The organism is Ruegeria sp. AI2, assembly GCF_056541275.1.
The window spans coordinates 111,657-161,727 of sequence record NZ_JBQFYB010000008.1; the positions used below are offsets into that span (position 1 = coordinate 111,657).

Sequence of the window (50,071 nt, forward strand, 5' to 3'; positions counted from 1 at the left end):
GCCTTCATCTTTTCCAAAATACTCCCGCCGGAGGCATGGCCGCATTGCGGCCATCGGAAATGAAACGGGGCCGCCTAAAAGGCGACCCCGTCCATTAGCACTTTGGCTTCCCCTCTCGACAGCTTGACCTCGCAGCCAAACGCCTGTCAGGGTCGTCAGAATTCGCCGAGGCGAATTCGACGTGCTTACATCATGCCGCCCATGCCGCCCATGTCGGGCATGCCGCCACCAGCAGGCGCATCTTTTTGCGGCTTGTCTGCAACCATCGCTTCGGTGGTGACCAGCAGGCCGGCAACAGATGCCGCGTCTTCCAAAGCAGTACGGACAACTTTGGCCGGGTCGATCACGCCGAACGAGAACATGTCGCCATATTCTTCGGTCTGAGCGTTGAAACCAAAGGCCGGATCCGAAGATTCGCGCACTTTGCCAGCAACAACCGCACCGTCAACGCCTGCGTTTTCGGCGATCTGGCGCAGCGGCGCTTCGATGGCCTTGCGCACGATGTTGATGCCTGCGTCCTGATCAGCGTTCGCGCCTTTCAGCGATTCCAGTGCTTTACCGGCCTGAACCAGAGCAACACCACCGCCTACAACGACGCCTTCCTGAACGGCTGCGCGTGTTGCGTTCAGAGCATCGTCCACACGGTCCTTACGCTCTTTCACTTCAACTTCGGTCATGCCGCCGACGCGGATAACGGCAACACCGCCTGCCAGTTTGGCAACGCGTTCCTGCAGCTTCTCACGGTCGTAATCCGACGAGGTTTCTTCGATCTGGGTGCGGATCTGAGCAACACGTGCTTCGATTTCGGCTTTCTCGCCAGCACCGTCGACGATGGTGGTTTCGTCTTTGCTGATCTCGATCTTCTTGGCGGTGCCCAGCATGTCCATTGTGACATTCTCAAGCTTCATGCCCAGATCTTCGCTGATCACCTGACCGCCGGTCAGGATTGCGATGTCCTGCAGCATGGCCTTACGGCGATCGCCGAAGCCCGGTGCCTTGACAGCAGCAATTTTTAGGCCGCCGCGCAGTTTGTTGACAACCAGAGTTGCCAGCGCTTCACCTTCAACGTCTTCTGCAATGATCAGCAGCGGCTTTTGCGACTGGATCACCTGCTCGAGCAGCGGAACCATCGGCTGCAGCGAAGACAGTTTCTTTTCGTGCAGCAGGATCATGCAGTCGTCGAGTTCTGCGATCATCTTGTCTGCGTTGGTGACGAAGTAAGGCGACAGGTAGCCGCGGTCGAACTGCATACCTTCGACAACATCGGTCTCGGTTTCCAGACCTTTGTTTTCTTCGACGGTGATAACGCCTTCGTTGCCAACCTTCTGCATCGCGTCCGCGATCTGCTGGCCAATTTCAGCTTCGCCGTTGGCCGAGATGGTGCCAACCTGAGCAACTTCTGCCGAGTCTTTGACTTCGCGCGAAGCAGCACGGATGCCTTCGACAACTTTGGCGGTTGCCAGGTCGATGCCGCGCTTCAGGTCCATCGGGTTCAGGCCCGCTGCAACCTGCTTCAGGCCTTCTTTTACGATGGCCTGCGCCAGAACGGTCGCGGTGGTGGTGCCGTCGCCGGCTTCGTCATTGGTGCGGCTGGCGACTTCTTTCACCATCTGCGCGCCCATGTTTTCGAACTTGTCTTCCAGTTCGATTTCCTTGGCAACCGAAACACCGTCTTTGGTGATGCGCGGTGCGCCGAAGGATTTGTCCAGAACCACGTTGCGGCCTTTGGGGCCCAGGGTCACTTTGACAGCATCCGCCAGAATGTTGACGCCTTTCAGCATCTTGTTGCGGGCATCGGTGTCGAACTTGACGTCCTTTGCAGCCATGTCGTTTCTCCTTGAGAAAATGTGTTTAGTGGAAGATCAGAGAAAGCGCGGGCTTACTCGATGATCCCCATGATGTCGCTTTCTTTCATCATCAGCAGCTCTTCGCCGTCGACCTGGACCTCGGTGCCCGACCATTTGCCGAACAGGATCTTGTCGCCAGCCTTGACCGCCATTGCGATCAGCTCGCCGCTGTCCTTGCGCGCGCCTTCGCCGGTTGCGACGACTTCGCCTTCGCTGGGCTTTTCTTTTGCGCTGTCAGGAATGATCAGTCCGCCTGCGGTTTTTTCATCGCTTTCGGTACGGCGAACCAGCACACGGTCATGAAGCGGTTTCAATGCCATCTTTGCAGCTCCTTGGGCTCAAAGTTTTGTTTATCCTCCCCTCGCCGTTCGACGAGGCGTTAGCACTCGGTGTGTGTGAGTGATAACGACGCATAGCTAGGGAGTCTAAAACGCCGAGTCAACAAGGTGTTTGGGTTTTTTTTGAGAACGGCCTAGTCGACCTGTTCCCAGCTGTAGGCCCAGTGTTTCAAGCCGTCTGTTCCCTCAGAGGTAAGAGCGTAGACACCTTTTTCAACCTTCTCGAACCAGCCATAGTGATTTTCCCGCATCAACCGGGTGGCGACCGGAACACCCACCGATCTGGCGACCTCGGCCCCTTTGGCCGGGCCGTGTTCGGCCAGAAAGGCCGCGCATTTCAGCGCATCCTGGCGGTAGGCCGTCACGATCCCATGACGTGTCGCGCCCCCGGAATTGGGGTCGCCCTCCAGCCGGTCGAATTCGCGCAGCAGCCGCGCCGCCCTGACCTTGTTCTTGCGCGGCGCATAGGGGCCCGGATCGCATTGCACCTCGACCGTGCCATCGGAACGTACGGTGATCAGACCCAGACCAAGCCTGCGGCACAGCGCCAGATTGTCCCTGAGCGCCCGCCGGGCCGTGCGCCCGGTGGGTTTGCTGACCCCGATATAGACCTGATCCGTGAGTTTCAGGCGGGCAATTGCCTGATGGAACAGGGACAGCGTGAGCCTGAGCTTGAGCTCGACAATCACAGGCGGCTCGTCTTCGCGTATCGCGACGATGTCGGCAGCGCCCACTTCTCCTTTGACGGTGTATCCCTGACGCTCCAAGAGCGCCTTGATCGGGGGATAGAGGTCCTGCTCGCGGTTCATGGGGCCTATGCTACGCAGATTATTGAGGAATACCAGACGGGTTGCTTGAACATGGGTCGCAGGCATGGCTATGTCTGGAACACCTTGATGACACAACACCGGATGGGTTCATGCGCCTGCTGACATTTCTTGCTTTTCTACTGGCCCCGATCACGGCTGCGGCTGCGTGCGATGGGCAGGACCTGCGCCCGCAGCTGTCGGATGACGCGCGGGCCGAGTTGCAGCGCGCGGTGGCGGACATCCCCTTTCCGGAAGGCAACCACTGGATTGCGCGCAAGGATGACACGGTTCTGCACATCATTGGCACCCTGCACACGTATGACGAACGCATGGAAAAGGTGGTTGAACGCCTGTCTCCGGACCTGAGCAAGGCTGACGCGTTCTATTTCGAAGTCACCCAGACTGACATGGACGAATTCGAAAAAAACCTGGCCAATAATCTCAGCGCTGTAATGATCACATCCGGGCCGACCCTGATCGACCTGATGGGAGATGAAGACTGGGCCGCATTCTCGACCGCATTGAACCAGCGCGGCATTCCCGGCTGGATGGCGGCCAAAATGCGACCGTGGTTCTTGAGCATGATGCTGAGCATCCCGCCCTGCATGATGGAAGATCCGAACGGGACCTACGGCATGGACGCCCGCCTGAACGATCTGGCCGCAGAAAACGGCATTCCGCAACACTCGCTGGAACGTATCGACGACCTGATCGCCATGTTCGACAGTCACCCTCTGGAACAGCAGGTCGAGTCACTGGTGCGCCTGTCCGGGGCGATGATGGGAAGCAACGATCAACTGGCCACCATGGCCAATGGATATCTGGAAGAAAAGCACGCCGAGATCATACAATTTGCCCGCCTGCAGGGGTTCGAGGAATCCGGGCTGAGCCGGGACGTCTTCGATGAGGAATGGAACGGGTTCGAGCAGCAGATGCTGGTCCAGCGGAATGCCCTGTGGATGGAGCATATTCTGGCCATCACGGATCAGACAGCGGTGATCGCGGTCGGCGCAGGTCATCTGAGTGACGATCACGGTTTGCTGAACCAGCTGGAGCAGGCCGGATACACGCTGACACGCGCCGCTTTCTAAGCCGGTTCAGCGGTTTTCAGACCAAGCGTCGCAGACGGGCTGCTGTGGCGTGACAAGGACGTTTGTCCGCCCTATAAGGCGCGCAAATTTCCATTCCGCAGGACGCTGACATGACAACGCTCGTATTTGGTCACAAATCCCCCGACACCGATTCCACAGGCTCGCCGATCCTGTGGTCGTGGTACCTTAACGAAATCAAAGGTGTGCAGGCCGAGCCCGTGCTGTTGGGCGAACCCAACACCGAAGCGGCATTCATGCTGGACAACTGGGACCTGCCCAAACCGCGCATCCTGGACGATCTGGCCGCGGACACTCCGGTGGTCATCGTCGACACCAACAACCCCGCCGAACTGCCCGCCAATGTCAATGACGCGGACATCCGCGCCATCATCGACCACCACAAGCTGGTCGGTGGTCTGGAAACAAAAGGCCCGATCGACATCACCGTGCGCCCGCTGGCCTGTACGGCCACCATCATGGTCGACCTGATGGGTGACGATGCGGCCAAGATGCCTGACGCCATCAAGGGCGCGGCACTGACCTGCATCCTGTCGGACACGCTGGAATTCCGCTCGCCCACCACCACGCCCCATGACCGCGAGGTTGCTGAGCGGCTGGCAGCCGAGCTGGAGCTGGATATCTCGGCTTACGCGGCAGACATGTTTGCGGCAAAATCGGATGTCTCGTCCTTCTCGGATGCCGAACTGATCCGCATGGACAGCAAGGAATACGAGGTCGATGGCACCAAATTCCGCGTTTCGGTTCTGGAAACCACTGCGCCGGGCGTCATTCTGGACCGCAAGGCAAGCCTGGCGGGTTCGATGGTGGATGTCGCCAAGGAAGACGGTGTCGATCAGGTGCTGCTGTTCGTCGTCGATATCCTGAACGAGGAAGCCACTCTGCTGGTGCCCAACGATCTGGTCAAAACCGTTGCCGAGAAAAGCTTTGGCGCATCCGTCGATGGCGACGCCGTGGTTCTGCCGGGCATCATGAGCCGTAAAAAGCAGATCATTCCGAACCTGAAGGTCTGAAGAAACACGCGGGGTCTGTCGTTCTGAGTAAAACAGGCCCTGCATTATTAGTCCTGAGTCTGCGCCTTCGGCATTGCGCCTGGGCAGACCTGTACCCGACAGATGAAATACAGGGTGGCCACCTATCGATTGGTGGCCAATCCCTTGCCAATCGGTCATAAGGCTCGTGCAGTTTCAGCTTGAGGCCACATATGACCCAGATCGTTCACGCGCTGTCCGAAATCTCTGCCCGCTACAAAGCGTTGTTTGTCGATCTGTGGGGGTGCGTTCACAACGGAATCACGGCCTATCCCGAAGCTGTCGCAGCCCTTCAAGCCTATCGCGCGGACGGGGGGCTTGTCGTGCTAGTCACGAACTCGCCCAAACCCCGTGCGGGTGTGGCCGAGCAACTGGTGCAGTTCAATGTTCCCGCAGATGCCTATGACACCATCGCCACCAGCGGCGATTCCGCGCGGTCGGCGATGTTCCGCGGCGCTGTCGGGCACAAGGTTTACTTCATGGGGGAATGGCAGCGCGATGCGGGCTTTTTCGAGCCACTGAAACTGCTGCACCACCCGATCCATATCGAACGTGTCCCGCTGAGAGAGGCCGAGGGGATCGTCTGCTGTGGCCCCTTTGATCCGATGGCTGACCCAGACGTGAACCGCCCCGATTTCCTCTATGCCAAGCAGATGGGCATGAAGCTGCTATGCGCAAACCCCGATATTGTTGTCGATCGCGGCGAGGTGCGCGAATGGTGTGCCGGCGCTTTGGCAAAGCTCTATACCGAGATGGGCGGCGAGAGCCTGTATTTCGGCAAACCGCACCCGCCGATCTACGATCTGGCGCGCCGCAGGTTGCAAGAACTGGGCCATGATATCCCGGACAGCGACATTCTGGTGATCGGCGACGGCCCCCATACGGACATTCTGGGGGGCATGGGTGAAGGCATTGATTCCCTGTTCATTTCGGGCGGGCTGGCGGCGGCCGAGACAAAAACGTCGCACCATCCGGATCACGAATCCCTAACAGCTTATATCGAAAGGGAAAAGATCAACCCGACCTACACAATCGGTCGATTGAGATAGCAAGAAAAGACTTGATTTTCTGCAACTGCGAAGTAATAAAGTTGCCAACCTAGGCCGGATAGTGGTTTTTTCTTTCTCGGTCGATTTCGAGTGAGGGCAACATGTTGGACAATCTTCCACGCGGAACGATCTGTATCGAAGACATCGAAATGGGCATGTCCCGCCACCTGCGCAAAGTGGTGACGGACGAAGATATCGAGATGTTCGCGCAGATCTCGACAGACCGGAACCCGGTGCATCTGGATGATGATTATGCCCGCGATACAATCTTCGAAGGGCGCATCGCGCACGGGATGCTGACAGCTGGGCTGATTTCGGCCGTGATTGGCGAACAACTGCCGGGCCATGGCACGGTCTATATGGGGCAGTCACTGAAGTTCCTGGCCCCCGTGCGCCCCGGTGACATGGTTTACGCCGAGGTCAAAGTTATCGACATCGACTTTTCCAAGCGTCGCGTCAAACTGGATTGCCATTGCTCGGTCGAGGGCAAGAAGGTTCTGATCGGTGAAGCCATGGTACTGGCCCCGTCGCGCAAGTTCGACTGATCGGCGAACACTTCCATCCAAAAGGCGCCCGACCGGCGCCTTTTTTGTTTGGACGCTGTTTTTTGCCTGTGCCTTTCAGGACGGGCGGGCGCGTTTTCGCCCTTTCAACGCACCGGATTCCAGAATGATCTCTGACACCACGTGTTCGCGCCTGTAGGCCATCACATGAACGCCGGACACCCCCGCGATATCGCGGATCTGCTGGATCAGTTCGATACAGATCTTCTTGCCCTCGTCAGCTGGCTTTTCGGCTTTCTCCATCCGCTCGATTACCTGATCGGGGATGTGAATGCCGGGAACATTGCTGCGCATCCAGCGTGCCGCACGCGCTGACGCGATGGGGCCGACGCCCGCGATGATGAACACTTTCTTGTCCAGTCCCGCATCGCGCACCCGCGCCATGAATTTCTCGAACAGCGGAATGTCGTAGATGTAATTGGTCTGAATATACTCGGCCCCGGCCTCAACCTTCTTTGCCAGACGATCAGGTCGCCAGTCATAAGGCGGTATGCAGGGGTTTTCGGCAGCACCAAGGAACAGTTGCGGCGGGCGCGTGATCTTACGACCAGAAAGGAACATTCCCTGATCACGCATCGTGCGGATCGTCCGCAGCAGGGTAAGGGAATCGAAATCGAAAACCGGTTTTGCCCCCGGCTGATCCCCGACGCCGACGCCGTCGCCGGTCAGGCACAGCACGTTACTGACGCCCAACGCCGCAGCCCCCAGAACATCGCCCTGAATGGCAATCCGGTTCCGGTCTCGGCAGGAAATCTGATAGACCGGAGAATAACCCGCGCGCGTCAGCAAGGCACAAATCCCAATAGACGACATATGGCAGTTCGCGCCCGAAGCATCGGTTGCATTGATCGCGTCAGCCACTTCACCAAGCGGTTGGGCCGCCTGAAAAACATCCTCGGGGTCGGCACTGTCGGGTGGGTTCAACTCGGCTGTGACTGCGAAACGGCCTGAACGGAGTACCTTTTCCAACCGGCTGTGCGACACATATCCTTGGGGAACCGGAACATAGCCAATCGGCTCCACCTCGTTGCGATGGGTATCACTCATTTCTTCAGTTCCCGGTTTATCGCGTTGGGTGGTTCGGCGGCCAGTGGTGCCGCAGAAGGTTCATTCTCGCGCGCTTCGGGGAATGCCTCGGCCAGCGCCAATCGGGCAGCATCCCGGGTCTCGCGCTCGTGCGCTGCAATCTCGCGGCTGACCCGCAACCAGGATGACGAGCCTTTCAACGTGTGCTCCACCGGTGGCAGAACTTCTTTTATCTTGTCGGCTCCGTGCCGCATGCGGCTGGCTCCGTTCCAGGCCAGGGCCCAGACACATTTCATATCCGGCTTCACCTCACAGAACTCGCCGGGACGTACGCCGCCACAGGGGCCATTGCGCAATTGCTTTGGGCAGTTCATCGGGCAGGACATGCCGGTTGATGACAACACGCATTGCCCGCACATCTTGCAATCGAACAACAGGGTTTTGACGCCCTTCTCGACCAGTGCGATGGGGCGTTCGACGCGGTTATATCCGATCTTTGCAAATAGCGGGTCCATCGCGACCATGCCGCGTTCGACACATTTATAGATCCACTCGAAAGTGCGGGCATGACGAATCGCGAACAGTCGCATTCGGTACATGGGTCTGCCTCCTGTGCTGGGTTCGTTCGAACCTGGCCGGGCTTTGATCCGGTGCGCCTTAATCCAGGGGACCGGATTTTCAGTCTAAACCCAGAGTTTTTTTTGAATCAAGCGGTTGGAGGCGGCTGGCATGAAATACTTGGATTGGCCTCGTGCATTTTCCCGGCCAAGCGAAATGTTCAAGGCTCATTCACAGGATCGCATTCTTGGAATTCAAACTGCCGCTTGAACAAATTGACTCGCGCCGCTACGCAATCGTCTATGCACATCATCCGGGATATCCAGTTCGTCCAGCCAGAAGATCGCGGCGCCAGCGTGGCAATCGGGAATTTCGACGGCGTTCATTTGGGGCACCAGTCGGTCATCGAACTGGCCCGTAATGCTGCGCCAGACGCGCCGCTGGGTGTGTTGACCTTCGAGCCGCATCCGCGGGAGTATTTTGCGCCGGACACGCCTCCGTTCCGCCTGATGCGGGGCAATGCGCGGGCGCACCGGCTGGAAAAGCTGGGCGTAGAGAAGCTGTATGAACTGCCGTTCAACGCCGCGCTGGCAGGGCTATCGCCGGAAGAGTTTGCACGCAACGTGATCTGCGACGGGCTGGGCCTGTCGCATGTCGTGGTGGGGGCCGATTTCTGCTTTGGCAAGGGCCGCAGCGGCACGGCGCAGGATCTGGTGCGGTTCGGGCGGGACATGGGGTTCGGCGTGACGATTGCGCCTTTGATGGAACGGTCGGAAAACGTTGTGTCCTCAACCGCCATTCGCACCGCGCTGAGCGACGGCCGACCACGGGACGCAGCCGCGATGCTGGGACACTGGCACCGGATCGAAGGCGAAGTGATCGGGGGCGAGCAGCGCGGGCGCGAGTTGGGCTTTCCCACCGCGAACATGTCCATCGAAGGGCTGCACCCTCCAAAGTTCGGTGTCTACGCCGTATTGGTGGACGTGTTGGATGGGCCGCATAAAGGCAGCTATCACGGTGCGGCCTCGATCGGGGTGCGCCCGATGTTTAACGGCCAGGTGCCCAATATCGAAACCTTCCTGTTCGACTTTTCGGGCGATCTGTACGGGGCAACGCTGTCGGTGGGTCTGATCGACTTTCTGCGCCCCGAGATGACATTTGACGGGCTGGAGAGTCTGATCACGCAGATGGATGCCGACTGCAAACAGGCCCGCGGTATATTGACCACCCTATGAGTGTTGATCCAATTGAACGCACGGGCCTGCCTGCCCGGTTTTGGGAGCGCAAACCCCTGCGCCAAATGAACCAGCGCGAGTGGGAGGCGTTGTGTGATGGCTGCGGCAAATGCTGCCTGAACAAGCTGGAAGATGAAGACACGGGCGAGGTTGCCCTGACCTGCGTCGCGTGCCGCCTGTTGGATGACGAAAGCTGCCGCTGCGTACAATACGACATCCGGCATCAATTCGTGCCCGAATGCATCGTCATGACCCCCGACAATATCGACGAACATGCCTATTGGTTGCCACAAACCTGCGCGTATCGGTTGCTGTGGGAAGGCAAACCGCTTTACGACTGGCACCCGTTGATATCTGGTACAGCGGACAGTGTGCATGCCGCCGGGATCTCGGTTCAGGGGCGCACAGTGTCCGAGTTTGAGACACCCATGGAAGAGTGGGAAGATTACATAATCGAGGAGCCAAGCTGATGCATTTCGCGTCTGACAATTCCGGGCCGGTTCATCCGCAGGTCATGGCCAGGCTGGCCGAGGTCAATCAGGGCTATCAGATGGCCTATGGCGCGGATACGCTGATGAACGAGGTGCGCGACCGTATCCGCAGCATATTCGAGGCTCCGGGTGCTGCGGTCTATCTGGTGGCGACGGGGACAGCCGCGAATTCGCTGACCCTTGCAACATTGTCAAAGCCTTGGGAAACGGTCTTCTGTTCCCCAGTCGCGCATATCCACGAGGACGAATGCAACGCACCGGAGTTTTACAGCGGCGCCAAGCTGACCCTGGTTCCGGGTGGAGACAAGATGACCCCTGAGGCGCTGCGCGGGTCAATTCTGGGTGAAGAAACACGCGGGGTGCATGGGCCGCAGCGCGGACCCGTGTCGATCACACAAGTGACCGAGCGCGGATCGGTTTATTCGCTGGCAGAGTTGCAGGCCCTGTGCGGGGTCGCCAAGACGTGCGGCCTGCCTGTGCATCTGGACGGTGCGCGCTTTACCAACGCGTTGGTTGCGCTGAACTGTTCCCCGGCGGATATGACGTGGAAAGCAGGTGTGGATGCTGTCAGTTTTGGCGGCACCAAGAACGGTCTGATGGGTGTCGAGGCGGTGGTGTTCTTTGATGAAAGCAAAGCCTGGGAATTTGAGTTGCGGCGCAAACGCGGGGCGCATCTGTTTTCCAAGCACCGCTATCTGTCCGCTCAGATGGCGGCCTATCTGGAAGACGACCTGTGGCTGAAGATGGCACGTCAGGCCAATGACAACTGCGCCCGCTTGGCCGAGGGTTTGCGCGCCAAGGGGGCCGCGTTTCTGCACGAACCGCAGGCCAATATGATCTTTGCCTCATTCCCACGCGCGAAGCACAAGCAGCTGCACGAGGCCGGCGCGGTTTATCACCTTTGGGGGGCAGAGCTGGACGGCGAGGATGAAAACGAAAACCTCGCGTGCAGGCTGGTTTGCGACTGGTCCATCGGAGCGGCGGAGATCGATCAGTTTCTCAATCTGCTTTAACGCCCAACGGGGCGTTGGCCAGCCAGAACGCCCGCAGCAAAGCGCCGGTTTCATCAGGGTGTGAAATCGGCAGCATGTGCCCTGCGCCGTTGATGCGTTCATTGCGTGCATCAGGCAGGCGCCGTTGCAGCCCTGCGCAAATCGCGTGGATCACCGGCGGCGTCTCTGACCCGCTCAGCAGCAGGATCGGCATTGATGCACGCCGAAGCCGATCGGCGTCAAGCAGCCCTGCCTGATCATCGTAGAGCACAGGCTGCACAGCCGGAACCGCATCGATTCCACGCACCATATTTGCCCGCGTGCGCTCGGGCAGATCAGGCCATTTGGGGCTGATCTTCGTGCTCCACGCCCTGTTGAACAGGCGCGCGGCCAAAACCTTGTCACCAGACGCGAAGGCCGCATTGACCGGCTCGGAGTCCCGTTCGTGCTGTTCGAACAACAGCGGCGCATCCTGTTTTGCAACTGCAAAGAACACGGGTTCGATCAGGATCAGGCTGCGCACACGGTCGGGATGCTCAAGCGCCAGCCTGAGCGCGATCATCGCCCCAAAGGAATGCCCGATTACATCCATGGGTTCGGTCAATTCAGCCAGGGCCGGTTTGGTCACTGCGTCAAAGAAATCACCTTGCCCGTCCCAATCCGGGCTGCGCCCATGCGACAGCATATCAGGGGCAATAAATGACGCACAGCCATCCAGCACACTGGCCAAACCGGACCAGGCACCGGAATGCGCAATCGTGCAATGGAGGGCGAGCAATTTCCGCCCCCCGTCACCCAAGTGCCTGACGAAAACGGATTGCATCACGGCCCTGACCGTCACCCGTTCATCTTGGCCAGATGCCGGTCCAGATCGTCCAGCCTGTCCTGACCCCAGAACCGCTGATCGTCGGGCGTGATATAGAACGGTGCGCCGAAGACACCCCGGTCCACGGCTTCCTCTAGGTTGGCGGCATAGGTTTCTGCCCCCACCAGCAAGCCGCTGTCTGCCAGACCGGGATCAAACCCGGCTTGCGTCAGACATTCGCGGATAACATCGTCCTGTGCGATATCCTTTTCCTCGGCCCAGCAGGCGCGAAGAAAGGAATGACACAGCTTGCCCACATCGCCCGAGCCGTCCTTGATCGCGGCAATAACCGCATAAGATGACGGGGCCATGTTGGTCGGCCAGTGCGCGGGTTTCAGATTGAACTCCATCCCCAGATTCTTGGATTGGCGCAGCAGCTCCTGTGCGCGGTATTCGATACGTGAGATATGCCGGTCTTTCGGAGGGGTTCCCCCGGTGCGCGCGAACAGGGCGATAATATCCAGCGGTTTATAGTTGATCGTGGCGCCGTGTTTTGCCGCGATTTCTTCCAGCCGCATCCCTGCCAGATAGGAATAGGGCGAGAGTGTCGCAAAAAAGTAGTCAATCTGGGTCATGTGCACTTTCTCCGCTGCGTTACCTTTGCGGGACGGTAAGGCCATGCTAAGCGGTGTCAACATCACGATTCTGTCACATTGCCATTGCTGCCCGGGGACCTCAGCCGATGCCGACACTTCACGAACCCAAGCTTATCGCTGGGAACGCCAACCTTCCGCTTGCCCAAGCCATCGCACGCCGCATGAGCCTGTACCGAGGCGTTGATCAGGGTCTGGTCGATGCGCGTGTCGAACGGTTCAACGACGGTGAGATTTTCGTCGAAGTGTTCGAGAATGTGCGCGGCGAGGATATGTTCATTATCCAGCCGACCTCGAACCCGGCCAATGACAACCTGATGGAACTGCTGATCATCGCTGATGCCCTGCGCCGGTCGTCCGCGCAGCGGATCACCGCCGTGATTCCGTATTTCGGGTACGCCCGTCAAGACCGTCGCACCAAGGCCCGCACGCCCATCAGCGCCAAGCTGGTGGCTAACATGCTGACCGGGGCCGGGATCGAAAGGATCCTGACAATGGACCTGCACGCGGCCCAAATTCAGGGCTTTTTCGATATGCCGGTGGACAACCTTTATGCCTCGCCCATCTTTGCGCTGGATGTGAAGCATCAGTTCAAGGGAAATCTGGATGAAATCATGGTGGTTTCACCCGACGTGGGCGGCGTTGCCCGCGCGCGTGAACTGGCCAAGCGGATCAACGCCCCTCTGTCGATCGTGGACAAGCGCCGCGAGAAAGCGGGCGAAGTCGCCGAGATGACCGTGATCGGGGATGTGAAGGACAAGATCTGTCTGATCGTGGACGACATGTGCGACACCGCCGGAACGCTGTGCAAGGCGGCGCAGGTGCTGCTGGATAACGGTGCGAAAGAGGTTCATTCCTACATCACGCATGGCGTCATGAGCGGCCCTGCGGTGGAACGGGTGACAAACTCGGTGATGAAGTCGCTGGTGCTGACCGACACGATCCAACCGACCAAAGAGATTTTGGGCGCCAAGAACATCCGCATTGTTCCGACCGCGCCTATCTTTACGCAGGCGATCCTGAACATCTGGAACGGAACCAGCGTGTCATCCCTGTTCGAAGACAAGACGCTGACGCCGATCTACGAATCCATGTACCAGATGGATTGAGTTTGGACGGGGCGACAGGATGTGTCGTCCCTTTCTTTTTGAACCATCGATTGCGCACAAGCCTGACCCATGTGCGCGATCAGCGACACAAGTGGACCGATCTCCATGACTGGCAACAAACGCATTGTTCTTTCCAGCGACCACGCGGCAATCGAGCTGCGTCAGGCCGTGGCCAACCACATCGCGCAGCAAGGCTGGGACGTGGTCGATATCGGCCCGACGACCTCTGAAAGCACCCATTATCCCAAACACGGCAAGGCCGCGGCACTGACTGTTGCATCGGGTGATTGCGAATTGGGTATTATCCTCTGCGGCACGGGTCAGGGCATCATGATGGCTGCAAACAAGGTACCCGGCATTCGCTGCGGCGTCTGTTCGGATGCGTTTTCTGCGCGGATGATCCGCCAGCACAACAATGCCAACATGCTGTCGATTGGCGCGCGCGTTGTCGGCGAAGGTCAGGCGCTGGATATTGTGGATGCGTTTCTGGGGGCCGAATTCGAAGGCGGCCGCCACGCCACACGGGTCGACATGATCGAAGCGCAGGACGACTGAGCCCCGCGCCTGTCCTGCAAGCCCCGGATCAGGAAATGTTCCAGTCGTCCGGGTGTGCCACCTCTCCAAACGCGGTCCAACTGATCCGGATCCGGGCAATCCGCGTGTCGGACCATGTCCGAAACACCGCTTCGAACCCTTCCGAGGTGATATTTTCTGCCTGAACCTCGGCGCGCAGGGCTGATGATGTGTCGACATCCCAAAGGGAAATCCCGATCTGAACCATGGGCGGGCTAAGAAACGTGCCCTTGAATTGTATGGGTTTCCGGCGTTCGCGGGGGCCTTCGCCAGTCCACATGTCCCCGCCTTCGGCAAATTCCGAAAACAGAACACTTTCACCCTGATCGATGCCAATGGGATGGGTCAGAAATTTTTTCATGTTTTCATCATTATACTTGAATTTCCGCAACTTACCCCGGCTTTCTGGCAAAAGCACGACAAAAAAACGGCCCCGCAATTGCGAGGCCGTTCCAATTTTCCACTGTTAAGCCAATTACAGGCTCATATGTGTCCCAAGGGCTTCCATGTCGGCCAGCAGCTTGGCGGCTTCGTCGACGATCGACATGTCGTCGCCGCCCTTTGCCGCTTCGTGCGAGGCGCGTGCCTCGGCAATCAGCTCGTCCATATGCGAACGGGTGATTTCCGAAACCGGAACCGCCTTTTCGGCCAGAACCGACAGGCTGTCGCCGTTGATCTGGGCAAACCCGCCGGTGACCAGGTATTCGCTGGACCCTTCGGGTGCCTCAACCTTCAGCAGACCGGGGCGCAGCGTTGTGATGGTGGGGGCATGATCGGGCATCGCCGTCATGTCCCCGTCCGCGCCGGGAATCTGGACCGCGGTGACCTCGAGCGAAGCAAGGCTCCGCTCGGGGCTGACGAGGTCGAAATGCATCGTGTTTGCCATCAGGGATACTCCTTAGGCGGCTGCTGCTGCCATTTTTTCGGCTTTGGCGATCACTTCGTCGATGCCGCCAACCATCAGGAAGGCTGCTTCGGGCAGGTGATCGTATTCGCCAGCCACAACGGCCTTGAACGACGAGATGGTGACATCCAGAGGAACCTGAACCCCCGGCGAGCCGGTGAAGACCTCGGCCACGTCGAACGGCTGCGACAGGAAGCGTTCGATCTTACGGGCACGGGCCACGGTCAGCTTGTCCTCTTCCGACAGTTCGTCCATGCCGAGGATGGCGATGATGTCCTGCAGCGACTTGTAGCGCTGGAGGATCTGCTGAACGTCGGTCGCAACCTTGTAGTGCTCTTCGCCGACGATGGCCGGGTCGAGCAGGCGCGAGGTCGAGTCGAGCGGGTCAACCGCCGGGTAGATACCCTTTTCCGAGATCGCACGGTTGAGAACGGTGGTCGCATCCAAGTGAGCAAACGAGGTTGCCGGCGCGGGGTCGGTCAAGTCGTCCGCAGGCACGTAGATCGCCTGCACCGAAGTGATCGATCCGGCCTTTGTCGAGGTGATGCGTTCCTGCAGGGCACCCATGTCGGTAGCCAGTGTCGGCTGGTAGCCCACAGCGGACGGGATACGACCCAGCAGAGCCGACACCTCGGAACCCGCCTGTGTAAAGCGGAAGATGTTGTCGACGAAGAACAGAACGTCGGTACCGGACTGGTCGCGGAACTGCTCGGCCAGGGTCAGACCGGTCAGAGCAACACGCGCACGCGCACCCGGAGGCTCGTTCATCTGACCGTAAACCAGGGCCACCTGGCTTTCCGACAGGTTGTCCGGCTTGATCACGTTCGATTCGATCATCTCGTGATACAGGTCGTTGCCTTCACGGGTCCGTTCACCAACACCCGCAAACACCGAGAAGCCCGAGTGCACTTTTGCGATGTTGTTGATCAGTTCCATGATCAGAACGGTTTTGCCAACGCCAGCGCCGCCGAACAGGCCGATCTTACCGCCTTTGGCGTAAGGGGCCAGCAGGTCAACCACCTTGATGCCGGTAACCAGTACTTCGGACTCGGTCGACTGTTCGGCAAAGGTCGGTGCGGGCTGGTGGATCGCGCGCGCTTCGGTTGCCTCAACCGGACCTTTTTCGTCGATCGGCTCGCCGACCACGTTCAGGATGCGGCCCAGAGTGGCATTGCCAACCGGAACCGAGATCGGTGCACCGGTGTCGGTGACCACTTCACCACGGACCAGACCTTCGGTCGCGTCCATCGCGATGGTGCGGACAGTGTTTTCACCCAGGTGCTGAGCAACTTCCAACACCAGGCGCTTGCCATTGTTGGTGGTTTCCAGCGCGTTCAGAATTTCAGGCAGCTGATCTTCGAAGTGCACGTCGACGACGGCCCCGATGATCTGTGTGACTTTGCCTTTTGCATTCGCCATGTTTCGTCTCCGGTTTGTCTCTACAGCGCCTCGGCGCCGGAAATAATTTCAATCAGCTCGTTGGTGATCACGGCCTGACGCGAGCGGTTGAACTGGATCGTCAGCTTGTCGATCATCTCACCCGCGTTGCGTGTCGCGTTGTCCATTGCGGACATCCGCGCGCCCTGTTCAGACGCTCCGTTTTCGAGCAGAGCCGAGAAGATCGCGGTCGCAACCCCCTTGGGCAGCAGGTCGGCCAGAATGGCCTCTTCGCTGGGCTCGTAGTCGAAAATTGCACCGCTGTCGTCACCTTCCGACTCCTCGAACGAGGCGGGGATGACTTGCTGTGCCGTCGGGATCTGGGTCACAACGTTGACGAACTTCGAGTAGAAGATCGTGGCAACGTCGAACTCGCCCCCGTCGAAGCGGGACAGGATGTCCTTTGCGATGTCCTGCGCGTTGGAATAACCCAGACGCTTGACCTCGCTCAGGTCCACATGCCCAACGAACAGATCGCCAAAATCACGCTTGAGCGCGTCGCGGCCTTTCTTGCCGACGGTCAGAATCTTGACCGTCTTGCCCTTGCCGCGCAGCTCTTCCGCCTTCTGGCGGGCCAGCTTGGCGATGTTCGAGTTGAAGCCGCCACACAGGCCGCGTTCAGCTGTCATAACAACCAGCAGATGGACATCATCACTGCCCGTACCACGGAGCAGCTTGGGGGCGCTGTCGCTGCCCCCGACCGACGCCGCCAGCCCCGCCATCACGGCATTGAACCGCTCGGCATAAGGGCGCGAGGCTTCGGCAGATTCCTGGGCGCGGCGCAGTTTTGCGGCCGCGACCATCTGCATGGCCTTGGTGATCTTGCGGGTCGATTTGACCGACTCGATCCTGTTTTTAAGGTCCTTCAGACTAGGCATCGGAACCTCCTATCAAGCGAAGGTCGCGGCGTATTCGTCGATCGCTGCTTTGAGTTTGTCGGACGCGTCACCTTTGATCTTCGGATCTTCGTCGGTGATCCACTGCAGCAGGTCAGCGTGCTTGCCGCGAAGATGCGCCAGCAGGCCAGCCTCGTAGCGGCCAACGTCTGAGACATCGATCTTGTCGAGGTAACCGTTGGTGCCCGCGAAGATGACGCAGACGATTTCCGCGTTGGTCAGCGGCGAGTACTGCGGCTGCTTCATCAGCTCGGTCAGGCGCGCACCGCGGTTCAGCAGCTGCTGGGTTGCGGCGTCGAGGTCGGAACCAAACTGTGCAAAGGCCGCCATTTCGCGATACTGAGCCAGTTCCAGCTTGACCGGACCGGCAACCGATTTCATCGCGTCGGTCTGAGCCGACGAGCCCACACGCGAAACCGACAGACCGGTGTTCACAGCAGGACGGATGCCCTGATAGAACAGTTCGGTTTCCAGGAAGATCTGACCGTCGGTGATCGAGATCACGTTGGTCGGAATAAAGGCCGAAACGTCACCACCCTGGGTTTCGATAACCGGCAAAGCGGTCAGCGAACCTGCGCCGAAGTCTTCGTTCAGCTTCGCCGAACGTTCCAGCAGGCGGGAGTGGAGGTAGAAAACGTCACCCGGATAAGCTTCGCGGCCCGGCGGGCGGCGCAGCAGCAGCGACATCTGACGGTAGGACACGGCCTGTTTCGACAGGTCATCATAGATGATCAGCGCGTGGCGGCCATTGTCGCGGAAATACTCCGCCATCGCGGTTGCGGCATAGGGTGCCAGGAACTGCATCGGCGCCGGGTCGGACGCGGTTGCGGCGACAACGATCGAATACTCAATCGCACCGGATTCTTCCAGTTTCTTCACCAGCTGGGCAACGGTCGAACGTTTCTGACCGATCGCAACGTAAACGCAGTACAGTTTTTTCGACTCGTCGTCGCCTGCTGCTTCGTTATAGACCTTCTGGTTCAGGATCGTGTCGAGAGCCACGGCGGTTTTACCGGTCTGACGGTCACCAATGATCAGCTCGCGCTGGCCGCGGCCAATCGGGATCATCGCGTCAACCGATTTCAGGCCGGTTGCCATCGGTTCGTGCACCGATTTACGCGGGATGATGCCAGGCGCTTTGACATCTGCAACGCCGCGCTTGGTGGCATTGATCGGACCTTTGCCATCCAGCGGGTTGCCCAGACCGTCAACAACACGGCCCAGCAGCTCGTCACCGATTGGAACGTCCACGATCGAGTTGGTGCGCTTGACAGTGTCACCTTCTTTAATGTCACGGTCGGAACCGAAGATAACGACACCGACGTTGTCGCTTTCCAGGTTCAGCGCCATACCCATGATGCCGCCGGGGAATTCGACCATCTCACCGGCTTGAACGTTGTCCAGGCCATATACACGGGCAATCCCGTCACCGACGCTCAGCACGCGACCGATCTCGGCCACTTCGGCTTCCTGACCAAAATTCTTGATCTGGTCCTTCAGGATTGCAGAAATCTCTGCAGCTTGGATTCCCATTTATCCGACCTCTTTCATTGCATTCTGTAGGGAGTTCAGCTTCGAACGGATCGAACTGTCGATCATCTTCGAGCCCACTTTGACGACAAGACCGCCGATGAGGCTTTCATCCACGGTCGCATTGATAGTTACGGTCTTGCCCACACGCTCGGACAGCGTCTTGGACAGTTTTTCCAGTTGTGTCTTGGTCAGCGCCTTGGCCGAGGCGACATCGGCGGTCACTTCGCCACGCTCATCTGCCAGCATGTCACGCAGCACCTGCACCAGCTGCGGCACAACAAACAGGCGGCGTTTCTGCGCCATCAGAGCCAGCGTGTTGCGCAGGATGGCGTTCAGCCCCATCTTGTCAGCAACAGCGGCAATTGCTCCTTCTTGCTCGGCCCGCGAAATCAAAGGCGATGCGATCAGGTCACGCAGGTCGGCACTGTCGCCCAGTGCTGCTGCCAGATCATTGATGCCGGATTCCAGACCCGCAAGGTCATTATTCTCTTTTGCGATCTCGAAGATCGCGGTGGCATAGCGCTCGGCGATGCCTGTGGAAATCGAAGCTGGTTCGGACACGTCCACCCTTCCGATATTTGAGGCCCCGATTTCGGGTAGCGGCCGCTACCTTGGGGCGTGAGGAAACCCCGGCCAGACGGTCGGGGATCAAAATCACCGGGGATGTAGCAGAGGTGAACCAACCAAGCAATACGCTATAGCGGTAACAGATTTTTCCACAAAATGTTAATTTTCATGCACTTACACCAAGTGCGACCGTTTGGACCCGTCAACCCGGTTGAAAAATGTTACGAATATGCAGGTTTTTGCGATTCCTGTGACTTTTTTCTCGCGAATTTGTCACTTTGGGATGCACGCAGTTGTCATGCAGGCTTTAGAAGACCGTCAAGCGCCTTGATCGGCTTCCTTATGGCATCTTTGGTGACATTGCCCCGAGGCGGGTGGATGTTCTTTGTGACCTCAACCATCAACACCCCGCCCGCCATGACAGTTGGAATGCGCTGTCCGGTTTTTTCGATCAGACTGCCCGATTTCAACCAGAACCGCCGGAAGGACGGCGGCATGTAAAGAGCCGAGCAATGCGCCTCGGGCAGGAAGTAATGTGATCTGAGCTGATTTTCCAGCTGAGTGGCGGAATAGGGACGACCAAAGCCAAATGGCGTTTTGTCCGTACGTGACCATAGACCCGCCCGGTTCGGAACAATGAACACGGCCCTGCCACCAGGGCCCAGAACGCGCCAGCATTCCTCCAGCAGCTGGTTTGGCCGCTCGGACGTTTCCAGCCCGTGCATTACCACCAGCTTGTCCACGTGACCGGTTTCAATGGGCCACCGGGTTTCTTCTGTCAGCACCGAGACATTGGGCATCCCCGCAGGCCAGGGCATCACGCCCTGCGGGCCGGGCATCAGCCCGATGACCCGGCGCGCACCGGCCAGATAAGGGCGCAATAGCGGAACGGCAAAGCCAAAACCGGCAACGGTCTGACCTTTGGCTTCGGGCCAGAGCTCGGTCAGCCGCCCGCGAATAGCTGCCTGTGCCGCGCGCCCAAGGGTGCTGCGGTAGTAGAAGTTCCTCAGATCCTGCACATCAAGATGCATTGCGGACATCCGGTCAATCGGCTTAGCTGGGCGCAGTCTAGCAATGAAAGGGCAAAAGGCCATGCCTCTTGAAATCGTTACAATCCCGTGCCTCAGCGACAATTACGCCTTTCTGGCTCATGACAGCGGCAATGGCCAGACTGCGCTGATCGATGCGCCCGAAGCCGCGCCGATTCTTGCAGCGCTGGAAGATCGGGGATGGACGTTGTCACATGTGCTGCTGACCCATCATCACTGGGATCACGTTGAAGGGCTGGCCGAAATTCTGGCCAAGCACCCCGCAAAGGTCATCGGTGCGGCCGCCGACGCGCACCGCCTGCCCCCGCTGGACCAGCAGGTTGCCGAAGGCGACAGCTTTGAGGTGGGTGGCGAACCGGTCGAGGTGCTGGACGTTTCGGGGCACACAGTTGGTCATATCGCGTTCTATCTTCCGCAAAGCGCGGTCGTCTTTACCGCTGACAGCCTGATGGCCCTCGGGTGTGGGCGTCTGTTCGAAGGCAGCCCGGCGCAGATGTGGGCGTCGCTGAGCAAGCTGGCCGCTTTGCCGGACGACACTCTGGTCTGTTCGGGGCATGAATATACACAATCCAACGCGAAATTCGCCATTACCGTCGATCCCGAGAACGCTGCGCTGAAACAGCGAATTGCCGATATCGACCGCGCCCGCGCCGCTGGCGAAGCCACTGTTCCGTCGGTTTTGGCGCTTGAAAAAGCCACCAACCCGTTCCTGAGGGCCACGGATCCGGCGATTCAGGCCCATCTTGGCAAGGAAAACGCCGATCCTGTGGCGGTTTTCGCCGAAATTCGGGGTAGAAAAGACAGGTTCTGATGCTTATTTGCCCCTCTTCACGGCCACGGTCACAACAAATGTGACTGTCAAGTGAAAGAAAACCCTTGAAGCCGGGCCACGATCAACCAAACTCTAATAGTATGAGGACATGGTTGGGATGGGGTTCCGGCCGAAAGCCCGCCCCCTTCTGACCCAAGACAGAGGAGCACCCGCGTGCCTTCATTCTCGAGCACACTGGAACAAGCCATCCACGCGGCCTTGGCGGCTGCGAATGAACGGCGACACGAATTTGCAACGCTGGAGCACTTGCTGCTGGCGCTTCTGGAAGAACCCGATGCGGTGCGCGTCATGAAAGCGTGCAGCGTTGATCTGGACGAGTTGCGCAGCACTCTGGTTGAGTTCATAGACGAAGATCTTTCAAATCTGGTCACAGATATTGACGGGTCCGAAGCCGTACCAACGGCAGCGTTCCAGCGCGTCATTCAACGCGCCGCGATCCATGTGCAAAGCTCGGGCCGGACCGAAGTGACCGGTGCCAATGTGCTGGTCGCGATATTCGCTGAACGCGAAAGCAATGCCGCCTATTTCCTGCAGGAACAGGACATGACCCGGTATGACGCGGTCAATTTCATCGCCCATGGCGTGGCCAAAGACCCCGCGTATGGCGAAAGCCGGTCGGTATCCGGTGCGGATCAGGTGGAAGAAGAAGCTCAGTCAGGTTCCGGCGACACGGAACAAAAGGAAAGTGCGCTTGGGAAATATTGCATTGACCTGAACGCGAAATCGCGCGCGGGTGATGTCGATCCGCTGATAGGGCGCGCGGATGAGGTGGAACGCTGTATCCAGGTGCTGTGCCGCCGCCGCAAGAACAACCCGCTGCTGGTGGGTGATCCGGGCGTGGGCAAAACCGCCATCGCCGAAGGTCTGGCGCACAAGATCGTCGCCGGAGAGGCGCCGGATGTCTTGGCAAACACCACCATCTACTCGCTGGACATGGGTGCGCTGCTGGCCGGTACCCGTTATCGCGGCGATTTCGAGGAACGCCTGAAAGCGGTTGTAACCGAGCTGGAAGAGCACCCCGACGCGGTGCTTTTCATCGACGAAATTCACACCGTGATCGGTGCTGGTGCAACCTCGGGCGGGGCAATGGATGCCTCGAACCTGCTGAAGCCTGCGTTGCAGGGCGGCAAGCTGCGCACCATGGGCTCGACCACCTACAAAGAGTTCCGCCAGCATTTTGAAAAGGACCGCGCCCTGTCGCGCCGGTTCCAGAAAATCGATGTGAACGAGCCTTCGGTTGAAGATAGCGTCAAGATCCTGCGCGGTCTGAAGCCCTATTTCGAAAAACATCACGACATCAAGTATACCGCTGATGCGATCAGAACGGCGGTCGAGCTATCGGCACGTTACATCAACGACCGCAAGCTGCCCGACAAGGCCATCGACGTGATTGACGAGGCTGGCGCGGCGCAGCATCTGGTGGCGGAAAGCAAACGGCGCAAAACCATCGGTGTCAAAGAGATTGAGGCCGTGGTTGCCAAGATCGCCCGCATCCCGCCCAAGAACGTCACCAAGGACGATGCCGAGGTGCTGAAAGACCTCGAAGCCTCGCTGAAACGGGTGGTGTTTGGTCAGAATCTGGCGATCGAGGCGCTGGCCAGCGCAATCAAACTGGCCCGTGCCGGCCTGCGGGAACCCGAAAAGCCCATCGGCAACTATCTGTTTGCCGGCCCGACCGGTGTAGGCAAGACCGAGGTGGCGAAGCAGCTGGCGGATACGCTGGGCGTTGAACTGCTGCGTTTCGACATGTCGGAATACATGGAGAAACACGCAGTCAGCCGTCTGATCGGCGCACCTCCGGGCTATGTCGGGTTCGATCAGGGGGGCCTGCTGACCGACGGTGTCGACCAGCATCCACATTGTGTGTTGCTGCTGGACGAGATTGAAAAGGCGCACCCGGACGTGTTCAACATCCTGTTGCAGGTGATGGACCATGGGGAACTGACCGACCATAACGGCCGTACAGTGAATTTCCGCAACGTGGTGCTGATCATGACCTCGAACGCGGGGGCGCAAGAGCAGGCCAAGGCCGCGATCGGGTTCGGTCGTGACCGTCGCGAAGGCGAAGACACCGCCGCGATTGAACGCATGTTCACGCCGGAATTCCGCAACCGTCTGGATGCCGTGATCTCGTTCGCGCCGCTGCCGAAAGAGGTCATTTTGCAGGTGGTCGAGAAATTCGTCCTGCAACTGGAAGCGCAGTTGCTGGATCGTGGTGTGACCATTGATCTGACACCCAAAGCCGCCGAATGGCTGGCGGATAAAGGGTATGACGACAAGATGGGTGCGCGCCCGCTGGGTCGCGTCATTCAGGAATACATCAAGAAACCGCTGGCCGAAGAGTTGTTGTTTGGCAAGCTGGCAAAAGGTGGTGTGGTCCGTGTCTCGGTCAAGAAAGGTGATCTGGATCTTGAGATCCTTGGCCCGGATCAACCGCGCATTTCGGGTGACAAGCCTCCGCTTCTGACGGCGGACTGATCGCCCGCCGCATTTAACAGAAAACCCGCCTACCAAGGCGGGTTTTTTTGTTTCGCCCAGCACAGGCAAGGACTTATCCGCTCGGCTGGGGTCGCGTTGGCTATCTCGGTTAGGCTGCGTGTGAAACGTCTGGCGGACATGCACCGCCGTAATTTTCCAACGGTTCGGGTCGCTGGGGTCGGTATCGCCAATAACCGGTTGCGGATCGGCTGTTTGTTTTCGTGGCTGCTAAGGGCCAGTGGCCTTACCTTTCGGTCAGCTTCAACTCGATCCGGCGATTTTGCGCGTGTGCCTCGGGCGTGTCAGCCGGATTGACGGGCTGGAATTCTCCAAACCCGTTAGCCGCAAGGCGGTTGGGCGGAATGCCCAGCGCGTCAACCATATAGCGCACAACCGACAGCGCGCGACCCTGGCTGAGCTCCCAGTTGTCGCGATACCTGCCCGACCCGGCCAGAGGAACGTTGTCGGTGTGGCCGTCGACCCGGATCACCCAGTTCAGACCGGGCGGGATTTCAGCAGCGACACTGCGCAGGATGCTGGCCACCTTGGCGACCTCCTGCTGCCCTTCTGCGGACAGCACGGCGGACCCGGTCGGGAACAGAACCTCGGACGAGAACACGAACCGGTCGCCTTCGATGCGCACCCCTTCCTGACCGCCAAGAACGTCCCGCAAACGACCAAAGAATTCCGAGCGATAGCGTTGCAGGTCCTCGGCCTGTGCCGCCAGTTCCTGGTTCTGCCCGGCCAGAGCCTTGGCCTCGGCCTCAAGACGCAGGCGTTCCGCTTCTTCCAGCAGTCGGCGCCTGCGTTCTTCGGATGCGGCACGGGCCAGTGCGGCATTCAGGTCCTGCCCTAAGGTCTGAATCTGCACCTCGGCGGCGGCGTTGCGTTCTTCAAAATCGTCAAGCAAAGCCTGCAAAGAGCCCAATTGCCCGCGCAGGGCGGCGATCTGCTGGTTCAGCAGGGCGGCCTCTCGCTGCGCCTCGGCAGAGATTTCTTTTTCATCCGAAAGCGTCGCATTGGCGAGGTCCAATAAGGCCTGCCGCTGCTCGGCCAGAGAGCGTTGCGCATCGGCATCCGCCTGCGCTTGCGTCTGCGCCTGCAAAGCGGATTCAAGCTGGGCCCGCAGTTCATCCGGGTTCACGTCACTAAACTGACGCTCCAACTCGGCACGCGCCGCTTGTGCTGCCGCCAGCAGGGTGAGTGTGTCTTCAGCCTCTTTGCGTTGCGCTTCGAGTGCGAGTGTCATGGCCGTCAGTTCGGCATCGGCATCCTGAAGGCGGTTACGCAATGCTTCGGCGGCGGCGGCTTCGGCCAGACGGGCGGCCTCTTCATCGCTGAGCTGCTGTTCAAGGTTGGTGATCTGGGCGTCTCGGTCGGCGCTGCCTTGCTCCAGATCCGCCACCAGTGCTTCCAGTGCTTCCCGACGGGCAGCGGCCAAACGGGCGGCTTCGGTCTGTGCGTCGATTTCCTCGCGGCTTTGGGCAAGCGCCAGGTTCAACGCCTCCTGCTCGGTCAGCAGTTTCGCGCGCTGCGACTCAAGCGCTGCAATATCACCCAGTGCCCGTTCCTGTTCGGCCAGCAGGGCGGCAACTTGCGCTTCGAAATTGGTGATCCGGGTCTGTGCCTGATCCAACGCGGCAGCCTGACGGTCGCGCTCGGTGGTCAGTGATGCGATCAGTGACTGGGCTTGCGCCAGATCGTCTTCGGCCTGCGACAGGGTGGTATTCAACGCCCCAAGCCGCGCCTGCAACCGGCTGTTTTCGCGTTCTTCCAGCCCCAGCGCCCCCGCCAGCGCCGCGATTTCGTCGGCCAATGTGGTCAGTTCGTCTTCCTGACCCGAGATGGTTTCGCGCAGCACAAACTGGATCACCATGAAGATGGTCAGCACAAAGGTCAGCACCATCAACAGCCCCGTCATCGCGTCGACGAAACCGGGCCAGACCGAGCCCTGGAACCGTTGACCGGTGCGGCGGGACAGCGCCATGGGCTATTCTCCTTCCGGCGAGGTGCGTACCGCACCGCGCGGCAGGGTCAGCGCCTTGACCAGCAGTTCAATATCCTTGCGGAACTCGTTCATGCTTTCCTGACGGCCCGCCGATATCTCTTCGAGGATACGCAGCAGCTGCACATCCATCGAGCGCAGGCGCATCCGGCTTTCGGCGTCGATACCTTCACCCGCACCGTGATCGCGCATGTGATCCAGCAGGGCTTCCTGACCCAGCGCCACGCGTTCCAACGCCGCTGTGACACTTTCGGTATTGGCCTGACGGTTGTTCATCTCACCGATCACATCGACCAGCAAACCCAGCTTGGCGGAAACCTCGGCCCGGTCGCTTTCCTGCGCAGAGAACAGATCCTGCAACGCGTCCATCTGTTCGGACATGGCGTCCAGCACCGGCGTGAGCACGGCAATTTCGGCACCGCCTTCTTCTCCACCCGCGAAACCTACACGGGTGATCGAAGACAGCCATTCTTCGAGCTCGCGATAGAAACGGTTCTGGCCGTGCCCTGCGAAAACTTCGAGCAGACCGACGATCAGCGACCCGGCCAGACCCAATAGAGACGATCCGAACGCAACGCCCATCCCCTGCAACTGCGCTTCGAGCCCGGTCATCAGGCGGTTGAATACGGCCAGCCCTTCTTCGCCCTCCTGCGGATTAAGGCTGCGGATCGTATCGACGATGGCAGGTACGGTTGTCGCCAGTCCGAAGAACGTACCCAAAAGACCCAGATAGATCAGCACATTGGTGATATAGCGGGTGATCTCCCGCTCTTCCTCGACCCGTTCGGCCACGGAATCCAGAATGGAGCGGGTCGAGGTCGAACTGATCTGCGACCGCGCGCCCCGTTCGCGCAGCAACGAGGCCAAAGGTGCAAGCAATTGCGGCGTGCGGGCGTCTTCGCGAACAACACCGCCAACAAAGGCCTCGATCCAGCGCACGGACCCGATCAGTTGTGTCACCTGATAGAAACAGGCGAGAACGCCGATCAGAAACACCATCAGGATAAAGCCGTTCAGGTACGGGTTGGCGAAGAACACCGGTAACACATAGGGCAGCGCCAGAAACACACCCAGCCCGGACAGGCCGATCGCCATCAACATCAACAGAATCTGCCGTGTTGGATGCGAGAAATGGGGTCTCGCGCCCTGATGTGCCTGCGCCATGCGCGTGGTTCCCGGTATTTGCCTGCTCTGCGTCGAAACTAGCGAAATTCCACTGGTGACGCCAAGAGTTTATGCGGTAATACTGCGCACCCGTTGCGCCAACCACTCAAGATCGGGGTCGCGCAGGCCGATCTCGGCCAGATGTTCGGCGGTATTGTAAAGGTATTCGTCATTCGGGCCGCGTCCGCCAACCGCATGGGCGATGATCCGGGCCTGATCCTCCAACGGCATGCCACCGCAGTATTGCACGTGGTCCGCATCGATCACATAGGTCACGGCGTTGACGATGTCGCCATTTTCCAGGTGCACATCCAGCATACGTTCGACATAGGCCGACGAAATCAGCTCGCGCTCGCGCAGTTCGTGCAGGGTGCGGTCTTCGTGACCGGTTTCAACCGCAAGGGCCAGACCGGTGCAAATCGCGTTTGCCTGTTCGTCCAGCGCCAGCACCAGCCCCGGTTCTTCCTCGGTTCCCCGGTGGTGGATCGAGCTCATGCAGAAGGACCGGGCATAGCCATGCAATGTCGCACGTTCGCTGCGCGCGACCGGAAAGCCCGGATTCCACAGCAGCGATCCATAACCGAAAACCCACATCGTCATTGCACTGGTCCTTGCCCGTTTGGGCCTATAAACATCAATTCCGAGGCAGGAAAAAGGGCCAAAGCTCATGCGCCGTGTCATACGAGTGATCATTTTTATCGGCGTCCTGTGGAGCGCATATTGGTTTGTCGCCGGATATGGTCTGCGCGCGGCAATCACTGGCTGGTTTGATCAACAACAGGCGCGCGGCTGGCTGGCTGATTTCTCGGACGTGGCAACGGCAGGGTATCCGACCCATCACGTGACTCGTCTGAACAACCCTGCCCTTGCAGATCCGGTGAATGGCACAGCCTGGCGTGCGGACTGGATCGAATTCGAAAGCCCCGCGATCTGGCCCGGCCGGCAGGTGCTGCGGTTTGCCGAGACGCCGCAACGACTGTCTTACTACGATCAAACCTCAACGATTGTTGCCGATGAATTGATTGCAGAACTACAGTTGCAGCCCGGCGTTTCGCTTGTGCTTGAGAAACTGGCGCTGACGGCAGGGGCGTGGTCGGTGACCGAGAACACCACTGCACTGGCCGCCGGGGACACCCTGAGCCTGATCATGGCGCAAACATCCCAGCCCGAAGCCTATGCCATTACCGCCCGCGCGGATGGGTTCACACCCGGTGACCGGTTGCGGGCCCTTATGAATTCGGCGGCTTCGCTGCCGCAGTCCTTCGAAACGCTGGAACTGGACATGGTCACCACGTTCAGCAAAGTCTGGGACAGGTCAGCGCTGGAGGACAGCAGACCACAGCCCGTGGCCATCGACCTGCGACTGGCCGAGATCAAATGGGGTGGGTTGCGTCTGTTTGCTGCCGGTAAACTGGATGTAGACGCGCAGGGTGTTCCCAGTGGCGAGATCGCCGTCAAGGCCGAGAACTGGCGTGATATGATCGACATGGCAAACGCGGCTGGCGCCCTGCCCGATCAGGCGGTCGATCCTGTCACCCGCGCACTGAATTTTCTGGCAGGGCTGGGTGGCAACCCCAACGCGCTGGACCTTCAGCTGAACTTCCGGGATGGTTTTGTCGCCCTGGGGCCGGTGCCGCTGGGCCCTGCCCCGCGGCTGATCCTGCGTTAACGGCAATACGCTCCGCTGCGGTAGCGTGCCGTATCCAGATGGAAATGATCGCGATGGTAGCTGTCCGAGTTCGGCCCCAAAACGGTGCCGAACGGGCCACAGGCGCCGCGCCAGATCTTCTGCAGTTGCTTTTTTGACGGGTTCTTGCGCCATCCAGCGAGGACGGTCACTACCTCACCATCGGCCATTTTGAAGGCTGAAATATCGATGGCGCGTCCTTTGCCGTGCTCGGAAATCCGCGCGCCTTTACGATTGTTGCGGGTTCGGCAGGAATAATGAGCCGCCACCTGCAACTCGACCACGGGGCCGCGGCGTTTGAAGGTGGGTTTGACTGTCTTGTCGACCCATTTGTTCAGCGCAACTGCGGTGCCGCAATCCATTGTCGCCGGACGGCTGAGTGCCACACCGGAAACAGAGGTGATCTGCACTGCATCTTTTACGCCACAGGCTGAATTCTCGCTGCCGACCCTGCCGACGGGCTTGCCCTGAATTGCGATATCTCCGCAAACGGACCCTTTGCGCAGCTTGCGTTTTTTGAAAAGCACCTGCTGTTCAAGCGATTCAGGTCTCATGTAAGGCATCAGCGAGGTGTCGGGCCCCAGCAGCGGCAATTCCGATGGTCGCGCCAAGGCGGCAGTGACCTGCGGTGAAACCGGGCGTGAGATAGGGCGCAGATCGGTTATGGCCGCGACGGACACCGGGGCAACGGCGGACACAACCTGTACGTTGTGCTGGTACAGAATCGGACGTGCAGGTGGGACCAGAGATCGTTCCAGAGGTGCTGCCTGTGTGGTCATGGCGCACAACGCCATGATCCCGATCAGAAATTGCCCCCGGTATGACCTCATGAACCTGCCTTTCCCCGCCCGAAATCCGGTGCGTCGGTGTCCTGCCCTGCATCGATGATGCCGCGACGAATAGCACGGGTATGGGTGAAGTAGTCAAACAAATGTTCCCCGTCCCCGGTGCGGATGGCACGTTGCAGCGCAAACAGCTCTTCCGTGAACCGGCCCAGGATTTCCAGCGTCGCATCTTTGTTGGACAGGAACACATCTCGCCACATGGTCGGGTCAGATGCCGCAATGCGGGTGAAATCCCGGAAACCCGCAGCCGAGTATTTGATCACTTCGCTATCGGTCACCCGGCGAAGATCGTCGGCCACACCAACCATCGTGTAGGCGATCAGGTGCGGCGCATGGGACGTGACGGCCAGAACCAGATCGTGATGATCGGCGTCCATCTCATCCACATGGGACCCCATACCTTCCCACAACGCCCGAAGGCGGGCGATTGCATCCGGGTCGGTCCCTTCGACAGGCACCAGCAGGCACCAGCGATTATCGAACAATTTGGCAAAACCCGATTCCGGACCGGAATGCTCTGTCCCAGCCAAAGGATGCGCGGGAATGAAATGCACACCTTCGGGGACATGCGGCTGAACCGCCTGAATGACATGCCGCTTGACCGACCCCACGTCCGACAGGGTCGCGCCGGGTTTAAGCACGGGCGCGATGTCTTCTGCGACGGCCCCCATTGCCCCCACAGGCACGCAAAGAACGACAAGATCCGCACCTTCGACCGCTTCGCGCGCCGTGTCACAGACGCGGTCGCACAGCCCGATTCTGCGCGCCGTGTCACGTGTCGTCTCGGACCGGGCATAGCCGGTCACTTCCCCGGCCAGGCCCCCACGCTTGATCGCCCAGAACATGGAGGAGGCAATCAGGCCAAGCCCGATCAGCGCAACCCGGTCGTAAATCTGGCTCATGCTGCACCCTCTTTGAATGCTGTAATCGCCGCGACGACGCGGCGGCAGGCTTCCTCATCGCCCACGGTGATCCGCAGGGCATTCGGCAGGTTGTAGCCTGCAACCCGGCGGACAATCAAACCCTGCGTCTTCAGATAGTCGTCACAGGCCTCGGCATCGGTCCTGTCGGCAAAACGCGCGAGGATGAAGTTGGTGCAGGACGGGTCCGAGGGTACGCCGACCATGTCCAGCTCCTCGGCCAGCCACACCCGAAGGCGCGCATTTTCGGATTGGCAGAACGTCAGGAATTCGACGTCGCTGATCGCGGCTTCGGCTGCGGCCAGAGCTGTCAAAGACAGGTTGAAGGGCTGACGCACCCGGTTCAGTACATCGATAATCGATTGGTGCGCATACCCCCAGCCGACCCGCATCCCGCCCAACCCGTACACTTTCGAGAATGTACGGGTCATGATCACGTTCTCATACGCATCCACCAAAGACGCGCCGCCATCGAAACCGTCGACGAATTCGGCATAGGCGCCGTCCAAGACCATCAGGCAGGTATCGGGCAGACCCTGCGCCAGACGGTCCAGTTCGTCGTTCGAGATCATGGTCGAGGTCGGGTTACCGGGGTTGGTGACAAACACGATCCGCGTTTGGCTGGTTGCGGCGGCCAGAATGGCATCCACATCAACTTTGCGGTCGCGCTCGGCCACCATGACCGGCGTGGCACCTGCCATGCGGGCAATGATCGGGTACATGGAGAACCCGTGCTCGGTATAGACCACCTCATCCCCCGGCCCTGCATAGGCCTGAGCGATGAATTGCAGCACCTCGTCGCTGCCGACACCGCAGATGATCTGCGCAGGGTCCAGCCCGTGACGTGCGCCGATGGCCGCGCGCAAACTGGCGTGGTCGGTGTTGGGGTACCGATGCAAATTTGCCGCGCTGTCGCGCACCGCCTCAATTGCCTTGGGGCTGGGGCCGAACGGGTTCTCGTTCGAGCTCAGCTTGATCACATGCTCAACCCCCGCCACATGCGACTGGCCGCCCTGATAAAGCGCGATGTCCATAATGCCGGGTTGCGGGGTGATCTTGGTCATGAGAGGCTCCGTTGATTGGGCCCCTCATACCTGTCTCAACGGATTGAGAAAAGCGGCAATTCCATCATGCGGCCTTGAAGCGCGCAGTCGCCGGGTCGGCGTTGTAATACGGCACGAATTCCTCGGTACGGCGGGACAGATCATTGACACTGTCGATGATGAATTGAACCGTTTCCTCGCTCATCAGGTACGAGAAATTCAGGCGTACCCAGCCGGGTTTCTTCATCTCTTCGCCCGCAGACAAAGCCGCGTGCAGCGCCTCGGACGCGGCGCGGTCAATCCCCAGCAGGCGGTGGGCATAAGGCCCTGCGCAGGCACACCCGCCACGTGCCTGAATGCCGTAGACGTCGCTGAGCATCCGGGTAAACAGCTGCTGATGCACAGGCTGTCCCGCGTTGTCGCGCACAAGGAAAGAGAAGATCGGTAGGCGATGCGAATTATTGACCCCAAGCAATGTCAGGTGCGGGTTATCCTTCCACCCGTCCAGCGCCATCTGGTTGTACTGCGCCTCGCGTCTTGCGATTTCTTCCGTGCCGACGACATCCTTGACGATAAAGGCAAGCGCCGCGCGGATATCACCGATCACGTTGGGCGTTCCCGCCTCTTCCCGCGCAGACAGGTCCGCACTGTAGTCATGCCGCCACGGTGACACGAAACTGACGGTGCCGCCGCCCGGCCAGCTGGGGCAGTTCCGTTTGACTGCAGCCCGGTTTACGATCAGAACACCCGACGCGCCCGGGCCACCCGGGAACTTGTGCGGAGAAACGACAATCGCATCCTTGCGCGCGTCCACCGGCCCCATATCCATCGGCAGGTAAGGCCCGCCCCCGGCGTAATCCCAAATCGCCACTGCGCCATGCGCCTTGAGCAACCGCGTCACCGGATCAGGGTCCGTGACAATTCCGGTTACATTGGACGCCGCCGAAAAGGAACCGATCAGAAGATCGGCGCCTGCATGGGTCAACAGCGCGGTTTCCAGCGCCCCCAGGTCAACACCGCCACCTTCGGCTTCGGGGATTTCAACCACAAGTGCCTTGCTTTCCCGCCACGGCAGGATGTTCGAGTGATGCTCGTACGGACCAATCAAGACAACCGGTTGGTCGGCCTCTGCCACCCCGAGCAGGCTGACCAACCGGTTGAGCCCCGCAGTGGCGCCAGACCCGGTGAAGATCACCGCGTCCTCTTCCTGGGCACCAACAATGCGGGCTATTTCCGCCCGCGCCTCGCGGCGCAGATGTGTCATGTAAGATCCGCAGTAAGAGGCCTCGGTGTGGCTGTTCGCGTAAAACGGCAACACATGTTGCGCCACAAAGTCTTCGACCTGCCGCAAGGCGCGACCCGAAGCGACGTAATCCGCATAGACAAGCGGCACGTCCCCATGCAGACCCGGGATCAGAACATTCTCTCCGATCAGCCCATCGCGCAGGTTTGAATTGTGAGCGGTGGAACAGAGTTCCGCACGAAACTTGGACAGGGACATTGCATTGGCTCCTAACTGTCCGACTAATGTGATTTATTGTCAGCGCGAAAACTTCACCTATTATTGCATAGATTTTAAAATCCTTGTGTCATATGATAAGTAATGGCATCAAAATTGGATCAAATTGACACACGCATTCTGAAAGAACTGCAGAAGGACGCCACCCTGTCGCAACGGGAGTTAGCGGATCGTGCGGGGCTTTCCCAGAACGCCTGCTGGCGGCGGCTGAAGGCTTTGAACGAAGATGGCGTCCTGATCGGTTCAACCGCCCGCATCGCACGCGAGAAATTGGGCCTGAGCCTTGTGGTCTTTGTCATGCTGCGCACGCGGCATCATTCGGCCGAGTGGCTACAGGCCTTTCGCAGCCACGTTCTGACGATCCCGGAGGTAGTGGATTTTCATCGGATTGGCGGTGACTACGATTATCAGCTGAAAGTCGTCACACAGGATATGGCGTCTTACGACAAGGTGTATCAACGGCTGATCGAAAAGGTCGAGCTGGACAGCGTCACGTCGTATTTCGCGATGGAAGCAATCGCCGAAGGACGGCCTTTGCCGATATGATCACGCCGTAAACAGCGGGCGTTTTTGTTTGAAAATGGGCACCATGATGTCGCGGAACGCGACCAGTTTTGCCGAAGGCCAAACGTCCGGGTGCGCCACGATCCAGATATCTGCGTAGGGTTGCGGTGAAAGGACCGGAACCTGCACCAAGCCCCGAAGTGAGCGGCCCAGAAACACCGGCATACGAACAACGCCCAACCCTGATTGTGCGGCACCCGCCATCGCGACCATGTCATCAAAACGCATATGTATCCGCGAGTTTGGATAGATTTTGTCGACGCCGTCCGGCAGGTTCGGCTGCTTTTCGTAAAGCAACCAATCCACGGGCGCATTCGGATCTTGCCGCATTCGCGCGGCCCATTCCGACGTGGCAAAACAAGCGTTGTGCTGTTGCGTCAGGCGCAGACCTTTCAACGTATCGCCGGGGTTGCGGCTGATCCGGATCGCAATGTCGGCTTCGCGTCGATTAAGATCTAGAATCTCGTTTGCCGCGCGCACCTGCAAAGACACAGCAGGGTGCCTTTGAGCAAACTCGCCCAGCGCCGGAGCCAGCACATGGGCAATTAACAGTTGCGGCGCGGTTAAGGTCAGTTGCCCTTCCAACCGGGCATCCCGCCCTGACAAACCGCGCAGCATTGCGTGTTCTGCGCTTTCCATCCGGGCAGCATACGCAGCGACTAGGTGCGCTGCTTCTGTCGGTCGATACCCGTCGGTCAGTCGCTCGAACAGCACTTCGCCTGTCGCAGCTTCGGCGCGGGCTATACGGCGCGCAACAGTTGTGTAGTTGACGCCAAGCACTTGTGCCGCAGCGGACAGGGTACGCCTGCGGACCACGGCGAGTACGGCCCGGTAATCATCCCAGTGAATATCCATACATGCAAATTCGCACATCATTGATGCAAATACACGCGTTTTCGCAAAGCAGATCACACCCTAGCTTTTGCCCACACATCAAGGAGCAAAGCCATGATCTATGCCTACGCAATTCTTACCATAAAGAACCCCGACGCGCTGGCCGCCTATCGCGAACAGGCCGGGCCTGCACTGGCCCGCCATGGCGGAAAGGTCGAACACGCCACCGCAGAAACAACCGCGCTGGACGGCGCGCCGGACTTGCCTGACGTTGCAGCCTTGCTTTCCTTTCCCAACCGGGACGCGGCGCTGGGATGGATCAACGACCCGGAACTAAAAGACATCCACGAGCTGCGTCGTAGCGCAGGCGCGTCAGATATCGTTCTGCTGGGCTGAAAATGAAAAGAGCCGCACCCAAAGGTGCGGCTCTGAATTCCAGGTCGGAATGCGAAGATCAGTTCTTCGCGTAGAATTCGACGACCAGGTTCGGTTCCATCATGACCGGGTACGGCACATCGCTCAGGCCCGGTGCGCGAACGAACGTTGCGGTCATTTTCGAGTGGTCAGCATCGATGTAGTCAGGAACATCACGCTCGGCCAGGGCAACAGCTTCCAGAACAACAGCCAGTTGCTTGGACTTGTCACGCACTTCGATGACGTCGCCTTCTTTGACGCGGTAGCTGGGGATGTTCACCCGCTTGCCGTTCACTTTGACGTGGCCGTGGTTCACGAACTGACGCGCAGCGAAGACGGTCGGTACGAACTTGGCGCGATAGACGACGGCGTCCAGACGGCGCTCCAGCAGGCCGATCAGGTTTTCACCGGTGTCGCCTTTTACACGCTCGGCTTCGGCATAGATGCGGCGGAACTGCTTTTCGGTCAGGTCGCCGTAGTAGCCTTTCAGCTTCTGCTTGGCACGCAGCTGCAGACCGAAGTCCGACAGTTTGCCCTTGCGGCGCTGGCCGTGCTGGCCGGGGCCGTATTCACGACGGTTGACCGGGGATTTCGGACGACCCCAGATGTTTTCGCCCATCCGGCGGTCGATTTTGTACTTGGCAGACGTGCGTTTGGTCACGGCTGATCTCCTTCTTTAGGTCGATGCCCAAACGGGCAACTATGAAGGGCGTTGTCCTCTTGAGGTTTCCCTCATGACAGGTTTCCCCTTGCGGGGGCCACCAACACCAATGAAGCCGCGCTTATATCCGCAAAGCCGGCAGAGTCAACACGGCATTCAACGCAGTTTCGAATATCTGCAAAGATATGTTCGCCGCAGGCAGCGCAGGCGCCTGCGCGCATAGCGACGATTGCTGTCACACCGCTTTCATCAAGAAAAATACACGTCGCGTTCAGGCCGGAAATGCAACGACATTCCCGCCGCCTTCAACACCCGCCTTGTGCACCATCACAACATCGGTCACGTCGACGATCCAGAATTCTTCATCCCGTGGCGGGCATGCGCCATCGAAAACGATGGTTGGTGCTGCATCATTGGTGTCGGCAACAAGGTTGGCTGAAAACCGCTGCGACCCATTGGTAAGTGTCAAAGCACCGGTCACGTGGCCGGAAACTTCCCGGACAATCGGGAAGCGGTTCTTCAAACGGGTTGCAGCGCCCCGCGCATATCCAATCTGTTCGACGCTGCTCTCGGCCTCTGCGCTCAGTACTATCGCCTGTCCGCGCCATGACCAAGCCGCGCCGACGGCCAGACACGCCAGAGGCGCGTCCTCGAGTCCGTCAATTTCAGTTTGATCCCATGAAATGGCTACCTGACCGTTAACTCCGGCTCTCATCTGCCCACTCGCACTATTTAACATCCCGATATTCAATCATTGCTTATCAGCACCAAATCCGGCGGAAAAGAGACGGGAATGAAGCATTCACAAGAATGTTGCAGAAGTGAATCAAAAATATGTGTTTGCGTTGATCCAAGCTGATTATCTGAACATCAGCTTGCTGCGGCGACCCAGGGAATGGTTTCTGATCAGAGATCAAGATGGAAAAACCCACTCGTGAGAGTGGCGGTCACACTTCCTTAGTCAGACATGCGATCCGACGGAGCGCTTTTGGTGATGGGCGCTAAGCTGCTGCTGCACCGGCCATGGACCTTGACGCCGAGTGTAACAGCATTGGCGGCAACAAGCGTTCTATTGAACTTGTGCACTGGTGTGGCCCTGCCGATCAATTTCAAACTGGTGCACACGCTAGGGTCCATGGACATCGCAAGCCAGGCGTATCTGCGCGCCGGTGTCGGTGTGATGCCGGGTCTGGCCATCCTGGGTGAGACATTTACCTGCCCTGTGGCGATGGGGCTTTTCTCGGTCATTGGTGAGCCTGCAGTATCTCACCAGCCGCAATGGACCGCCCTGTTGAATCGGCTCATAGCTGCCTTACGTCAGCGACTGTCGATGCCGTGGTGCGGCCTGTTCGTATTCGTAAGGTCGCGTGACGAGACCGCATTCGAGAAGATACCCCGCTTGCGAACTGCAGGCGGGGCGCTCTCCCAAAACGACTAGGTCGTTGGAGGTTCAATAGCCTACGGTAAAGGCGGCACGTGGAAATTTGGGCGATTGGGCCTCATCTACAATTGCCACTGCAAAATCTTCCATGGAGATTTCTGAGTTGCCGGCGTCATCAACAATCAGGTTATCTGTGTCGGTTCTGAATACGCCCCGGCGTTCACCGGGCTGCAATAAGGCGGACGGGCTGGCATAGGTCCAGTTTGCTGAGGCATCCGATGAACAGAGTTCCCACTGCGCCATGGATGCACGTGCGGTTGGGACTATGCTTTCAGGCAGAAAGTCTGGATCTGATAAGACAGTGTGCGGGCTGCCATCGGGCATATGCAGACGAGCGGCACCCCCAATAATAATTACGCGAAGACGGACAAGAGATGCGACATGCAGGATGGATCGGGTCAAAGCAACAATTTCACCTTCACGCCCGGCCGGTGTACGCACAGCGCTTATGGCCAAATCCTGGCCAGCCATCGCAGCGGCCAATGCCGCAGGGTCTGCGACATCTGCAACAACCGGCTTGGCACCCTTGGGTAGTTTTTTGAGCCCCGCCTCGTTTCGAACTGCCGCAGTAACCTCATGGCCACGCGAAATGGCCTCAGTCACGACACGAGAACCGACGTCGCCAGTGGCACCAAATACAACAAGTTTCATGAGCATTCTCCTTTTGAGACGAGGTGTGAATTGGAAGTTCTTGAAAGTACGGAATTGCCCATCTGCCCAGCACGCTGTCCAAGCCAGATTGCCGTGAGCACAACCCCGGCTCCGGCGATCTGGGTGGGTGTCAAAGCCTGACCAAGAAGCATCCATCCAATAATGACTGCGGAAAGCGGGCTGAGAAAACCAAGGGCTGAAACGGCGCCGGGTTCGATCCGGGAAACGCCCCGGAACCATAAGATGTATGTCAGCGCAGCCCCGATCAGAGTGAGATAGACGATGCCGGTGATGTTTTGCGTATTCAATGGTGGAAACGCAGGCTCAAACAGAAGCGCCAAAGGTACCAGCAACAGCCCCCCTGCCGTGAGTTGCCAGGCCGCCAAAGTCAAAAGGGGCACAGGGGCTTGCCACTTCCGGGTCAGAACTGTGCCCGCCCCCATGGAGGCTGCGCCCCCGATGCCCGCAATCACTCCAATCGGATCAAGTGAAATCTCCGAACCAAGAACAAGAAGTCCGACCCCAAAGATACCGATCAGTGCCGCGACCACCGCAGACACCTTGACCGTCGTACCAATCAGCACCCCGGCCAAGAATACGACAATCAAAGGCTGAACCGCCCCAACAGTTGCGGCTACACCGCCAGGCAGCCGGTACGCCGCCACAAATAGCAATGTCCAGAACGCGGTGAAGTTGAGCGCACCGAGAACGAAGGCGCGTATCCACCAGATACCCTGCGGCAATTGCCGGGCAAGAACAAGCAATAGCAGGCCAGCGGGCAAAGCCCGTAGGGCAGCCATAGTGACTGGATACCCGGCCGGAAGGAATTCAGTCGTAACGTAGTACGTGCTGCCCCAGACCAGCGGCGCGATTGCAGTGAGCGCGATGTCGACATGATGTTTCATGAGGAATCTCCATTTATCTTGACGTCAAGATATTGTTCATTCTCTTGACGTCAAGATAAATCTTCGCAATATGCTTCCATGGACCACATTGATCGTATCATTTCGCAATGGAACAAAGCCCGACCCGACCTTGATGTCGGACCGATGGAAACGATTGGGCGTCTCTCCCGCCTGGTGGCTCAACTCAGAAAAGAGATGGACAAAACCTGGAAGGTTTACGGGCTTAACCTCGCCAGCTTTGATGTACTGGCGACTCTGCGCAGATCCGGAAAGCCTGAAGGCTTGTCGCCCGGGGAATTGCTTGACCTGACCATGGTGACGTCCGGGACAATGACCAACCGGATTGACCAGCTCGTCAAGGCAGGTCTGGTAGAGCGCGTACCAAATCCTGAAGATAAACGGGGTTTTTTGATACGTTTGACCAAGGCCGGGTTCTCAAAAATCGAAAATGTCGTTTCAGATCACGTTGAAACACAACATCGGCTCTTGAGAGGGTTATCACCCACGCAGCGCGAAAACCTGAATGAATTGCTCAAAACACTTGGCGAGGCGATTGACGTAGACGCGAAATAAGTACCGGAAAATTGGCGCGTACCGAGAAACCAACACACTCTCAGAATACGACTTTGCATTGGAACTAACCACCAATGCTCTAGCAGGATTCTCATTGCTACAATTTTGTGAAACACAGGCGAACATTGCTCGGTTCTGTTTCGCAGTTCTTGATTACCTGATGATCGGGAATGTACAGCAGTTCGGTATTCTTGGCCGAGTTTGCCCTCGGTTCTGCCACAGAATAGTTGCCACCCGCGTCTGGCCCACCTTCGCTCCAAGTTTATTCGCGACTTCATCGACGTCCACCAGCACTGACCGGAACTTGAGGTCAGCCGGTAGAAGTTCGACTTTCTTAAGATGGCCATCCAATAACAACGATGAAACTTCCATGGATGGGATATTTAGGGCTCCAGCCGCGCCACCAATATTCGACATGCCTTCGCTTGGTTCAGCGACCGAATGACCGATCCGTCGCATCGCGTCGACCAAGCTGTCCAGGTCAAGTGAATCAACGCCGTTGTGTCGCCCGCTGGTGTTACCGTCATCCTGAATGACTGACCTGAGGATACCGCTCTGTATCAGGAGGTTGGCCTCCGCCCTGCTGCATCCAATTCTCTGCGGAATCTTGGCTACCGGAACCTGCCGCTCGGCCCAATGGCGTCAATTGGCGCTTCCGGCGCTCAATTGCTATTTCTATGGACATACATGAACGGCAGCTTTCCGCTTCAGAACCTTCCGAACAGTCTGCTTGGGACAACCAAAAAGACTCTGCGGTTCACGTGAACACCGAATTTATGCTGCTCCAACCGTGCAAAAGCACAAATGCAGAAAGGGCCGCGGTTATCATCGCCGGAACGCCATCCTTCCATGTGTCGAATGTCAGGTGGCAGAAGATTGCGCCGATGGATGTCGCCAAAAGCGCCAGCGCTCCGAGAGGGCCCAGCCATTCGCCTTGAAACCAGATGGCGATAGCGCCAAACAGCTCGACGATTCCGACAAGAAACATGATATGCCGGTTCAAGCCATAGTTTTCGAACATATCCAACTGTATTTCGAAGACCTTCTTTTGCCAGCCTAGAAGTTTGATCGAGCTTGCGAGCAAGAAGAACGCCGACAGGAGCGCAATGGCTATCGTTAAGGTCAATGTTCTGGTTCCCTGTATGAGCGCCTGAAAGCCTGTGGAGACTGACCAGTCCACCTCCGGAAAGCCCGTGAGAATGCAGTCGGGTCGGAAAACCCGAGTTGCTGAGCGGCGTCCCTGACCGAGAAGGATTTCACACCCAACAGTTCAATCGCTTTCTCTCGTTTCATGCGTGCAATGACCTTGGATGTTGTCTCGCCACGTTCTGACAGACGCGCATTCAGGGTGTTTGGATGCAAACCAACCGAGCGCGCGGCCTCTTCCGCTGTGAACGCCGGATCGGACAACCGGGATCGGACGATGTCTTCGAACCCGGTCAAAAAATCGAGCGGGGCCGCAAGTTCCATGACTGATGGGTGATACTCGGGGTTGTTCTCCAACATGGACCCTGAGAGGCGATGGTTCAGCCAGATGGATGGGAAGCGTATCGAAAACCCTCGCTCGTCGGAGGGAATGCCAGTGACCCCGTAAAACTGTTTGGGCAAAACGTTAGGGTTGGCCAGTTGCAGTACGATCTCACGCGGATTCCAACGGAAATCGATCACTCGGTGCAGCAGGGAAATCCAGATCCCGATCATGAAGCCATCGGCTTGGGCAGGTGACACTGACGAGCGAAAATGCCGCCGGGCCGCAAAGTAAGCATATTCGTCTTCTACGACCAGGGACTGAGTGACTGCATTTGACTCCTTCGAAACAATCTGGGTGAAGCGTGTGAACAAGTCACCCAGCGTAAAGGCCTCTGCAAGCTCCTGCCCTTTTGGAAGGAAGCTCTTGAGATCAACAGACTGGCCAACCCGAGTGCAAAAATCTGCTCCTTCGGCATCAGATGCGGCATTGAAGGCTGCATATACGGTTTCATGTGGCAGAAATTGCTCAGGTGCGATCATCGTTGCTGCGTCAAAGCTCAGATGTGCGAAAACATCATCGGTATCCTGCCCCCGTGCGCGCAACGCAGCGACGACCGGCGCCAGCACTGTTGCCCGCACCAATGGCAGATCAGAGCCTTTAGGTGTTTTGCGATTCCCGAACATATTCGCTCCCTCTGCCCGGACTCGTGCCACCTCTGCATCTGGCTTTCTAGCAAAAATGCAGAAAACCTGACCATTTCCTAACAAGAAAATTTCCGACCTCAGGAGATGGTCAGGCATGCCGGGCGAGAAGCTGCCATAGTCTGGAGGGGAAAAGGTCGATTAAGCATTGATCATGCACTCAGGGAGATGACATGATTACCAGAACCACGTCGATTTTGGTCGCCACCGCGTTCATCCTTACCGCCGGCGCGGCATTTGCTCAGCAGGAAGCGCCATCAGTCACCTTGTTCAAAAACGTGAAAGTTTTTGATGGGAACACCGATGGTCTTCTGGACTTGGATGTTCTTGTTGTCGGAAACAAGATCCACAAGGTCGCCGAAGACATTCCAGAGACCGGTACATGGGAAGTGCAAGCTAGTCCGAGTGGGCCATTGTATTCAGAAATTCATAGCGGCAGCAGTGGCTACACCTTCATCATCGAGGGTGAAGAAGGGACGCAGACAGTCAAAGTGTCGCCCAATGTCATCGACGGCGGGGGACGCACCTTGATGCCGGGCATGATTGATAGCCATACGCATTTTAACCTTTCTATGGACGGCGGGCGTCCGGGCATGGAAATGGCCCGGTGGGACTATATGGCGGGACATGCCTCGTCTGCTGCGTTGGAGTGGTTCTACGATGGCTTTACGACAGTGCGTGATATGGGGGGCATGGCCGACGGATTGCGACGTGTCATCGACAACGGCCTAATGGAAGGACCTCGCATCTACAGCGCTGCCGGGATGATCAGCCAAAGCGCTGGTCACGGTGATCTCTTGTTTGAAAGCCAGACAAGTCCCCAGCAGAGTAGCACCTGGCGCAATGGCATATATCACATTGCAAACAGCCCTGATGAAGTTCGAGCAGCCGTTCGCAGGAACTTTAATGCGGGCGCCACTCATATGAAAATCATGATGGCCGGTGGTGTTGCCAGCAATAAAGGTCCCTTTGAGGCCTCTCAATACACCGACGCTGAAATTATCGCCGCAGTAGAAGAAGCTGCAACGCGTGGAACCTATGTTGCAGCGCACCTTTATCTTGATGAAGCCATTCGCCGGGCGCTCGATCTGGGTGTCATGTCAATTGAACATGGACAGTTCCTACAGGAAGACACGGCCATGTTGATGAAGGAAAAAGGTGCCTTCATTTCCCCTTACATTGCAGCCGTCATGAGCGAAGACATCCTGACACATCCGGTCTATGGCAATCCTTCAACATTTGAGTACGCCAGAACACTTATGATGAAAGAGGGAACAAAAAACTTCGCTGAAGTCATCAAAAAGGTGAAGCCGAACATTGTGTTCTCAATCGACATCGTGAGTACCAATGGCATGGCCGCAAGACACCACCGGGACCATGAGAAATGGATATTCGCAGATACATTTGGCAACTATGAAACACTGAAAGCAATGACGTCTACTGGCGGCAAGCTTGCCGCCTTGACCGGTGGCAGTAACCCTTACCCCACACCTCTTGGTGTCATCGAGGAAGGCGCATACGCCGACATTCTGCTCGTCGATGGAAACCCACTTGAGGACATCACTGTGCTTGGTGGTAATCCGAAATGGTTCAATGCTGAACCCCGCAAGCGGGGCATCGAAACCATCAACCTCATCATGAAGGACGGCGTGATCTACAAGAACACGCTGAACTGAACAATAGATGGGACGAACAATCTAGCCGGCCCCGTACACTCGCAAGAACAAAGTTCTTTCGACGTAATTCAGCTAACAAGAAACGGAGCGTTTTACTGATGAGACTAAGAGTGAAGGCGATAATTGGGCCAATAATGACCCTATCTCTGGGCTGCTCTATGGCGCTTGCACAAGATGAAAGCTTCTCAACACTGTTTACCAACGTGAACGTTTTTGACGGTGTGAGCGATGAACTGATTGAAAATGCTAATGTGCTGGTGGTCGACAACCTGATTGCCGAGGTCTCATCTGAACCATTGGCTGCTGCGAACGCCCGGATCATTGACGGCGGCGGGCGCACACTGATGCCAGGTATGTTGGATATGCACGTTCACATCTCGACCTTCGGGCCTGTGCAAACGCAATCGCGGGACGGGCTGCATCCCTACGCTCATGGTGCGTTGGCCGCAGATCGTGCCGAAGGGATGTTGATGAACGGATTTACCACAGTACGGGATCTGGGTGGTCCGTCAAATTTCATGCGTCTAATCATCGACGAGGGCGTCATGGTGGGGCCTCGCATCTATCCCACAGAAAACTGGATCACCACAACATCCGGTCATGGCGATTTCCGTGAATTGAATGACTCCCACCCGAATATCGCCGGCGGGCGGCAACATTTCTACGAAGATTATGTTACGATTATCGCTGACGGGCGGGCGGAAACCCTGCGCGCGGCGCGTGAAGCATTCCGTCGCGGAGCGGTACAGCTCAAACTGTTCACCGGAGGCGGTGTAACAAGTTTGTTTGATCCACTTCATTCAGGTCCTCTTGATGAAGAGGTCCAAGCAGTCGTTGAGGTGGCGGAGCGCTGGGATACCTATGTCGCGTCTCATGCACACACCGCTGCTGCGCTTCAACAGGCTATCGACAATGGCGTGATGTCGATTGAGCACGCACCCTATCTGACCGATGAGCAGGCCAAAACGATGATTGAAAATGGCATGTTTCTGTCCACTGCGTTTTCGCCTGTGTTTTCAATCTCAGTGGAACAGGCTGAAAAGGCTTATCCACCAGAAAGCTTTGCAAAGTGGAGCGTTATTCGGGACGCATCGTCAAACTTGCTGGAAGTGATGAAAAACAACCCTGACCTGAAAGTGGTTCTTGCATCAGATCATATTCCCCAGTGGAATACTGGTCGCGAATATGATGATCGCGCGCTAGATGAGTTCGAGTTTTTCTCAGAAGCTATTGGCAACTTCCGGACACTAAAGTCGTTTACCTCGACAGCCGGAGAACTGAATGCTCTGACCGGCCAGATGAATCCATACCCAGAAGGCCCGTTGGGCGTCATTCAAGAAGGCGCCTATGCAGACCTATTGCTGGTCGATGGCAATCCTCTGGAAAACATCGAGATCATGAAGGATCCGGACACAAATCTAAAAATCATCATGAAGGACGGCGTGATCTACAAGAACACGCTGAACTGAGCGATGGGCGGGATGGTTCACCTCGTCCATCCCGCCCGTTTGTAAAAACCATTAGAGGAACCAAAAAACGGACATAGGAGAAAGAGACCCGTGGCAAGAAAGCTTTTGCAAGCCACACTGATCACAACCTTGCTTTGCGCGGCCGTAGTGAACGCACAGAGCAGTGGTCCGGGGGTTTTCAGTGCGGAAGGAGAAGGAGTGGTTGTGCCAGCCAAAAGCTGGGATGTGTCGGCAGCCGCCGAAAACCAGATCGACACTGTCCACTTTATTGAAGGTCAATTCGTCAAAGAAGGTGATCTACTGGTGACTTTCGACGAGGTCTTCAAGCAATGGGATGCCAAAATCGGTGAGTTGGCTCACCAGCAGGCCGTGGCTGAACTGGAGTTGGCCCAGGCTGACCTGTCCAGAAAGAAGCGGTTGGGCACCAATTCTGTGTCTGAAGTTGAGATTGCGCAAGCTGAAGCGCGTGTCAAAATCGCCGAAGCGACCGTTGAGACAAAGAGGCTCAATGCGGAAAAGGCCAAGGCTATCTCAGATCTCCAGCTCATCCACGCACCGTTCGACGGCCAGATGAGTGCGCCGCGGTTTCGCGATAATGCAAACGTCGTCGCCGACTCGCCCGAAATCGGAACCCTGTATCAACTGGATCCGATCCACGTTCGCGTGGAGGGAACGTACGAGAAGCATCAGGAACGCATCCTCGCGGGCGAAAGCCACGACAGTGTAATGGGCAGCCTGACTCTGGTGCTGGAACTGCCGGGAGGAAGTGAATTTCCACATCACGGACGCCTTATCTCAACGCCGTTTGAATTCGATCCGGAGACAGGGATTGGCTACAGCATCGCCGAATTCCCCAATCCTGAATTCCTATTGCGCCCCGGCATGAAGGTATTGGTCACGTCTTATGAAAACTCAAAATGATCCAAAGAAAGGGATATCAAATGAAAACTTGGACATCTCCGTTTCTGGCTTCAGCTGCATTGGCGGGACTTGCTACGGTTGCCGCTTCTGAAGCAGCAGACCACGGATCGCACTGGAATTTGATGTCTGACGCTTATGCTCGCGTCGGCGAGATTCTGAAATCTGAGGAAGGCACCACTGCCGTCGAGCGCTTGAACGAAGAATTGTCCGCGCTGAAAGAGGCGTGCGATAAGTTGGAAGTGAAAAGTCAGAACGCGCCATGTCACGAAGATGTACGGCGTCTTCTTTCCATTGCGACCTTCAACGCTGACCCCAATGATCCAAATCGAAACAAGACATTTCCAACGCATATTCCCGATTTTGTTAGCCCGGAGATGCGTGAGGTGATGGTTAACTGGACGCCCAATTGGCTCACCAGCAGTTGGGAAGGCTACCCAGACCCAACGGACTACGGTGCATGGCAGTCGTTGCACGATGAATTGATCGATCCGATGGAGGCCGCCGGCAAACAACTTTTAAAGACTTACAACTTGTCGACCGAGGAACGTGAGATAGGTGGTGTTAGAACGGTCATTATCAGTCCGAGCGAAAACCGCCATCCGGGAAAGATACTCATTCATGCACATGGTGGTGCCTTTTACGGAAACACTCCGGAAACAACGTTTGACCGGACAGCACCACTTGCCAATCATATGGGCATCGACATTGCCTCCGTCGATTACAAATTGATGCCAGCCCCCGACTGGGACATTTTGGACCAGCGGGATCAGGTGATCGCCGTTTTTGATGCACTGACCGGAGAGGGCGGTGGCTATAAACCAGAGAACGTCGGAATTTACGGTTGTTCCGCGGGCGGTGGATTGGTGGCAATGGCGACAAATGCCATGTCGCATCGCGGAGGAGCGCTGCCTGGTGCGGCCGTAATGCAAAGCCCGCAGACTGATTTCTCGTTCAATAGCGATTCGACATGGACGCTGCGGTACGACGATCCACGCACTAACGTAGATCACTTGATCGACTCAGTCTGGCCGATGCTGGGAATTACTGAAGAGAAAGCACAAGACCCGCGCTACTCAACTGTGTACGACAATTTCGAGGGGCGAGATTTCCCTCCGACGATGGTACAGACTGGGTCTAAGGAAATTCAGATGAGCGACGGCATACGCATGTACGGAGTCCTGCGTAGTGCGGGCCACGAGGCAATTCTGGATGTTCACGACGCCATGCAACACTGCTTCCACGGTCATTCCGAGACACCGGAATCCGCTGAAGCTGTTCGCCGCGTCGCTGTGTTCCTAGAAGAGCATCTTGGTTCGGAATGAGAAAAATGGATCGCTGAAAGGAGGGGGCGAGTGGCTCGGAGAGACGCTTTGAAGTCGCTCGCCCCATATTGAAAACGTAAGAAAATGGACGTTGTCAATTCTCAGCGGATCGAGGCCATTTTCCGCATTCGGGACCTATGATCCGAGCGCCGTGTATGGCCGATATCCGCCCTTCGCGACTGATGCTGCACAAAATACGAGTGCGTACAATGGGCTCACTGCCGATGCTCTCTGCAACTTTCAGCAGTGCCGGCTCGCAGCCCAAATCAGACATTTGTAACAAGACTTTGCAATTTCCGAGATCGGATCTAGGTGCGCTCATAACGCTGCATTTCTGACATTGATTTATTTAAAGAAATCTTGGAATTTTGCCCATAAGTTTGCATGCTACAGAGAACTCATCGAATAAACAGGCCGTCAGGCTTTTATACTGTGCCCAAATGCAGTTTACTCCCAATCTCCAGCAGATGAGCGCCACGTCTTAGCTTCCGCATCCCAAACACTGGCCGTGACGCAAGGCGTTGGGTTTATTCCGTCGCAATTGGATCCATGAATATCCGCCACGACAACTCGTCGACGCCCAAAATCAAGGACCGTCCAGCCTTGGTTGAGCAAGGAGTGCACCTCTTCGCTAACCCAAAAGTGCGACATGCATCCGCCAGTTCCGCAGTAAAGAGATGCGGCACTGGAACACGCGAAACCAGACTCATTCAAAACCCAGTCGCGTTGTAGATCTCCGTCGAGATCGACCCTTTCAACCGCGCCCCAGGCTATGTCAAACTGACCGTCGTTGAACTCCGCGCAGGCTCGTGCCGCCAGATCAACCTTTTCCCGCAAACCGATGGGAAGTTGCGAAACGTCAGTCGCGAAAGCTGGTGAGGTCCAAACAAGGCCCGAAGCAAGCATAACCCCGGCGACCAAACAGTTCATCTGACGCGCTATTTGGGAAGCGGGTTGGAAGGTGGCATCAATTGCACTGATCATACCTGTAGTCCCCATATTCCAGCCAGTTTGCCGAGCCTTCGCTAAAAATCAGAAACTCGGACCTGTCTTCCCCAAGCAGGGCGACGACAAATCCGACTGGCGGTACAGAGTTTCCAAAGTAACTGTAGGCCGTCATGGCTCTGATCGACTCACCGTTGACCGTTACTCGCGCGTCCCACTCCCCCTCTGGATTGTCCAGAATTACATATTCGATCTGGCGTTTTATCGCTCCTCCACCACAATAGACAATGCCTTCGGGTGCATCGTAGGAACCCCCCTGGCTAGTATCTGAATCGCACGCGGAACGAAGGGACCGAATTGCCGCGCCGGAACCTTTCAAGTCAAAGATTCCGTAGCTGACATCTTGATCAATCATCGACAGATTAACCGATGCATTGGCCGCAAGCTGGTCCAGTACAAAACCATAGTCTTGCTGACTATTGAAACTGACCTCGACAGGATAATTGTCGACGATCTGAAAAGCCGCGTTTTCTGCGCCACCCTGAAATGCCCCAACTTCGGTGGTGCCGTTCTTCAAAAACCGAATGGAAAGCCCTTGCTTCTGCACAATGTCCTGGCTGTCCTCATATCCAGCCGGAGCAAAGCGGATACGGTCACACTGAAGTTCCAGGGTCATGTTTCCGGTCTGAATAAATGCGTTGGGATTAGGCCCGGAGTTGAACGTCCACTCCGCCGATGCTGTGGTCGCCATTGCCATCATCAACGCTCCAATGGAAATCGTATTGAACCTCATTTTTTTCTCTCCATGCTGTTACGTTTCGCGCAGTCATTCAGCAGAGATTCCGGCCCGTTACCTGGGCAACCAGATCAGGAAACAGGTTCGCCGTATTCGTTTGCGCCTTCTTGGGAAGGTCGCGTCAACCACCATATCATCAGGATGGACAGAACCAGTTGAAGAATTGAGACAACAACAATACCAGTCATGCCCAGGACTGCCGCGGGTCCTCGCAATGCATCGGGGTTTTCCGTCCCTTGCTCCAATACCGAAAAGAACGCCACCCCACCCAGCATAACAAAAAGCGTTGTAATGCTGAGCGCCATCGGCAGCAGCAAATACCAGCCAGGTCGTCCTGTATCATGCAGCCTCCGCCAACCGGCGGCCAGCATGGGTATGAGAACAGCCAGTTGGAAAACAGAGGACAGAACCCGAGATCCTTGCCCTGTTTCGGGGTTGGTCCCGAATATGATCGTATCCAGCACAGCTAAAGCAGCGCTCGCGAGAACCACGAACAAGAAGAACCACCAGTATTCTGAGCGTAAAGCCCGACCGGAGAACTGGAAGTATTTCGAGAAACACGTTTTTACGGCTTCGCCAAATCCCATATTTCACTCCATTCTTAACTTCTGTGCGGCCTTAAACGCTTCGCCGCTCAGGAGAGCGAACTCGCCCCTACGGATGCTCCCTCTTACCTTTGTTTGAAAGCAGAAGCCTATCGCACGAGAGCGTAAAGGATTTTACGCGCGGAAAAAATATTGATTTATTATAAAATAGATTCAAACATGCGAATTCGACACAACTTTCATTTTACCTCCGTTGTTGTCGCTGTCGCCCGATTTGTCGGGCCCTTCCGACTGCTGGAGTGAGTGCTGGCGGTCGGAAGGCACTCTACAGTGATTGAGCGTTGGGAGGACGCGATGCTTAGACTTAACGAACTCGCCCTCCCTCCAGAGTTTGCTCTAGCATTTGCTAGTGGCGTCATTCAGCCTTCGCACGTTATTGGCGGCCCCGATAGTCAACAAAATATCGTCTCGCCGACCAAGCCCCCCGCGGCAAGTTTTGGGAAAGGTAGTCACAGGATCAAGGTATGTTCAATTGGCTGCACAGGCGCGAGAGCTTCAAACAAGCGCATCCAATTTCACTAATTTCAAGGGAACCAGAGGGAGAAGAAAATGTCTGACAAGATGGTGATGATTGCAGGCGCGACATGTTTCGCACTGCTTACGGCCTGCGACGATACGAGTACATCAAGCGCGTCCGCCGAACTCACACCGGCTCAGCAAGCATGTTTGCGAGATGTAGCCAATACGACGAACAATTCGCAAGTCGTGGTGCTCTCGTCTGCATTCAGCGAAGCTGGAACACAGGTCACAGTCGGCGTTGGCGAGGATCGTGCTCCTTGGAATTGCATTGCTTACAGTGATGGCGCGACAGCTGGTATCGAGTTCCTGGGCGACGAAGGCGCATTGTGACCTGTCTTCTGCGTAGCTGAGTACGGCTGCGCGGCACTGGCTCGCTCTTCGGATAGTGCAGGCCATGTATTCTTCGCGTCTGATCCAAGGGGTTCTGAAATACTACACGTTCATCTGAGCAGCCCTATCTGACTGGTCCAGTTTGATTGTTAGTGCATGATTGGCCTGTGATCCATCGGGATGATGGTTTCCGGAGCCGGTGGGCG

52 protein-coding genes are annotated in these 50,071 nt (G+C 57.6%); 21 read left to right on the forward strand and 31 right to left on the reverse strand.

The annotated features are described in order from the left end of the window. Positions 1-185 precede the first annotated feature (185 nt). From groL to ACR0LL_RS14645, 3 genes are all read right to left on the reverse strand, one after another. Entirely contained in the window at positions 186-1,826 is a 1,641-nt protein-coding gene (groL, locus tag ACR0LL_RS14635) for a chaperonin GroEL (RefSeq protein WP_480587939.1), read from the reverse strand. Between the two features lie 53 nt (positions 1,827-1,879). Then, positions 1,880-2,167 (reverse strand): co-chaperone GroES, encoded by a 288-nt coding sequence (groES, locus tag ACR0LL_RS14640; RefSeq protein ID WP_170536247.1) that lies wholly within the window; start codon positions 2,165-2,167, stop codon positions 1,880-1,882. Positions 2,168-2,319: 152 nt separating this feature from the next. Continuing rightward, on the reverse strand, positions 2,320-2,994 hold the full coding sequence (locus ACR0LL_RS14645; RefSeq protein ID WP_480587941.1) for a DUF2161 domain-containing phosphodiesterase: 675 nt from the start codon (positions 2,992-2,994) through the stop codon (positions 2,320-2,322). 110 nt (positions 2,995-3,104) lie between these two features. Here ACR0LL_RS14645 and ACR0LL_RS14650 point away from each other — a divergent pair, with 110 nt between their 5' ends. The 4 genes from ACR0LL_RS14650 (at position 3,105) to ACR0LL_RS14665 (ending at position 6,728) form a co-directional block, all read left to right on the forward strand. Next, complete coding sequence (locus tag ACR0LL_RS14650) at positions 3,105-4,085, forward strand: TraB/GumN family protein (RefSeq protein ID WP_480587943.1); 981 nt, start codon at positions 3,105-3,107, stop codon at positions 4,083-4,085. Between the two features lie 110 nt (positions 4,086-4,195). Next, positions 4,196-5,116: a manganese-dependent inorganic pyrophosphatase gene (locus tag ACR0LL_RS14655; protein ID WP_480475459.1), complete on the forward strand. Its 921-nt coding sequence runs from the start codon at positions 4,196-4,198 to the stop codon at positions 5,114-5,116. Between the two features lie 191 nt (positions 5,117-5,307). Continuing rightward, positions 5,308-6,183, forward strand: coding sequence for a TIGR01459 family HAD-type hydrolase (locus ACR0LL_RS14660; protein ID WP_267362988.1), 876 nt, complete (start codon positions 5,308-5,310; stop codon positions 6,181-6,183). Between the two features lie 101 nt (positions 6,184-6,284). Further along, on the forward strand, positions 6,285-6,728 hold the full coding sequence (locus tag ACR0LL_RS14665) for a MaoC family dehydratase (protein ID WP_267362989.1): 444 nt from the start codon (positions 6,285-6,287) through the stop codon (positions 6,726-6,728). A gap of 75 nt (positions 6,729-6,803) precedes the next feature. Here the strand turns inward: ACR0LL_RS14665 and ACR0LL_RS14670 are convergent, their stop codons facing one another. Both ACR0LL_RS14670 and ACR0LL_RS14675 read right to left on the reverse strand, forming a co-directional pair. Next, the gene (locus ACR0LL_RS14670) at positions 6,804-7,793 is read right to left on the reverse strand and encodes a methylenetetrahydrofolate reductase (protein WP_480475455.1); all 990 of its coding nucleotides are present in this window, start codon (positions 7,791-7,793) and stop codon (positions 6,804-6,806) included. After that, the gene (locus ACR0LL_RS14675) at positions 7,790-8,371 is read right to left on the reverse strand and encodes a methylenetetrahydrofolate reductase C-terminal domain-containing protein (RefSeq protein WP_480482268.1); all 582 of its coding nucleotides are present in this window, start codon (positions 8,369-8,371) and stop codon (positions 7,790-7,792) included. Before ACR0LL_RS14675 ends, ACR0LL_RS14670 begins: the two co-directional genes overlap by 4 nt. Before the next feature lie 261 nt (positions 8,372-8,632). Between ACR0LL_RS14675 and ACR0LL_RS14680 the strand changes: the two genes are divergently transcribed. Genes ACR0LL_RS14680 through ACR0LL_RS14690 form a run of 3 tightly spaced genes read left to right on the forward strand, consistent with a single transcriptional unit; the run spans position 8,633 to position 11,069 of the window. Then, positions 8,633-9,565 (forward strand): bifunctional riboflavin kinase/FAD synthetase, encoded by a 933-nt coding sequence (locus ACR0LL_RS14680; RefSeq protein ID WP_480475451.1) that lies wholly within the window; start codon positions 8,633-8,635, stop codon positions 9,563-9,565. Further along, on the forward strand, positions 9,562-10,035 hold the full coding sequence (locus tag ACR0LL_RS14685; protein ID WP_480587945.1) for a YcgN family cysteine cluster protein: 474 nt from the start codon (positions 9,562-9,564) through the stop codon (positions 10,033-10,035). The genes ACR0LL_RS14680 and ACR0LL_RS14685 overlap by 4 nt, the downstream gene beginning before the upstream one ends. Further along, entirely contained in the window at positions 10,035-11,069 is a 1,035-nt protein-coding gene (locus tag ACR0LL_RS14690) for a threonine aldolase family protein (RefSeq protein ID WP_480587947.1), read from the forward strand. The genes ACR0LL_RS14685 and ACR0LL_RS14690 overlap by 1 nt, the downstream gene beginning before the upstream one ends. On the opposite strand, the gene ACR0LL_RS14695 is transcribed toward ACR0LL_RS14690, so the two are convergent. Further along, positions 11,056-11,871 carry an alpha/beta fold hydrolase gene (locus tag ACR0LL_RS14695; protein WP_480587949.1) on the reverse strand — a complete coding sequence of 272 codons (816 nt, stop codon included), beginning with the start codon at positions 11,869-11,871 and terminating at the stop codon, positions 11,056-11,058. The two genes, ACR0LL_RS14690 and ACR0LL_RS14695, sit on opposite strands and share 14 nt — an antisense overlap. A gap of 14 nt (positions 11,872-11,885) precedes the next feature. Then, on the reverse strand, positions 11,886-12,488 hold the full coding sequence (locus tag ACR0LL_RS14700) for a 2-hydroxychromene-2-carboxylate isomerase (RefSeq protein ID WP_267362997.1): 603 nt from the start codon (positions 12,486-12,488) through the stop codon (positions 11,886-11,888). Between the two features lie 107 nt (positions 12,489-12,595). Between ACR0LL_RS14700 and ACR0LL_RS14705 the strand changes: the two genes are divergently transcribed. Together ACR0LL_RS14705 and rpiB are read left to right on the forward strand one after the other, a co-directional pair. Continuing rightward, the gene (locus ACR0LL_RS14705) at positions 12,596-13,615 is read left to right on the forward strand and encodes a ribose-phosphate pyrophosphokinase (protein WP_209504798.1); all 1,020 of its coding nucleotides are present in this window, start codon (positions 12,596-12,598) and stop codon (positions 13,613-13,615) included. A gap of 105 nt (positions 13,616-13,720) precedes the next feature. Continuing rightward, positions 13,721-14,170 carry a ribose 5-phosphate isomerase B gene (gene rpiB, locus ACR0LL_RS14710; protein ID WP_480482278.1) on the forward strand — a complete coding sequence of 150 codons (450 nt, stop codon included), beginning with the start codon at positions 13,721-13,723 and terminating at the stop codon, positions 14,168-14,170. 28 nt (positions 14,171-14,198) lie between these two features. Here rpiB and ACR0LL_RS14715 read toward each other — a convergent pair whose 3' ends face one another. The 7 genes from ACR0LL_RS14715 to ACR0LL_RS14745 form a co-directional block, all read right to left on the reverse strand. Continuing rightward, complete coding sequence (locus ACR0LL_RS14715) at positions 14,199-14,549, reverse strand: H-type lectin domain-containing protein (protein WP_480482280.1); 351 nt, start codon at positions 14,547-14,549, stop codon at positions 14,199-14,201. A 114-nt stretch (positions 14,550-14,663) separates the two neighbouring features. Continuing rightward, on the reverse strand, positions 14,664-15,074 hold the full coding sequence (locus ACR0LL_RS14720) for a F0F1 ATP synthase subunit epsilon (RefSeq protein WP_209504801.1): 411 nt from the start codon (positions 15,072-15,074) through the stop codon (positions 14,664-14,666). 12 nt (positions 15,075-15,086) lie between these two features. Continuing rightward, complete coding sequence (atpD, locus tag ACR0LL_RS14725) at positions 15,087-16,511, reverse strand: F0F1 ATP synthase subunit beta (RefSeq protein ID WP_209504802.1); 1,425 nt, start codon at positions 16,509-16,511, stop codon at positions 15,087-15,089. 20 nt (positions 16,512-16,531) lie between these two features. Further along, positions 16,532-17,407: a F0F1 ATP synthase subunit gamma gene (locus ACR0LL_RS14730; protein ID WP_267363000.1), complete on the reverse strand. Its 876-nt coding sequence runs from the start codon at positions 17,405-17,407 to the stop codon at positions 16,532-16,534. 12 nt (positions 17,408-17,419) lie between these two features. After that, positions 17,420-18,958 (reverse strand): F0F1 ATP synthase subunit alpha, encoded by a 1,539-nt coding sequence (gene atpA, locus ACR0LL_RS14735; RefSeq protein WP_267363002.1) that lies wholly within the window; start codon positions 18,956-18,958, stop codon positions 17,420-17,422. Next, positions 18,959-19,519: a F0F1 ATP synthase subunit delta gene (locus tag ACR0LL_RS14740; RefSeq protein WP_209598051.1), complete on the reverse strand. Its 561-nt coding sequence runs from the start codon at positions 19,517-19,519 to the stop codon at positions 18,959-18,961. 302 nt (positions 19,520-19,821) lie between these two features. After that, the gene (locus ACR0LL_RS14745; protein WP_480482285.1) at positions 19,822-20,556 is read right to left on the reverse strand and encodes a class I SAM-dependent methyltransferase; all 735 of its coding nucleotides are present in this window, start codon (positions 20,554-20,556) and stop codon (positions 19,822-19,824) included. A 61-nt stretch (positions 20,557-20,617) separates the two neighbouring features. On the opposite strand from ACR0LL_RS14745, the gene gloB reads away from it, so the two are divergent. Together gloB and clpA are read left to right on the forward strand one after the other, a co-directional pair. Next, entirely contained in the window at positions 20,618-21,385 is a 768-nt protein-coding gene (gloB, locus tag ACR0LL_RS14750; protein ID WP_480587952.1) for a hydroxyacylglutathione hydrolase, read from the forward strand. Positions 21,386-21,559: 174 nt separating this feature from the next. Further along, on the forward strand, positions 21,560-23,884 hold the full coding sequence (gene clpA / locus ACR0LL_RS14755; RefSeq protein ID WP_480587954.1) for an ATP-dependent Clp protease ATP-binding subunit ClpA: 2,325 nt from the start codon (positions 21,560-21,562) through the stop codon (positions 23,882-23,884). 244 nt (positions 23,885-24,128) lie between these two features. Here clpA and ACR0LL_RS14760 read toward each other — a convergent pair whose 3' ends face one another. From ACR0LL_RS14760 to ACR0LL_RS14770, 3 genes are all read right to left on the reverse strand, one after another. After that, positions 24,129-25,871 (reverse strand): peptidoglycan -binding protein, encoded by a 1,743-nt coding sequence (locus ACR0LL_RS14760; protein ID WP_480587956.1) that lies wholly within the window; start codon positions 25,869-25,871, stop codon positions 24,129-24,131. A gap of 3 nt (positions 25,872-25,874) precedes the next feature. Then, complete coding sequence (locus ACR0LL_RS14765) at positions 25,875-27,053, reverse strand: biopolymer transporter ExbB (protein ID WP_267365630.1); 1,179 nt, start codon at positions 27,051-27,053, stop codon at positions 25,875-25,877. Positions 27,054-27,122: 69 nt separating this feature from the next. Then, the gene (locus ACR0LL_RS14770; protein ID WP_267365629.1) at positions 27,123-27,653 is read right to left on the reverse strand and encodes a gamma-glutamylcyclotransferase; all 531 of its coding nucleotides are present in this window, start codon (positions 27,651-27,653) and stop codon (positions 27,123-27,125) included. 67 nt (positions 27,654-27,720) lie between these two features. Between ACR0LL_RS14770 and ACR0LL_RS14775 the strand changes: the two genes are divergently transcribed. Continuing rightward, complete coding sequence (locus ACR0LL_RS14775) at positions 27,721-28,722, forward strand: DUF2125 domain-containing protein (protein WP_267365628.1); 1,002 nt, start codon at positions 27,721-27,723, stop codon at positions 28,720-28,722. Here the strand turns inward: ACR0LL_RS14775 and ACR0LL_RS14780 are convergent. The 4 genes from ACR0LL_RS14780 to ACR0LL_RS14795 form a co-directional block, all read right to left on the reverse strand. Then, positions 28,719-29,570: an extensin-like domain-containing protein gene (locus tag ACR0LL_RS14780; protein WP_480587958.1), complete on the reverse strand. Its 852-nt coding sequence runs from the start codon at positions 29,568-29,570 to the stop codon at positions 28,719-28,721. The two genes, ACR0LL_RS14775 and ACR0LL_RS14780, sit on opposite strands and share 4 nt — an antisense overlap. Next, positions 29,567-30,487, reverse strand: a complete 921-nt coding sequence (locus tag ACR0LL_RS14785; RefSeq protein WP_480587959.1) for a prephenate/arogenate dehydrogenase family protein — start codon at positions 30,485-30,487, stop codon at positions 29,567-29,569. The genes ACR0LL_RS14780 and ACR0LL_RS14785 overlap by 4 nt, the downstream gene beginning before the upstream one ends. After that, on the reverse strand, positions 30,484-31,569 hold the full coding sequence (gene hisC, locus ACR0LL_RS14790; protein ID WP_480587961.1) for a histidinol-phosphate transaminase: 1,086 nt from the start codon (positions 31,567-31,569) through the stop codon (positions 30,484-30,486). Before hisC ends, ACR0LL_RS14785 begins: the two co-directional genes overlap by 4 nt. 64 nt (positions 31,570-31,633) lie before the next feature. Further along, positions 31,634-33,049: an aminotransferase class V-fold PLP-dependent enzyme gene (locus tag ACR0LL_RS14795; RefSeq protein ID WP_480587963.1), complete on the reverse strand. Its 1,416-nt coding sequence runs from the start codon at positions 33,047-33,049 to the stop codon at positions 31,634-31,636. A gap of 102 nt (positions 33,050-33,151) precedes the next feature. Between ACR0LL_RS14795 and ACR0LL_RS14800 the strand changes: the two genes are divergently transcribed. Beyond that, a complete protein-coding gene (locus ACR0LL_RS14800) occupies positions 33,152-33,613 on the forward strand; it encodes an Lrp/AsnC family transcriptional regulator (protein WP_267365621.1) in 462 nt (153 codons plus the stop codon). Here ACR0LL_RS14800 and ACR0LL_RS14805 read toward each other — a convergent pair whose 3' ends face one another. After that, complete coding sequence (locus ACR0LL_RS14805) at positions 33,614-34,486, reverse strand: LysR family transcriptional regulator (RefSeq protein WP_480587964.1); 873 nt, start codon at positions 34,484-34,486, stop codon at positions 33,614-33,616. 93 nt (positions 34,487-34,579) lie between these two features. Between ACR0LL_RS14805 and ACR0LL_RS14810 the strand changes: the two genes are divergently transcribed. Beyond that, on the forward strand, positions 34,580-34,861 hold the full coding sequence (locus ACR0LL_RS14810) for a DUF1330 domain-containing protein (RefSeq protein WP_480587966.1): 282 nt from the start codon (positions 34,580-34,582) through the stop codon (positions 34,859-34,861). Between the two features lie 58 nt (positions 34,862-34,919). On the opposite strand, the gene rpsD is transcribed toward ACR0LL_RS14810, so the two are convergent. Both rpsD and ACR0LL_RS14820 read right to left on the reverse strand, forming a co-directional pair. Continuing rightward, a complete protein-coding gene (gene rpsD, locus ACR0LL_RS14815; protein WP_170374584.1) occupies positions 34,920-35,540 on the reverse strand; it encodes a 30S ribosomal protein S4 in 621 nt (206 codons plus the stop codon). Positions 35,541-35,811: 271 nt separating this feature from the next. Continuing rightward, positions 35,812-36,255 (reverse strand): hypothetical protein, encoded by a 444-nt coding sequence (locus tag ACR0LL_RS14820; protein ID WP_480587968.1) that lies wholly within the window; start codon positions 36,253-36,255, stop codon positions 35,812-35,814. A gap of 252 nt (positions 36,256-36,507) precedes the next feature. Here ACR0LL_RS14820 and ACR0LL_RS14825 point away from each other — a divergent pair, with 252 nt between their 5' ends. Then, complete coding sequence (locus ACR0LL_RS14825) at positions 36,508-36,978, forward strand: hypothetical protein (RefSeq protein WP_480587970.1); 471 nt, start codon at positions 36,508-36,510, stop codon at positions 36,976-36,978. 12 nt (positions 36,979-36,990) lie between these two features. On the opposite strand, the gene ACR0LL_RS14830 is transcribed toward ACR0LL_RS14825, so the two are convergent. Both ACR0LL_RS14830 and ACR0LL_RS14835 read right to left on the reverse strand, forming a co-directional pair. Continuing rightward, positions 36,991-37,632, reverse strand: coding sequence for an NAD(P)-dependent oxidoreductase (locus ACR0LL_RS14830; protein WP_480587972.1), 642 nt, complete (start codon positions 37,630-37,632; stop codon positions 36,991-36,993). Continuing rightward, positions 37,629-38,537, reverse strand: a complete 909-nt coding sequence (locus tag ACR0LL_RS14835; RefSeq protein ID WP_480587974.1) for an EamA family transporter — start codon at positions 38,535-38,537, stop codon at positions 37,629-37,631. Before ACR0LL_RS14835 ends, ACR0LL_RS14830 begins: the two co-directional genes overlap by 4 nt. 78 nt (positions 38,538-38,615) lie before the next feature. Here ACR0LL_RS14835 and ACR0LL_RS14840 point away from each other — a divergent pair, with 78 nt between their 5' ends. After that, positions 38,616-39,110: a MarR family winged helix-turn-helix transcriptional regulator gene (locus tag ACR0LL_RS14840; RefSeq protein ID WP_480482318.1), complete on the forward strand. Its 495-nt coding sequence runs from the start codon at positions 38,616-38,618 to the stop codon at positions 39,108-39,110. A gap of 757 nt (positions 39,111-39,867) precedes the next feature. Here ACR0LL_RS14840 and ACR0LL_RS14845 read toward each other — a convergent pair. Together ACR0LL_RS14845 and ACR0LL_RS14850 are read right to left on the reverse strand one after the other, a co-directional pair. After that, positions 39,868-40,290: a DoxX family protein gene (locus tag ACR0LL_RS14845; RefSeq protein ID WP_480587976.1), complete on the reverse strand. Its 423-nt coding sequence runs from the start codon at positions 40,288-40,290 to the stop codon at positions 39,868-39,870. After that, a complete protein-coding gene (locus ACR0LL_RS14850) occupies positions 40,233-41,264 on the reverse strand; it encodes a helix-turn-helix domain-containing protein (protein WP_480587977.1) in 1,032 nt (343 codons plus the stop codon). Before ACR0LL_RS14850 ends, ACR0LL_RS14845 begins: the two co-directional genes overlap by 58 nt. A 191-nt stretch (positions 41,265-41,455) precedes the next feature. Between ACR0LL_RS14850 and ACR0LL_RS14855 the strand changes: the two genes are divergently transcribed. From ACR0LL_RS14855 to ACR0LL_RS14870, 4 genes are all read left to right on the forward strand, one after another. Next, the gene (locus tag ACR0LL_RS14855; RefSeq protein ID WP_480587978.1) at positions 41,456-42,958 is read left to right on the forward strand and encodes a metal-dependent hydrolase family protein; all 1,503 of its coding nucleotides are present in this window, start codon (positions 41,456-41,458) and stop codon (positions 42,956-42,958) included. Positions 42,959-43,092: 134 nt separating this feature from the next. Beyond that, positions 43,093-44,427: an amidohydrolase family protein gene (locus ACR0LL_RS14860; RefSeq protein ID WP_480587979.1), complete on the forward strand. Its 1,335-nt coding sequence runs from the start codon at positions 43,093-43,095 to the stop codon at positions 44,425-44,427. A gap of 90 nt (positions 44,428-44,517) precedes the next feature. Continuing rightward, a complete protein-coding gene (locus ACR0LL_RS14865) occupies positions 44,518-45,348 on the forward strand; it encodes an efflux RND transporter periplasmic adaptor subunit (RefSeq protein WP_480587981.1) in 831 nt (276 codons plus the stop codon). A 20-nt stretch (positions 45,349-45,368) separates the two neighbouring features. After that, positions 45,369-46,670, forward strand: a complete 1,302-nt coding sequence (locus ACR0LL_RS14870; RefSeq protein ID WP_209835359.1) for an alpha/beta hydrolase — start codon at positions 45,369-45,371, stop codon at positions 46,668-46,670. A 447-nt stretch (positions 46,671-47,117) separates the two neighbouring features. Here ACR0LL_RS14870 and ACR0LL_RS14875 read toward each other — a convergent pair whose 3' ends face one another. The 3 genes from ACR0LL_RS14875 to ACR0LL_RS14885 all read right to left on the reverse strand — a co-directional run bounded on the left by ACR0LL_RS14875 (position 47,118) and on the right by ACR0LL_RS14885 (position 48,998). Continuing rightward, a complete protein-coding gene (locus ACR0LL_RS14875; RefSeq protein WP_480587982.1) occupies positions 47,118-47,654 on the reverse strand; it encodes a hypothetical protein in 537 nt (178 codons plus the stop codon). Next, on the reverse strand, positions 47,638-48,408 hold the full coding sequence (locus ACR0LL_RS14880; RefSeq protein ID WP_480587983.1) for a hypothetical protein: 771 nt from the start codon (positions 48,406-48,408) through the stop codon (positions 47,638-47,640). Before ACR0LL_RS14880 ends, ACR0LL_RS14875 begins: the two co-directional genes overlap by 17 nt. A 74-nt stretch (positions 48,409-48,482) precedes the next feature. Continuing rightward, positions 48,483-48,998, reverse strand: coding sequence for a DUF805 domain-containing protein (locus ACR0LL_RS14885; RefSeq protein WP_480587985.1), 516 nt, complete (start codon positions 48,996-48,998; stop codon positions 48,483-48,485). Between the two features lie 567 nt (positions 48,999-49,565). Here ACR0LL_RS14885 and ACR0LL_RS14890 point away from each other — a divergent pair. After that, positions 49,566-49,865: a hypothetical protein gene (locus ACR0LL_RS14890; RefSeq protein ID WP_480587987.1), complete on the forward strand. Its 300-nt coding sequence runs from the start codon at positions 49,566-49,568 to the stop codon at positions 49,863-49,865. The last annotated feature ends 206 nt before the right edge of the window (positions 49,866-50,071 follow it).

Excerpts from the sequence above, each read along its gene's own strand:
- groL (WP_480587939.1), bottom strand. The coding sequence starts at position 1,826 with ATGGCTGCAAAGGACGTCAAGTTCGACACCGATGCCCGCAACAAGATG.
- groES (WP_170536247.1), bottom strand. The coding sequence starts at position 2,167 with ATGGCATTGAAACCGCTTCATGACCGTGTGCTGGTTCGCCGTACCGAA.
- ACR0LL_RS14645 (WP_480587941.1), bottom strand. The coding sequence starts at position 2,994 with ATGAACCGCGAGCAGGACCTCTATCCCCCGATCAAGGCGCTCTTGGAG.
- ACR0LL_RS14650 (WP_480587943.1), top strand. The coding sequence starts at position 3,105 with ATGCGCCTGCTGACATTTCTTGCTTTTCTACTGGCCCCGATCACGGCT.
- ACR0LL_RS14655 (WP_480475459.1), top strand. The coding sequence starts at position 4,196 with ATGACAACGCTCGTATTTGGTCACAAATCCCCCGACACCGATTCCACA.
- ACR0LL_RS14660 (WP_267362988.1), top strand. The coding sequence starts at position 5,308 with ATGACCCAGATCGTTCACGCGCTGTCCGAAATCTCTGCCCGCTACAAA.
- ACR0LL_RS14665 (WP_267362989.1), top strand. The coding sequence starts at position 6,285 with ATGTTGGACAATCTTCCACGCGGAACGATCTGTATCGAAGACATCGAA.
- ACR0LL_RS14670 (WP_480475455.1), bottom strand. The coding sequence starts at position 7,793 with ATGAGTGATACCCATCGCAACGAGGTGGAGCCGATTGGCTATGTTCCG.
- ACR0LL_RS14675 (WP_480482268.1), bottom strand. The coding sequence starts at position 8,371 with ATGTACCGAATGCGACTGTTCGCGATTCGTCATGCCCGCACTTTCGAG.
- ACR0LL_RS14680 (WP_480475451.1), top strand. The coding sequence starts at position 8,633 with ATGCACATCATCCGGGATATCCAGTTCGTCCAGCCAGAAGATCGCGGC.
- ACR0LL_RS14685 (WP_480587945.1), top strand. The coding sequence starts at position 9,562 with ATGAGTGTTGATCCAATTGAACGCACGGGCCTGCCTGCCCGGTTTTGG.
- ACR0LL_RS14690 (WP_480587947.1), top strand. The coding sequence starts at position 10,035 with ATGCATTTCGCGTCTGACAATTCCGGGCCGGTTCATCCGCAGGTCATG.
- ACR0LL_RS14695 (WP_480587949.1), bottom strand. The coding sequence starts at position 11,871 with ATGCAATCCGTTTTCGTCAGGCACTTGGGTGACGGGGGGCGGAAATTG.
- ACR0LL_RS14700 (WP_267362997.1), bottom strand. The coding sequence starts at position 12,488 with ATGACCCAGATTGACTACTTTTTTGCGACACTCTCGCCCTATTCCTAT.
- ACR0LL_RS14705 (WP_209504798.1), top strand. The coding sequence starts at position 12,596 with ATGCCGACACTTCACGAACCCAAGCTTATCGCTGGGAACGCCAACCTT.
- rpiB (WP_480482278.1), top strand. The coding sequence starts at position 13,721 with ATGACTGGCAACAAACGCATTGTTCTTTCCAGCGACCACGCGGCAATC.
- ACR0LL_RS14715 (WP_480482280.1), bottom strand. The coding sequence starts at position 14,549 with ATGAAAAAATTTCTGACCCATCCCATTGGCATCGATCAGGGTGAAAGT.
- ACR0LL_RS14720 (WP_209504801.1), bottom strand. The coding sequence starts at position 15,074 with ATGGCAAACACGATGCATTTCGACCTCGTCAGCCCCGAGCGGAGCCTT.
- atpD (WP_209504802.1), bottom strand. The coding sequence starts at position 16,511 with ATGGCGAATGCAAAAGGCAAAGTCACACAGATCATCGGGGCCGTCGTC.
- ACR0LL_RS14730 (WP_267363000.1), bottom strand. The coding sequence starts at position 17,407 with ATGCCTAGTCTGAAGGACCTTAAAAACAGGATCGAGTCGGTCAAATCG.
- atpA (WP_267363002.1), bottom strand. The coding sequence starts at position 18,958 with ATGGGAATCCAAGCTGCAGAGATTTCTGCAATCCTGAAGGACCAGATC.
- ACR0LL_RS14745 (WP_480482285.1), bottom strand. The coding sequence starts at position 20,556 with ATGCATCTTGATGTGCAGGATCTGAGGAACTTCTACTACCGCAGCACC.
- gloB (WP_480587952.1), top strand. The coding sequence starts at position 20,618 with ATGCCTCTTGAAATCGTTACAATCCCGTGCCTCAGCGACAATTACGCC.
- ACR0LL_RS14760 (WP_480587956.1), bottom strand. The coding sequence starts at position 25,871 with ATGGCGCTGTCCCGCCGCACCGGTCAACGGTTCCAGGGCTCGGTCTGG.
- ACR0LL_RS14765 (WP_267365630.1), bottom strand. The coding sequence starts at position 27,053 with ATGGCGCAGGCACATCAGGGCGCGAGACCCCATTTCTCGCATCCAACA.
- ACR0LL_RS14770 (WP_267365629.1), bottom strand. The coding sequence starts at position 27,653 with ATGACGATGTGGGTTTTCGGTTATGGATCGCTGCTGTGGAATCCGGGC.
- ACR0LL_RS14775 (WP_267365628.1), top strand. The coding sequence starts at position 27,721 with ATGCGCCGTGTCATACGAGTGATCATTTTTATCGGCGTCCTGTGGAGC.
- ACR0LL_RS14780 (WP_480587958.1), bottom strand. The coding sequence starts at position 29,570 with ATGAGGTCATACCGGGGGCAATTTCTGATCGGGATCATGGCGTTGTGC.
- ACR0LL_RS14785 (WP_480587959.1), bottom strand. The coding sequence starts at position 30,487 with ATGAGCCAGATTTACGACCGGGTTGCGCTGATCGGGCTTGGCCTGATT.
- hisC (WP_480587961.1), bottom strand. The coding sequence starts at position 31,569 with ATGACCAAGATCACCCCGCAACCCGGCATTATGGACATCGCGCTTTAT.
- ACR0LL_RS14795 (WP_480587963.1), bottom strand. The coding sequence starts at position 33,049 with ATGTCCCTGTCCAAGTTTCGTGCGGAACTCTGTTCCACCGCTCACAAT.
- ACR0LL_RS14800 (WP_267365621.1), top strand. The coding sequence starts at position 33,152 with ATGGCATCAAAATTGGATCAAATTGACACACGCATTCTGAAAGAACTG.
- ACR0LL_RS14805 (WP_480587964.1), bottom strand. The coding sequence starts at position 34,486 with ATGGATATTCACTGGGATGATTACCGGGCCGTACTCGCCGTGGTCCGC.
- ACR0LL_RS14810 (WP_480587966.1), top strand. The coding sequence starts at position 34,580 with ATGATCTATGCCTACGCAATTCTTACCATAAAGAACCCCGACGCGCTG.
- ACR0LL_RS14820 (WP_480587968.1), bottom strand. The coding sequence starts at position 36,255 with ATGAGAGCCGGAGTTAACGGTCAGGTAGCCATTTCATGGGATCAAACT.
- ACR0LL_RS14825 (WP_480587970.1), top strand. The coding sequence starts at position 36,508 with ATGCGATCCGACGGAGCGCTTTTGGTGATGGGCGCTAAGCTGCTGCTG.
- ACR0LL_RS14830 (WP_480587972.1), bottom strand. The coding sequence starts at position 37,632 with ATGAAACTTGTTGTATTTGGTGCCACTGGCGACGTCGGTTCTCGTGTC.
- ACR0LL_RS14835 (WP_480587974.1), bottom strand. The coding sequence starts at position 38,537 with ATGAAACATCATGTCGACATCGCGCTCACTGCAATCGCGCCGCTGGTC.
- ACR0LL_RS14840 (WP_480482318.1), top strand. The coding sequence starts at position 38,616 with ATGGACCACATTGATCGTATCATTTCGCAATGGAACAAAGCCCGACCC.
- ACR0LL_RS14850 (WP_480587977.1), bottom strand. The coding sequence starts at position 41,264 with ATGTTCGGGAATCGCAAAACACCTAAAGGCTCTGATCTGCCATTGGTG.
- ACR0LL_RS14855 (WP_480587978.1), top strand. The coding sequence starts at position 41,456 with ATGATTACCAGAACCACGTCGATTTTGGTCGCCACCGCGTTCATCCTT.
- ACR0LL_RS14860 (WP_480587979.1), top strand. The coding sequence starts at position 43,093 with ATGACCCTATCTCTGGGCTGCTCTATGGCGCTTGCACAAGATGAAAGC.
- ACR0LL_RS14870 (WP_209835359.1), top strand. The coding sequence starts at position 45,369 with ATGAAAACTTGGACATCTCCGTTTCTGGCTTCAGCTGCATTGGCGGGA.
- ACR0LL_RS14875 (WP_480587982.1), bottom strand. The coding sequence starts at position 47,654 with ATGATCAGTGCAATTGATGCCACCTTCCAACCCGCTTCCCAAATAGCG.
- ACR0LL_RS14880 (WP_480587983.1), bottom strand. The coding sequence starts at position 48,408 with ATGAGGTTCAATACGATTTCCATTGGAGCGTTGATGATGGCAATGGCG.
- ACR0LL_RS14885 (WP_480587985.1), bottom strand. The coding sequence starts at position 48,998 with ATGGGATTTGGCGAAGCCGTAAAAACGTGTTTCTCGAAATACTTCCAG.
- ACR0LL_RS14890 (WP_480587987.1), top strand. The coding sequence starts at position 49,566 with ATGTCTGACAAGATGGTGATGATTGCAGGCGCGACATGTTTCGCACTG.